Source organism: Streptomyces sp. Y20 (assembly GCF_043195475.1).
Taxonomy (GTDB): Bacteria; Actinomycetota; Actinomycetes; order Streptomycetales; family Streptomycetaceae; genus Streptomyces.
In genome coordinates, this window is sequence record NZ_JBIDDP010000023.1 from 1 (window position 1) to 56,663 (window position 56,663).

49 protein-coding genes and 1 pseudogene (1 of these 50 running past the window's edge) are annotated in these 56,663 nt (G+C 73.1%); 30 read left to right on the forward strand and 20 right to left on the reverse strand.

Going from position 1 to position 56,663, the window contains the following annotated elements:
* The first annotated feature begins 719 nt into the window (after nt 1-719).
* The gene (locus tag ACGFT1_RS35035; RefSeq protein WP_361994639.1) at nt 720-947 is read left to right on the forward strand and encodes a DUF5133 domain-containing protein; all 228 of its coding nucleotides are present in this window, start codon (nt 720-722) and stop codon (nt 945-947) included.
* Nucleotides 948-975: 28 nt separating this feature from the next.
* Entirely contained in the window at nt 976-1,437 is a 462-nt protein-coding gene (locus ACGFT1_RS35040; RefSeq protein ID WP_373913026.1) for a DUF6098 family protein, read from the forward strand.
* 63 nt (nt 1,438-1,500) lie between these two features.
* On the opposite strand, the gene ACGFT1_RS35045 is transcribed toward ACGFT1_RS35040, so the two are convergent.
* The 5 genes from ACGFT1_RS35045 to ACGFT1_RS35065 form a co-directional block, all read right to left on the reverse strand.
* A complete protein-coding gene (locus ACGFT1_RS35045; protein ID WP_373913027.1) occupies nt 1,501-2,916 on the reverse strand; it encodes an FAD-binding oxidoreductase in 1,416 nt (471 codons plus the stop codon).
* Nucleotides 2,917-3,003: 87 nt separating this feature from the next.
* The gene (locus ACGFT1_RS35050; protein WP_373913028.1) at nt 3,004-6,207 is read right to left on the reverse strand and encodes a BTAD domain-containing putative transcriptional regulator; all 3,204 of its coding nucleotides are present in this window, start codon (nt 6,205-6,207) and stop codon (nt 3,004-3,006) included.
* Between the two features lie 331 nt (nt 6,208-6,538).
* A complete protein-coding gene (locus ACGFT1_RS35055) occupies nt 6,539-7,597 on the reverse strand; it encodes a cellulase family glycosylhydrolase (protein WP_373913029.1) in 1,059 nt (352 codons plus the stop codon).
* Between the two features lie 39 nt (nt 7,598-7,636).
* Entirely contained in the window at nt 7,637-8,698 is a 1,062-nt protein-coding gene (locus ACGFT1_RS35060; RefSeq protein WP_373913030.1) for a glycoside hydrolase family 5 protein, read from the reverse strand.
* An 850-nt stretch (nt 8,699-9,548) separates the two neighbouring features.
* Nucleotides 9,549-10,577: a LacI family DNA-binding transcriptional regulator gene (locus ACGFT1_RS35065; protein ID WP_373913031.1), complete on the reverse strand. Its 1,029-nt coding sequence runs from the start codon at nt 10,575-10,577 to the stop codon at nt 9,549-9,551.
* Between the two features lie 383 nt (nt 10,578-10,960).
* Here ACGFT1_RS35065 and ACGFT1_RS35070 point away from each other — a divergent pair, with 383 nt between their 5' ends.
* The 4 genes from ACGFT1_RS35070 (at nt 10,961) to ACGFT1_RS35085 (ending at nt 16,468) form a co-directional block, all read left to right on the forward strand.
* Nucleotides 10,961-11,881, forward strand: coding sequence for a carbohydrate ABC transporter permease (locus ACGFT1_RS35070; RefSeq protein WP_373913032.1), 921 nt, complete (start codon nt 10,961-10,963; stop codon nt 11,879-11,881).
* A 7-nt stretch (nt 11,882-11,888) separates the two neighbouring features.
* Nucleotides 11,889-12,839: a carbohydrate ABC transporter permease gene (locus tag ACGFT1_RS35075; protein ID WP_373913033.1), complete on the forward strand. Its 951-nt coding sequence runs from the start codon at nt 11,889-11,891 to the stop codon at nt 12,837-12,839.
* Between the two features lie 159 nt (nt 12,840-12,998).
* On the forward strand, nt 12,999-14,345 hold the full coding sequence (locus ACGFT1_RS35080) for an ABC transporter substrate-binding protein (protein ID WP_373913034.1): 1,347 nt from the start codon (nt 12,999-13,001) through the stop codon (nt 14,343-14,345).
* 77 nt (nt 14,346-14,422) lie between these two features.
* On the forward strand, nt 14,423-16,468 hold the full coding sequence (locus tag ACGFT1_RS35085; protein WP_373913035.1) for a beta-galactosidase: 2,046 nt from the start codon (nt 14,423-14,425) through the stop codon (nt 16,466-16,468).
* Between the two features lie 79 nt (nt 16,469-16,547).
* Here ACGFT1_RS35085 and ACGFT1_RS35090 read toward each other — a convergent pair whose 3' ends face one another.
* Entirely contained in the window at nt 16,548-17,387 is an 840-nt protein-coding gene (locus tag ACGFT1_RS35090; protein WP_373913036.1) for an SDR family NAD(P)-dependent oxidoreductase, read from the reverse strand.
* A 406-nt stretch (nt 17,388-17,793) separates the two neighbouring features.
* On the opposite strand from ACGFT1_RS35090, the gene ACGFT1_RS35095 reads away from it, so the two are divergent.
* The 3 genes from ACGFT1_RS35095 to ACGFT1_RS35105 all read left to right on the forward strand — a co-directional run bounded on the left by ACGFT1_RS35095 (nt 17,794) and on the right by ACGFT1_RS35105 (nt 20,674).
* A complete protein-coding gene (locus ACGFT1_RS35095; protein ID WP_373913037.1) occupies nt 17,794-18,216 on the forward strand; it encodes a CBS domain-containing protein in 423 nt (140 codons plus the stop codon).
* Nucleotides 18,217-18,557: 341 nt separating this feature from the next.
* Nucleotides 18,558-19,088 carry a methanogen output domain 1-containing protein gene (locus ACGFT1_RS35100; RefSeq protein ID WP_373913038.1) on the forward strand — a complete coding sequence of 177 codons (531 nt, stop codon included), beginning with the start codon at nt 18,558-18,560 and terminating at the stop codon, nt 19,086-19,088.
* Complete coding sequence (locus tag ACGFT1_RS35105; RefSeq protein ID WP_373913039.1) at nt 19,085-20,674, forward strand: SpoIIE family protein phosphatase; 1,590 nt, start codon at nt 19,085-19,087, stop codon at nt 20,672-20,674. The genes ACGFT1_RS35100 and ACGFT1_RS35105 overlap by 4 nt, the downstream gene beginning before the upstream one ends.
* A 101-nt stretch (nt 20,675-20,775) precedes the next feature.
* Here the strand turns inward: ACGFT1_RS35105 and ACGFT1_RS35110 are convergent, their stop codons facing one another.
* From ACGFT1_RS35110 to ACGFT1_RS35120, 3 genes are all read right to left on the reverse strand, one after another.
* The gene (locus ACGFT1_RS35110; protein WP_373913040.1) at nt 20,776-21,162 is read right to left on the reverse strand and encodes a hypothetical protein; all 387 of its coding nucleotides are present in this window, start codon (nt 21,160-21,162) and stop codon (nt 20,776-20,778) included.
* Between the two features lie 120 nt (nt 21,163-21,282).
* The gene (fdh, locus tag ACGFT1_RS35115; RefSeq protein ID WP_373913041.1) at nt 21,283-24,543 is read right to left on the reverse strand and encodes a formate dehydrogenase; all 3,261 of its coding nucleotides are present in this window, start codon (nt 24,541-24,543) and stop codon (nt 21,283-21,285) included.
* Nucleotides 24,544-24,720: 177 nt separating this feature from the next.
* Complete coding sequence (locus ACGFT1_RS35120; protein WP_373913042.1) at nt 24,721-25,026, reverse strand: hypothetical protein; 306 nt, start codon at nt 25,024-25,026, stop codon at nt 24,721-24,723.
* On the opposite strand from ACGFT1_RS35120, the pseudogene ACGFT1_RS35125 reads away from it, so the two are divergent.
* Nucleotides 25,025-25,552, forward strand: a pseudogene (locus tag ACGFT1_RS35125) (cbb3-type cytochrome c oxidase subunit I); the annotation flags it as partial. The gene ACGFT1_RS35120 and the pseudogene ACGFT1_RS35125 overlap by 2 nt on opposite strands.
* A gap of 116 nt (nt 25,553-25,668) precedes the next feature.
* On the opposite strand, the gene nrfD reads toward ACGFT1_RS35125, so the two are convergent.
* The 3 genes from nrfD to ACGFT1_RS35140 are packed head-to-tail and all read right to left on the reverse strand — an operon-like array spanning nt 25,669 to nt 28,215.
* Complete coding sequence (nrfD, locus tag ACGFT1_RS35130) at nt 25,669-26,727, reverse strand: NrfD/PsrC family molybdoenzyme membrane anchor subunit (protein WP_373913043.1); 1,059 nt, start codon at nt 26,725-26,727, stop codon at nt 25,669-25,671.
* Nucleotides 26,724-27,770, reverse strand: a complete 1,047-nt coding sequence (locus ACGFT1_RS35135; protein WP_373913044.1) for a 4Fe-4S dicluster domain-containing protein — start codon at nt 27,768-27,770, stop codon at nt 26,724-26,726. Before ACGFT1_RS35135 ends, nrfD begins: the two co-directional genes overlap by 4 nt.
* A gap of 16 nt (nt 27,771-27,786) precedes the next feature.
* Nucleotides 27,787-28,215, reverse strand: a complete 429-nt coding sequence (locus tag ACGFT1_RS35140; RefSeq protein ID WP_373913045.1) for a hypothetical protein — start codon at nt 28,213-28,215, stop codon at nt 27,787-27,789.
* 23 nt (nt 28,216-28,238) lie between these two features.
* Here ACGFT1_RS35140 and ACGFT1_RS35145 point away from each other — a divergent pair, with 23 nt between their 5' ends.
* On the forward strand, nt 28,239-28,805 hold the full coding sequence (locus tag ACGFT1_RS35145) for a cytochrome b N-terminal domain-containing protein (RefSeq protein ID WP_373913046.1): 567 nt from the start codon (nt 28,239-28,241) through the stop codon (nt 28,803-28,805).
* Nucleotides 28,806-29,077: 272 nt separating this feature from the next.
* Here ACGFT1_RS35145 and ACGFT1_RS35150 read toward each other — a convergent pair whose 3' ends face one another.
* Nucleotides 29,078-29,716 carry a ScbR family autoregulator-binding transcription factor gene (locus tag ACGFT1_RS35150; protein WP_373913047.1) on the reverse strand — a complete coding sequence of 213 codons (639 nt, stop codon included), beginning with the start codon at nt 29,714-29,716 and terminating at the stop codon, nt 29,078-29,080.
* A gap of 175 nt (nt 29,717-29,891) precedes the next feature.
* On the opposite strand from ACGFT1_RS35150, the gene ACGFT1_RS35155 reads away from it, so the two are divergent.
* The 15 genes from ACGFT1_RS35155 to ACGFT1_RS35225 all read left to right on the forward strand — a co-directional run bounded on the left by ACGFT1_RS35155 (nt 29,892) and on the right by ACGFT1_RS35225 (nt 47,526).
* Nucleotides 29,892-30,899, forward strand: a complete 1,008-nt coding sequence (locus tag ACGFT1_RS35155) for a ScbA/BarX family gamma-butyrolactone biosynthesis protein (RefSeq protein ID WP_373913048.1) — start codon at nt 29,892-29,894, stop codon at nt 30,897-30,899.
* A complete protein-coding gene (locus ACGFT1_RS35160; protein ID WP_373913049.1) occupies nt 30,896-31,825 on the forward strand; it encodes an NAD-dependent epimerase/dehydratase family protein in 930 nt (309 codons plus the stop codon). The genes ACGFT1_RS35155 and ACGFT1_RS35160 overlap by 4 nt, the downstream gene beginning before the upstream one ends.
* A gap of 150 nt (nt 31,826-31,975) precedes the next feature.
* Nucleotides 31,976-32,911 carry a hydroxyacid dehydrogenase gene (locus ACGFT1_RS35165; RefSeq protein WP_373913050.1) on the forward strand — a complete coding sequence of 312 codons (936 nt, stop codon included), beginning with the start codon at nt 31,976-31,978 and terminating at the stop codon, nt 32,909-32,911.
* A 30-nt stretch (nt 32,912-32,941) separates the two neighbouring features.
* The gene (locus ACGFT1_RS35170; protein ID WP_373913052.1) at nt 32,942-34,378 is read left to right on the forward strand and encodes a M20/M25/M40 family metallo-hydrolase; all 1,437 of its coding nucleotides are present in this window, start codon (nt 32,942-32,944) and stop codon (nt 34,376-34,378) included.
* Nucleotides 34,375-35,355, forward strand: a complete 981-nt coding sequence (gene sbnA / locus ACGFT1_RS35175) for a 2,3-diaminopropionate biosynthesis protein SbnA (RefSeq protein WP_373913053.1) — start codon at nt 34,375-34,377, stop codon at nt 35,353-35,355. The genes ACGFT1_RS35170 and sbnA overlap by 4 nt, the downstream gene beginning before the upstream one ends.
* A 48-nt stretch (nt 35,356-35,403) precedes the next feature.
* Nucleotides 35,404-36,411: a 2,3-diaminopropionate biosynthesis protein SbnB gene (gene sbnB / locus ACGFT1_RS35180; protein ID WP_373913055.1), complete on the forward strand. Its 1,008-nt coding sequence runs from the start codon at nt 35,404-35,406 to the stop codon at nt 36,409-36,411.
* A 41-nt stretch (nt 36,412-36,452) separates the two neighbouring features.
* Entirely contained in the window at nt 36,453-37,718 is a 1,266-nt protein-coding gene (locus tag ACGFT1_RS35185) for a hypothetical protein (RefSeq protein ID WP_373913056.1), read from the forward strand.
* Nucleotides 37,719-37,721: 3 nt separating this feature from the next.
* Entirely contained in the window at nt 37,722-39,524 is a 1,803-nt protein-coding gene (asnB, locus tag ACGFT1_RS35190) for an asparagine synthase (glutamine-hydrolyzing) (protein ID WP_373913057.1), read from the forward strand.
* 65 nt (nt 39,525-39,589) lie between these two features.
* Nucleotides 39,590-40,588 (forward strand): aspartyl/asparaginyl beta-hydroxylase domain-containing protein, encoded by a 999-nt coding sequence (locus ACGFT1_RS35195; protein WP_373913058.1) that lies wholly within the window; start codon nt 39,590-39,592, stop codon nt 40,586-40,588.
* A gap of 57 nt (nt 40,589-40,645) precedes the next feature.
* Nucleotides 40,646-42,046 carry an acetyl-CoA carboxylase biotin carboxylase subunit family protein gene (locus ACGFT1_RS35200; protein WP_373913059.1) on the forward strand — a complete coding sequence of 467 codons (1,401 nt, stop codon included), beginning with the start codon at nt 40,646-40,648 and terminating at the stop codon, nt 42,044-42,046.
* Nucleotides 42,043-43,362: a DUF1116 domain-containing protein gene (locus ACGFT1_RS35205; RefSeq protein ID WP_373913060.1), complete on the forward strand. Its 1,320-nt coding sequence runs from the start codon at nt 42,043-42,045 to the stop codon at nt 43,360-43,362. Before ACGFT1_RS35200 ends, ACGFT1_RS35205 begins: the two co-directional genes overlap by 4 nt.
* 13 nt (nt 43,363-43,375) lie before the next feature.
* Nucleotides 43,376-44,626 (forward strand): MFS transporter, encoded by a 1,251-nt coding sequence (locus ACGFT1_RS35210; RefSeq protein WP_373913061.1) that lies wholly within the window; start codon nt 43,376-43,378, stop codon nt 44,624-44,626.
* A 52-nt stretch (nt 44,627-44,678) separates the two neighbouring features.
* Nucleotides 44,679-45,707 carry a GntG family PLP-dependent aldolase gene (locus ACGFT1_RS35215; RefSeq protein WP_373913062.1) on the forward strand — a complete coding sequence of 343 codons (1,029 nt, stop codon included), beginning with the start codon at nt 44,679-44,681 and terminating at the stop codon, nt 45,705-45,707.
* A 178-nt stretch (nt 45,708-45,885) separates the two neighbouring features.
* On the forward strand, nt 45,886-46,875 hold the full coding sequence (locus tag ACGFT1_RS35220) for a DMT family transporter (protein WP_373913063.1): 990 nt from the start codon (nt 45,886-45,888) through the stop codon (nt 46,873-46,875).
* 6 nt (nt 46,876-46,881) lie between these two features.
* The gene (locus ACGFT1_RS35225) at nt 46,882-47,526 is read left to right on the forward strand and encodes a ScbR family autoregulator-binding transcription factor (RefSeq protein ID WP_373913064.1); all 645 of its coding nucleotides are present in this window, start codon (nt 46,882-46,884) and stop codon (nt 47,524-47,526) included.
* Nucleotides 47,527-47,730: 204 nt separating this feature from the next.
* On the opposite strand, the gene ACGFT1_RS35230 is transcribed toward ACGFT1_RS35225, so the two are convergent.
* Both ACGFT1_RS35230 and ACGFT1_RS35235 read right to left on the reverse strand, forming a co-directional pair.
* Entirely contained in the window at nt 47,731-48,549 is an 819-nt protein-coding gene (locus tag ACGFT1_RS35230) for an alpha/beta fold hydrolase (protein ID WP_373913065.1), read from the reverse strand.
* Between the two features lie 128 nt (nt 48,550-48,677).
* Complete coding sequence (locus ACGFT1_RS35235) at nt 48,678-49,595, reverse strand: helix-turn-helix transcriptional regulator (RefSeq protein ID WP_373913066.1); 918 nt, start codon at nt 49,593-49,595, stop codon at nt 48,678-48,680.
* Between the two features lie 174 nt (nt 49,596-49,769).
* On the opposite strand from ACGFT1_RS35235, the gene ACGFT1_RS35240 reads away from it, so the two are divergent.
* Nucleotides 49,770-50,411, forward strand: coding sequence for an NAD(P)-dependent oxidoreductase (locus tag ACGFT1_RS35240; RefSeq protein WP_373913067.1), 642 nt, complete (start codon nt 49,770-49,772; stop codon nt 50,409-50,411).
* Nucleotides 50,412-50,558: 147 nt separating this feature from the next.
* A complete protein-coding gene (locus ACGFT1_RS35245; protein ID WP_373913068.1) occupies nt 50,559-51,665 on the forward strand; it encodes a Ku protein in 1,107 nt (368 codons plus the stop codon).
* Between the two features lie 16 nt (nt 51,666-51,681).
* On the opposite strand, the gene ACGFT1_RS35250 is transcribed toward ACGFT1_RS35245, so the two are convergent.
* The gene (locus ACGFT1_RS35250) at nt 51,682-52,641 is read right to left on the reverse strand and encodes a GNAT family N-acetyltransferase (RefSeq protein ID WP_373913069.1); all 960 of its coding nucleotides are present in this window, start codon (nt 52,639-52,641) and stop codon (nt 51,682-51,684) included.
* Between the two features lie 202 nt (nt 52,642-52,843).
* Here ACGFT1_RS35250 and ACGFT1_RS35255 point away from each other — a divergent pair, with 202 nt between their 5' ends.
* Nucleotides 52,844-53,152, forward strand: coding sequence for a hypothetical protein (locus tag ACGFT1_RS35255; protein WP_373913070.1), 309 nt, complete (start codon nt 52,844-52,846; stop codon nt 53,150-53,152).
* A gap of 96 nt (nt 53,153-53,248) precedes the next feature.
* On the opposite strand, the gene ACGFT1_RS35260 is transcribed toward ACGFT1_RS35255, so the two are convergent.
* Nucleotides 53,249-53,452, reverse strand: a complete 204-nt coding sequence (locus ACGFT1_RS35260; RefSeq protein ID WP_373913071.1) for a cold-shock protein — start codon at nt 53,450-53,452, stop codon at nt 53,249-53,251.
* Between the two features lie 201 nt (nt 53,453-53,653).
* On the opposite strand from ACGFT1_RS35260, the gene ACGFT1_RS35265 reads away from it, so the two are divergent.
* Nucleotides 53,654-54,349 (forward strand): alpha/beta hydrolase, encoded by a 696-nt coding sequence (locus ACGFT1_RS35265; protein ID WP_373913072.1) that lies wholly within the window; start codon nt 53,654-53,656, stop codon nt 54,347-54,349.
* 49 nt (nt 54,350-54,398) lie between these two features.
* Here the strand turns inward: ACGFT1_RS35265 and ACGFT1_RS35270 are convergent, their stop codons facing one another.
* The 3 genes in view from ACGFT1_RS35270 to ACGFT1_RS35280 are tightly spaced (each overlapping or abutting the next) and all read right to left on the reverse strand, a layout consistent with a single transcriptional unit that may run on beyond the window.
* Nucleotides 54,399-55,268: a carbohydrate ABC transporter permease gene (locus tag ACGFT1_RS35270; RefSeq protein WP_373913073.1), complete on the reverse strand. Its 870-nt coding sequence runs from the start codon at nt 55,266-55,268 to the stop codon at nt 54,399-54,401.
* The gene (locus ACGFT1_RS35275; RefSeq protein WP_373913074.1) at nt 55,265-56,233 is read right to left on the reverse strand and encodes a carbohydrate ABC transporter permease; all 969 of its coding nucleotides are present in this window, start codon (nt 56,231-56,233) and stop codon (nt 55,265-55,267) included. Before ACGFT1_RS35275 ends, ACGFT1_RS35270 begins: the two co-directional genes overlap by 4 nt.
* A protein-coding gene (locus ACGFT1_RS35280) for an extracellular solute-binding protein (protein WP_373913075.1) crosses the window boundary here: on the reverse strand, nt 56,227-56,663 show its 3' end. It continues 904 nt past the right edge of the window; only the last 437 of its 1,341 coding nucleotides appear in the window; its start codon lies off the right edge, out of view; the stop codon is at nt 56,227-56,229. Before ACGFT1_RS35280 ends, ACGFT1_RS35275 begins: the two co-directional genes overlap by 7 nt.

Sequence of the window (56,663 nt, forward strand, 5' to 3'; positions counted from 1 at the left end):
GAACCGTGGGGGGTGTGGGGGGCGCGTGGGGGGCCGGGCGGCAAACGGCCGGGCCCCACTCGTGCTGCGGCGGCTCCGCCGGTACCGGGCGGGGCCGCGAAGGAAGACGGGGAGGGATCGGGCGTATCGGACGCATCCGGGGGTATGCGAGCAGGAGCGCCGGTCTCCGCAGAATCCGCAGTGGAACCTGCACCTCCTATTACTGCGGGGGCCGGCGCACTCTCATGCCGGCGCGGAGGGCCCCTCATTCCGGTGCGGGTGCGGTCCCCCGATGCGCGGCTCCGCCGGGAACCCGGTGGCACCGCGGCCCAGCACGCTCGATGACGTCCCGGATGATGCACTCCTCGGCCGTGGTACCGGTCACCTGCTCCAACAGCCGGCCGAGGAGCAGGTAGTCGGGGTCGGGGCACAGCCCGGCCGGACCTCGGGGCTGCCGGCGGGCGGCGCCGTGGGCCCGATCCCGATCAGCTCGGACGCGCGTGCGGACGTGCGTGGCGGGCGGCACCGCCGCTCTGACGGCCGTGGCCCCGGACGCCGGACGCGGGTGACACCCCTACCGACGGGGCAGGGTGGCAGTCCGCTGTCCACCGCCCCCCTCCTCGTGTCCGGGTCCCCGACTCCGGGGCGCCGGAACGGTATTGGGGGGAGTGGTGGCCGGAACTTTGGGCACACGGATCGATGTAGACACCACGTGTATGACGGCGCTCAGGAGACCCTCCATGCTCATGGCCCACCCCGCGGTACTGACCAATCTGATCGAACAGTACGAGACGCTGCGGATCCTGCACGCCGAAGAGGGCAGCCCCGAGGTGCGCCGGCGGATGGACGACGTCGCCTACACGCTGTGCGTGTCGACCGGCACCCGTGACATCGACACCGCCCTCGTCGCCGCCCGCCACCGGCTGCCCGGCGCCCGCACCGAGGACGACTCGCTCCTCACCGCCTGACCGTCCGTCACACCCCACCCGCCGCGCCATGAGTACGACTGCCGAACTCCCCACCCTCACCAGCCTCGACGAGCTGACCGGGCTCGTCACCGGCCGCCACGGCCTCTACGTCCGCTGGTCACGCGGCCCCGAACGCGACCTGCCGCGCATGAGCAGCAAGGACGACCTGACCGGCATCAGACTGCCGGGCCTGTCCGCCAGCTGCCTGGACATCGAGGACTGGTGGGGCGATCGGCCCCCGGCCGTCTGGGTCGCCCGCCGGCTGTACGACTACTGCCACCTTCCCCACGTCAAGGACGCCCGCACCCGGCCCTGGGTCCTGCACGGCTCCGAAGCGGCCCGTGGCCCGGACAACGAGCCCCTGGTGACGGACGTCGAACCCCTCGGGTGGATCGCCGAGCCCGTCATCACGGAGGCCTGCCGCATCATCACCGCACAGCCCGGCCGATGGGGCACGCTCGACCGCGACGGAGCGGACGGAACGGTCTGAGACCGCCGCGCGCCGCCGTGAGCGGGAGCGGCCCGGAACCCCGGGCCGCTCCGTCCGGTCCGGTCAGCCTGCCGCCGCCGAGGGCCGGATGTTCTGGTTCAGCCGGAACAGGTTCGTGGGGTCGTAGGCGTCCTTGACCCGCACCAGCCGTTCGTGGACCTCCCCGGGGTAGGAGGCGCGCACCTTGTCCTCACTGGCGTCGCCCGTGAAGTTGACGTACATGCTGCCACCGCCGTGCCCGGCGATCTCCTCCCGGGCGCCGCGCGCCCAGGCGACGTGGTCCTCGAAGCCCGCCGCCTCCGCAGAGCGCGCGATGACGTTGCACAGCACGCTCGCCCGCCGCTGGCTGAAGGCCGTGGCCCCGGCGGGCACACGGGAGAAGGCGCCGCCCAGCTGGTGCATGTGCAGCTCGCTGAACGGCGTCGGGGTGGCCCGGTGCTGTCGCAGCAGCGCGTCGACGGCCGCGTCGGTGGGCTCGATGAACGCCGACGTGAAGTAGTTGTGCGCGCCGGCCGTCCACAGCGGGTCCAGCAGCGACTGCATGCCCGTGTAGGGCATGGGGCCCAGGACGTCGGCGATCGGTGTGCCCAGGGTGCGCAGCGCGGCGACGGCCGTCTCACCGGCCGCCGGGGCGCCCGCGTACATGGCGGCCAGCACGACGACCCGGGTGCCGTGGACCTCCCCGGGCAGGAACGGCACCGGAGGAGCCGTCGTCAGGTCGATCAGGGTCGTCAGTTCGTCGGGCATGTCCGCGATCAACTCGCGCCAGCGGGTGACGACCTGCCTGGCCTCGCTCAGCGGGTAGACGATCAGACCGGCCAGGACCTGCGGACCGACGGGGTGCAGCGCGTACTCGAGCGAGGTGACGACCCCGAAGTTGCCGCCACCGCCCCGCAGGGCCCAGAACAACTCGGGGTGCTCCCGCTCGTCGGCCCGCACCACCCGGCCGTCGGCGGTGACCACCTCGGCCGCCGTCAGGTTGTCGGAGGCAAGCCCGTGGCGGCGCAGCAGCCAGCCCACCCCGCCACCGAGGGTGAACCCGGCGATACCGGTGGAGGAGACCAGGCCGCCGGTCACGGCCAGGCCGAAGGCCTGCGTCTCGTGGTCGAGGTCCCCCCAGGTCATCCCGGCCTGCGCGACGACCCGGCGCCGCACCGGATCGACCACGGCGCCCCGCATGCCCGACAGGTCGATGACGATGCCGCCGTCGCAGGTCGAGAACCCGGCGATGCTGTGCGCGCCGCCGCGCACCGCGACGAGCAGGTCCTGACTGCGCGCGAACTCCACCGCGCGCAGCACGTCCGCGGTCCCGGCGCAGCGCACGACCAGAGCCGGGTGCTTGTCGTGGGCCGCGTTCCAGATCGCGCGGGCCTCGTCGTAGGAGGCGTCGCCGGGACGGACGACGGTACCGCGCAGCCCCGCCTCCAGCTCGCCCATGGTGGCGTCACCGAGGACGCCCTTCGTGGTGTCGACCGGCATGATGGCCTCCGTGCGTGTCTGCCTGCTGGACATTTCAGACACTAGGCGCCGCCGCTCAGCAGCCACTCAACAGCTCTCAACAGCCGCTCAGCGGTCGCCGCGCGCCCAGGGCGCGGTACGCCCGAGGACGGCTGTGCCCCGCATGTCACCCAGGCGGGCGAAGAGCGCCCGCGCGCTGTCCGCCGCCGCCCGGGCCGCGTCGCGGTCGCCGGCCTGCCACGCCAGTCGGGCCAGCATCAGGGCGACCCAGCCCGCGGCGCACGGTGAGCCGGCTATGTGCTCCAGCCGCAGGGCACGGGTGAGCAGGGCGCGCGCCCGGGACGTCTCCCCGGCGGCCCGGGCCACCAGGGCGAGGTGCAGCAGGCTGTTGGTGGTGCCCGGGATGTCGTCGGTCTCCTCGAAGTGCGCGAGGGCACCGGCGATGGACGCCCGTGCGCCCTCGGTGTCGCCGCGGGCCAGGCGCAGCAGGCCGAGACAGCCCAGGGTGATGTCCTCCTCCCGGCGGTCGCCGAGTGTGCGCCTGATCGCCAAGGCCGCCTCGAGATGCTCCTGGGCGGCGGCGTGATCGCCCCGGCTCCGGCAGATGTTGCCCAGGGTGTTGAGGGCCAGGGACCGTCCGTACGGGTCGGCGAGTGCGCGGAAGCAGTCGGCACTGTGCTCGGCCGCCGCCACGGCGGCGCCGGCATCTCCCTCAAGCCGGGCCGCCCAGGCCAGATTGGCCAGCACGTACCCGCGTGCCCGGGCCGCGCCCACCGCCCGGCCCGTGAGGACCGTCTCCTCGAAGTACAGCGAGACCTGCCCCGCCGCGTCCTCCTCGCTCACGTAGCCGGGGGTCATGACCACCAGGAACGGGCCGGTGCCCGCCCCCACCTGCGCCAGCAGCCGCAGACCGCTCTCGTAGGCCGCGCGGGCGCGCGCCCCGTCGCCCCGGCACACGGCCCACACCCCTTCGGTGTGCGCGGCGGCGGCGAGGACCGAGGGCTCACCCACGTCACGGGCCAGCTCGCACGCCCGGTCCAGCGCCTCGCGGGCCCGCTCCCACGCCCCGCGCATCCACAGCAGCACGGCCTGCTGGTAGTAGGCGTACGCCAGCTCCGCCGGAGCCGACCGCCCTTCGTGGTCGCGGACGATCCGCGCGCCGATGTCCGCCAGGGGGGACCCGTCGCCGAGCCGGACCGCGAGCACCCCCTGCCCCATCAACGCCCGGGCGCGCTGCGGGCTCGGCCCCGGCGCGGCGGCCAGCGCGGCGTCCAGCCAGCGCCGCCCCTCGGCGAGCCGCCCGCGCTCGGACCAGAACGGCCACAGCGCGACCGCCAGACGCAGTGCGGCCTGCGGATCACTGCGCAGCAGCGACGACAGGGCGGCGCGCAGATTGCCGTAGTCGGCCTCCAGCTCCAGCGAGGTCGCCCCGGACAGCCCGGTGGCCGGCTCGCGGTCCCGCCGCTCGGCGAGCGCCAGGTAGAAACGCCGGTGGCGGGCCTCGGCAGCCGCCAGTTCACCGGCCGCGCGCAGCCGCCCGGCCGCGTACTGCCTGACCGTCTCCAGCAGCCGGTAGCGCACCTCGTCCTGCCGCGGCTCCACCCCCACCAGCGACTTGTCGACCAGCCTGCCCAGCACGTCCAGCACCCGTTCGCGGCCCTCGCCCTCGGCACCCACCTCCTGCGCCGCGGCCAGCGAGAAGCCTCCCGTGAAGACGGCGAGCCGGCGCAGCAGACACCGCTCGTCCGCGTCGAGCAGCCGGTGACTCCACTCCAGGGCCGCCAGCAGGGTCTCCTGCCGGGTCACCGCGCGCCGGCTGCCCCGGCCGAGCAGCGACACGGCGTCGTCGAGCCGCTCGACGATCTGGCCGGGGGCCAGCACCCGCACCCTGGCCGCGGCCAGCTCCAGAGCCAGGGGTATCCCGTCGAGCCGGAAACAGATCTGGGCGACGGCCGCCGCGTTGGCCGCCGTCAGCGCGAACCCCGGGCAGGCCTCGCCGGCCCGCTCCACGAACAGCCGCACCGACGCGAAACGACCCAGTTCCGCGAGGGACGGCAGCCGGCCCGGGTCCGGCAGGCCCAGCGACGGCACGCGGAAGGTCCGCTCCCCGTAGCTGCGCAGGAGCTCCCTGCTGGTCGCGAGCACCGTGACCCCCGGACAGCGGGCCATGATCTGCGAGACCAACGCGGCACACGCCTCGATCAGGTGTTCGCAGTTGTCCAGCACCAGCAGCAGCTCCCGCCCGCCCAGTTGGCAGACCAGGGCCTCCTGGGCCGAACCGGGCGGGGGAAGCTGCAGTCCGAGGACGGCGGCGACCGCGTCGGGCACGAGATGCGGTTCCGTCAGCGCGGCGAGGTCCACGAACCACACCCCGTCCCTGAACGCGCCGGTCTGCCGGGCGGCCACCGCGAGCGCCAGCCGGGTCTTGCCGCAGCCGCCGGTGCCGGTGAGGGTCAGCAGCCTGGATCGGCCGAGCAGTGCCTCGACCTCGGCCGTCTCACGCTGCCGGCCGATGAGGGCGCCCGCCTGCGCCGGCAGATTGTGCCGCGGTACGGGCCGTTCCTCCTCCCGCTGCTGGACGGAGCCGGCCAGCAGCGTGCGGTAGAGGCGGCGCGTCCGCGGGTCGGGATCGGCGCCGCCGTCGCGGTGCAGCGCGTCCCGCAGCCCCTCGTACACGGCGAGCGCTTCCCGGCGACGTCCGCCGGCGGCCAGTGCCGTCATCAGCGCCCGGGAGCCTGGCTCGTGCAGCGGGTCCGCGCCGAGCAGCGTCCGCAGCACCTCGATCGCCTCGTCCGTACGGTCCTCGCGCCGGAGCGCCTCGGCGAGCCCCCACCGGATCGCCGCGCACCGCTCCGCCAGGGCGTCGGCGGCCTCCCGTACCCACGGCTCGTAGCGGTCCTCGGGCAGCAGTCCGGGCTCGGCCAGGGCGAGCGCGGCCCCGAGCGGCGCGGCGGCGCCGTCGCGGGTGGCCCGGCGGGCCGCTTCCTCGAACTCGTCGACGTCGATGCGCACACCGCCGTCGGGGCCCAGCAGCACCAGGTCGTCACGGAGTACGACGACATCGCCGGCCGCCCCCGTGCCGGTCAGCGCGCGGCGCGCGGCGTACAGCACCTGGTGCAGGTTGTTCGCGGCGGCCCGCCGCTCGAGGTCCGGCCACAGCAGGTCGTAGAGGCGCTCACGGTGCATCTGGTGCCCCGGCGCCAGGCACAGCACCTTCAACAGGCTCCGCGCCTTGCGCAGCCGCCATGCCCCGGCGGCGACCGGGCGGTCCCCGACCACCACGTCGAAACCGCCCAGGAGTCGGATGCGCACGTCACCGGCCATGGCTGCCTCAACCAGCAGACTACGCCCGGCCCGGCGCGGCGGCCCGGGATCACCCCGCGCCGGCGCGCGGGCCGCCGGGGCCGCCTGCCCGGCCGGCCCCGGCGGCCCGCGTTGACCGGTGATCTCGCCGACGGCCGCCGCGCCCGGCCTCACGACTCCGGCCGGGATCCAACGACGACGTGCCCTGCCCGACTCACCTCGGGTACCTCACGGACCCGGTCGCAGGGGGGCGGACAGCACGCTTCGCCGCCTCCTGACCCCGGCCGGCCGCCGGCCGCGGCGGGGCCGCGCGGGACCGTTCCCGTGCGGCCTCCCCGGGTCAGCCGCGGGTCCACCGCTGGTCGGCGCCGCCGGCCGAGGTGAGGGCCCAGCCGTGACGCAGGCGGTCGGCACCGCTGGAGTTGTTCGTGGTCAGGGACAGGCTGGTGCCGGAGCCGTGCAGCGCCTCCATGCTGTACGTGTCACCGTTGCGCAGTCCGGGCCAGTAGACGGACCCCATGCCCAGGGACCGGACGGTGTCCGTGTCGGCGCGCAGGTAGCGCACGAAGTTGTCGGTGCCGGCGGCGTCGCCGTAGCGCAGCCCGGTGGTCATCGGGGCGCCGAACTCGTCGAGGACGGTGCGCCCGGCGCAGCCGCCGATGCGGTTCTTGAGATCCTTGACCCACTCGTCGTAGGTGTGGGTGCCCCAGAAGCCGTAGTGGTGCAGGGACAGGTAGGTGCCGTCGAGGCGGGAGTCGGCGCAGACGGAGGTGACGTGGTCGTTGTAGCCCGTGCCGCTGACGAACACCCGGTCACGGGGGACTGCGGGGTGGTCGCCGAGCCAGCCCGCGGCGGTGTCGGCCCACGCCGAGGCGCTGTAACCGAACGGCTCGTTCATCGGTTCGAAGTAGACCAGGGCGTTGTTGCCGTACTTGGCGGTGACGGTGTTCCACATGGCCTTCCAGGCGGCGGTGTCGTCGACCTTGCCGTCCTTGTGGGAGGGGCCCTCCCAGTAGCCGAGGACCACCTTGAATCCCATGCCGGTGGCGGCGTCGACGGCGCCGGTGTACGCGTTCCACCAACCGGTGCCCACCGAGTACGGGTTGACGGGCAGCCGGACGGTGTTGGCGCCGAGGTTGTTCCGGAAGCCGGTGAGGATCGCGGTGGCCTTGGCCTTGACGGTGGCGTATCCGTCGGACGTGCTCAGCCCGGAGGGCACCACCGGATCGTCGGCGTAGTTGTCGCGCGGGTCGGCCCAGCTGACGCCCTTGAACGCGGAGGTGCCGGCGGCGGCTGCCTGCGGCGCGGCGGTGAGGACGCCCAGTGGCGCGAGGACCAGCGCGGCCAGCCCGCCGGCCAGGGCCCGCCGCCACGACCGGCCGGAGCGGATAGGAAGCATGGTGTTCCTCCAGGGGGAGTGGGTGCTGGTGCCCGGCCGTCAGCCCCGTACGGGCTTCCCGCGCCCCCAGCCCCAGGCGAGGCGGTCGGCGCCGGAGCGGTTGGTGGTGGCCAGCCAGGGACGGTCGGGGGCGCCGGTGAGTTCCTCCAGCGAGTAGGTGTCGCCGGTGCGCAGGCCAGGCCAGTAGACCGATCCCATGTGCAGCTCGCGGAAGGTGTCGGTGACCGCCTGGACGTAGTTGACGGAATTGTTCGCGTCGTCGGGCCGGTCGTAGTCCAGGCCGGTGGTCATGGGAGCGCCGAACTCGTCGGCCACCGTCCGGCCGGCGCAGTCGCCGATGCGTTCCTTGAGGTCGGCCACCCACTGGTCGTAGGTCGCGTAGTCCTTCCAGAAGCCGTAGTGGTGCAGGGACAGGTAGGTGCCGCGCAGGCGGGGGTCGGCGCAGACGGAGGTGACGTGGTCGTTGTAGCCGGCGCCGGAGACGAGGACGCGGTCGCGGGGGACGCTCCGGTAGGTGTCGAGCCAGTCGGCGGCGATGTCGGCCCACTGGGCGTCGGTGTAGCCATGCGGCTCGTTCATCGGCTCGAAGTAGACGCGGGGGTCGGCCCGGTAGGCGCGGACCACGGTGTCCCACATGGTCCGGTACGCCGCCGTGTCGTCGATGAGTCCGTCTTTGCGGGCGCCGGTGCCCTCCCAGTAGGAGAGGATCACCTTGAAGCCCTGGCGGCCGGCCGCGTCGATGACGGCGCGGTAGGACTTCCAGTACGGGCCGTCGACCGTGTACGGGTTGACCGGCAGTCGCACGGTGTCGGCGCCGAGATTGGCGCGGAAGGCCGCTATGACCCGGGTCGCCTTGGCGAACGTCCGGGCGTAGGTGTCGGAGGTGGACAGTCCCGACAGGACGACCGGGTCGTCGGCGTAATTGTCGCGCGGGTCCGCCCAGTTCACGCCCTTGAACCGGCTGGAGTCCAGCGCGGGGTGCCCGGAGGCCGACGCCGGTGCGGAGACGGCCAGGCTTCCACCGCTCACTGCGAGGGCGGTCGCCGCCAGCAGGGCTCGGAACCGGTGGGTGGTGCGGGACGTGCGGACGCGTGTGCGCATGGCGGTCTCTCTCAGGTGCGGGGCGGGGCATGGATCTGCCGGCAGGCGTCCAGGCACGGGAGGTTTGGGGCCGGCGGGTGGAACCGGTGATGGTTACGCAAACATCCGTGGCGGGGAGGGGCCTGCACGAGCAGGTCCTCAGACTGCGGTGCCCGATGTTTACGTAAACTCTGAGCCGGAAGAGTGGCACCGGCTCGGGGGCCTGTCAAGGATTCCGACGCGTAACGGGGCTGCTGCCGCTGGGAGTCGGACGGCGGGGAGCGGGGATCCGCCGGGCCCGGGGGTGGGGACGGGCCGGTGCGGCTCCGGCAGGGGCGGGCGGTCCCCGGGCCGGTCCGGTGGGGCACACCGTTGCGGGTCCGGCGGTGACGGGCCGGCCGGTGGGGCAGGCGCTACCGGGGCGCCGGATGCCCGGCGCCGGGCATCCGGGGGGCGGATTGCGGCGCGTGCGCTGGGGAGGGTGGCGTCCCGGCACCGGGGTCGGCGCTCCCGGGGATCGGCTGCTGGCGGGGCCGTAGGCGATCGGGGGTGGCCGGGGGCGACCAGGGGTGGCCGGCACGGCACGCCGCTGCGGGGCCGGCCGGCGGGGCACGCGCTACCGGCGGTGCCGGTGCGGTCCGCGCGGTGTCGTCGGGGGAGGGTGCCGCCTCGTCGGCGAGGCCAGGGCACCCGGCGTGCGGCGGTGGACCGCAGGTCACCGGGGGGCGGTGCCGGCCCGCTGCCGGGATCGGTCCGCCGGTCCGGAGGTGACGCGGGCCGAACGGCGGGGCACGCCGCTGCGGGCCCGGGCCGGCGGTGGCCCCGGCCCCGTCGGCGACCCGCCCGGCGACCCGCCGTCCCGGCGGCTCACTCACCCCGCCCCGCGGGTGGACGCGGCCCGCCGTCCCGTGCGTCGCGCGGGCGGCGGGGCGGTGCTGGCGCGCACGACCAGGCGGGTGGGGACCAGGGTCGTCCCGTGTTCCGGCCGGTCGTCGCGGATCTGCCGCAGCACGCTCTCCACGCACAGCCGCCCCACCGCGCCGAAGTCCTGGTGGACGGTGGTCAGCGGCGGGATGAAGGAGGCCGACTCCGGGATGTCGTCGTACCCCACGACGCTGACGTCCTCCGGAACCCTGCGCCCCTTCTCGTGCAGGGCGCGCAACAGGCCCAGTGCCATCTGGTCGTTGGCGGCGAAGACGGCCGTGCAGTCGGGGTCGGCCGCCAGGGCCAGGCCGGCCCGGTAGCCGGACTCCGCGGACCAGTCGCCCCGTACCGGCGGCGGCACCGCGCGCCCGGCTTCCTCCAGCACCTGACGCCAGGCGTCGGCGCGGCGCTGGGCGGCGAACGAGCCGTCGGGGCCCGCCAGATGGGCCACGGTCGTGTGGCCGAGGTCGAGCAGGTGCCGCACGGCGGCGCGGGTGCCACCCGCCTGGTCGGTGTCGATCACGCTGTAGTGGTCGCCCGCGTCGGAGTCGACGACCACCAGCTGGACGCTGGGCGGCAGGCTGAGGACGGCGGCGTCCAGGAGATGCACCTCCATGATGACGATGATCCCGTCGACGGCCAGCTCACCGAGCCGGGTGAAGGCGCCGCGCACGTCCGTCTGCCGCGGCGCCGCCACGGGTATGAGCGTGATGGCGTACCCCTCCTCGGCGGCGGAGGTGGCGATCGCCTCCAGGGTGCGCACGTTGCCGGTGGTGGAGAGGGTGAAGAGGATGACGCCGAGCGTGCGGAACTCCCCGCTCTTCAGCGCCCGTGCGGCGCTGTTGGGGCGGTAGCCGAGGTCCCTCATGGCTTGCAGGACGCGCTGCCGGGTCGACTCGACCACGTTCGCGTGGCCGTTGGAGACGCGTGAGACGGTCTGTGAGGAGACCCCGGCCGCCCGGGCGACGTCGGCCATGGAGACGCTCCGCCGCCGGTCGCCCGCCGGCCGCCGACGAGGCTGACCGGCCTGGTCCGCGTCGCTCACGTCCTGGTGCACGATTGCCCTTCCTGTGGTGCCGGCCGCCCCGCGGGGCCCGCGCGCGGCGGATCTGATCGAGAGTAGCGCGCGCCACCGCTCGGGCCCGTGCGCACAGAGCTGTTGGCGCCGGTGTTCGCGGCGCCGCGGCCGGCGCCGCGAGCCCGGGCCCGCGTTCTCTCCCGAAGTATTGACGCTGCAGGCCGGGAATGTAAGCATCAGGCACCGGCGATGTTTGCGCAAACATAAGGCAGTGCCGGCGGGGCCCGTTCTGCCGTGCGGCGGCTCGGGCCCCCGCACCCACGACGACGCGAGGATGCAGCATGACCGTCATATCGCCGCCGGCCGCGGGAGGCCGTCCGCCCGCAGTCAGAAGGCGCGACCGCCGCGGCCTGGTCGGCTGGGGTTTCATCGCCCCGTTCATGACCGTCTTCGCCCTGGTCTTCCTCGCCCCGATCGCGTACTCGGTCTACTTGAGCCTGTACCGCACCCGGTTGATCGGCGGAACCGCCTTCGTCGGCCTGGACAACTACCGGCAGGCACTGCACGACGACCAGTTCTGGGCCTCGCTCGGCCGGGTCTCGCTCTTCCTGTGCGTCCAGGTGCCGGTCATGCTCGGCATCGCCCTGCTGGTGGCGCTGGCCCTGGACAGCGGCCGGCTCTACGGCAAGGACTTCTTCCGCATCGCGATCTTCCTGCCGTACGCCGTGCCCGCCGTCGTGGCCACCCTGATGTGGGGCTTCCTGTACGGCACCCGTTTCGGTCTCGTCGGCGACATCGACGACGCGCTCGGCGTCTCGCTGCCCGACCCGCTCTCCCCGCACCTGGTACTGGCGTCGATCGGCAACATCGTCACGTGGGAGTTCGTCGGCTACAACATGCTGATCTTCTACTCGGCGCTGCGGGTCGTCCCGCACTCCCTCTACGAGGCCGCCGAGATCGACGGCGCCGGGCAGTTCCGCGTCATCACCGCCATCAAGATTCCCGCCATCCGCGGCGCCCTCGTCATCGCCACGATCTTCTCCGTCATCGGCAGCTTCCAGCTCTTCAACGAGCCGAGCATCCTCCAGCCGCTGGCGCGCAACGCGATCACCACCGACTACACCCCCAACTACTACACGTACTCGCTCTCCTTCTCCGGACAGCAGCACAACTACTCCGCGACGGTCGCCATCGTCATGGGGCTGATCACCATGGTCATCGCCTATGTCGTCCAGACGCGCGGCATGCGCAAGGGAGCGTGAAGCGGCGATGGCCACTCCTGTCACCACCGTCCCCGACCGTTCCGCGGCCACGTCGCCGGGCGCCCCGGGCGCCCTGCCCCGGCTGCGGGCCGGCCGCCGCCGGCACACCCCCGGCAGACCCCGGCGCAGCGTCCTGCTGTCGCTGCTCACCGGCCTGGTCCTGCTCTACAGCCTGCTGCCGCTGGTCTGGCTGGTGATCAGCGCCACCAAGTCCCAGTCAGGGCTGGCCCATTCCTTCGGCCTGTGGTTCGACGGCCACTTCGCGCTGTGGGACAACATCGCCCAGACCTTCACCTACCACGACGGCGTCTTCGTCCGCTGGCTGCTGAACACCCTGCTGTACGTCGTCCTGGGCGCGGGCGGTGCCACCCTCCTCGCCGTCCTGGGCGGTTACGCGCTGGCCAAGTTCTCCTTCCCCGGCAGGCGCGCGGTGTTCGCCGTCGTGATCGGCGCGGTCGCGGTCCCGGGTACGGCCCTGGCGGTGCCGACCTTCCTGATGTTCAGCAACATGGGGCTCACCAACACCCCGTGGGCCGTGATCATCCCGTCGCTGATCTCACCGTTCGGTCTGTATCTGATGTGGGTCTTCGCCTCCGAGGCCGTCCCCACCGAGCTGATGGAGGCCGCCCGCATCGACGGTGCCGGCGAGGCCCGCACCTTCTTCACGGTCGCCCTGCCGCTGCTGGCGCCCGGCATCGTCACCGTCCTGCTGTTCAGCGTGGTCGCCACCTGGAACAACTACTTCCTGCCGCTGATCATGATCAAGGACCCGGACTGGTATCCGCTCACGCTCGGCCTGAACAGCTGGAACGCCCAGGCCGAGACCGCCGGCGGGCAGCCCGTCTTCCACCTCGTCATCACCGGCTCTTTGATCACCGTCCTGCCGCTGATCGCCGCGTTCCTGCTGTTGCAGAGGTACTGGCAGTCCGGCCTCGCCGCCGGAAGCGTCAAGGAGTAGCCCCCTGCGCCATCCCCGCCCGCGCGCTCCCGCGGCCATCCGCGGAGCCCGCGGTACACAACACCACGCCCGCACGCCCCCTTCTCCCTGCCCCTGAGACCCTCCCCGTCGGTCACGGTCCCGGCCATGCTCCGGCCACGAAGAAGTGGAAGCACGACCATGCTCAAGCATTCCCGCCGCCTGCTGCGCGGCATCGGCCTCGTCAGTGCCCTCGCCCTGGGAGCGACCGCCTGCGGCGGTTCCGGCGACGGGGGACCGAGCCACAAGGCGGTCTCCGAGGCGGACATCCGGGCGGCCCTGAAGAAGGGCGGCACCCTCACCGTCTGGGCGTGGGAACCCACGCTCAAGCAGGTGGCGGCCGACTTCGAGAAGGCGCACCCCAAGGTCAAGATCGACCTTGTCAACGCGGGCACCGGAAACGACCAGTACAAGGCGCTCCAGAACGCCATCTCGGCGAAGAAGGGCGTCCCGGACGTCGCGCAGATCGAGTACTACGCGATGGGCCAGTACGCCCTGACCAAGGAACTCACCGACCTCAAGGCGTACGGCGCCGACAAGCTCGCCGCCAAGTTCACCCCCGGCCCCTGGAACGGCGTAAGAGCGGGTGGCGACGGCGTCTACGGCCTGCCGATGGACTCGGGCCCGATGGCGCTGTTCTACAACAAGAAGGTCTTCGACAAGTACAAGATCAAGGTCCCCACCACCTGGGACCAGTACGTCGACGCGGCCCGCGCGCTGCACAAGGCGAACCCCAAGGCGTACATCACCAACGACGCCGGTGACGCCGGCTTCACCACCAGCATGCTGTGGCAGGCCGGTTCGCGGCCCTACACCGTCGACGGCACCAAAGTGAAGATCGACTTCTCGGACGCGGGTGCCCGGAAGTACACCGGCACCTGGCAGAAGCTCCTCGACGACAAGCTGGTCTCCCCGATCACCAGCTGGTCCGACGAGTGGTACAAGGGCCTGGACGACGGCACCATCGCCACCCTCGCCATCGGCGCCTGGATGCCCGCCAACCTCGCCTCCGGCGCGAAGGCCGCCTCCGGTGACTGGCGTGTCGCCCCGCTGCCGCAGTGGACCCCGGGCGCCAAGGCCTCCGCCGAGAACGGCGGCAGCGCCCTGGCGATGCCGGAACTCGGCGGCAACGAGGCACTGGCGTACGCCTTCCTTGAGTACGCCGACGCCGGTAAGGGCGTGCGGACCCGCGTGGCCGACGGCGCGTTCCCGGCCACCACTTCGGAGCTGCACTCCAAGGCGTTCCAGGACACCGCGTTCCCGTACTTCGGCGGGCAGCGGGCCAACAAGGTCTTCGCCGACTCCGCCGCGAACGTCGCCGACGACTGGTCCTACCTGCCGTACCAGGTCTACGCCAACTCCGTCTTCAACGACACCGTGGGCAAGGCCTACGTCTCCGGCACCAGGCTCTCGGCCGGCCTGAAGACCTGGCAGGACGCCTCCGTCAAGTACGGCAACGAGCAGGGCTTCACCGTCAGCACCGGCTGACCCGCGCCCCCGCCCGGCGGCGCCGCCCCGACCGGCAGGCGCCGCCGCCCGCACCCCATGCACCCGGAAGGAACAGCATGCGTCCCGCCCCCCTGTCCCAGCTGCTGCGCGGCCGGGGAGACAACGGCTCTCCCCGCTTCGCCTACGGCGCCGACTACAACCCGGACCAGTGGCCCCGGCAGGTCTGGGAGGAGGACGTCGCGCTGATGCGGCAGGCCGGTGTCACCATCGTCAACCTCGCCGTCTTCTCCTGGGCCCGCATCCAGCCCACCGCCGGCACCTGGGACTTCGGCTGGCTCGACGAGATCATGGACCTCCTGCACGACGGAGGGATCGCCGTCGACCTGGCCACGGCGACCGCCTCACCGCCGCCCTGGCTCACCACCGCCCACCCCGAGATCCTCCCCGTCACCGGCCACGGCGAGACGGTGTGGCCCGGAGCCCGCCAGCACTGGCGCCCCACCTCCCCGGTCTTCCGCGAGCACGCCCTGCGCCTGACCCGGGCCATGGCCGAACGCTACGCCGCGCATCCCGCCCTGGCCGCCTGGCACATCTCCAACGAGCTGGGCTGCCACAACGTCTACGACTACTCCGACGACGCAGCCCGCGCCTTCCGCGCCTGGCTGCGGCACCGCTACACCACCCTCGACCAGCTCAACCACGCCTGGGGCACCGCCTTCTGGTCCCAGGGCTACAGCGACTGGGACCAGATCCTGCCGCCCCGCCTGGCCGCCTCCCACCCCAACCCCACCCAGCAGCTGGACTTCAAGCGGTTCTCCTCCGACGCCCTGCGCGAGCACCTGCGCGCCGAACGCGACGTCCTGCGTGCCGTCACCCCCGACGTGCCCATCACCACGAACTTCATGGTCATGGGCGAGACCAAGGGCATGAACTACTCCGACTGGGCCGCCGAGGTCGACTTCGTCTCCAACGACCACTACCGCACCCCGGGCCCCCAGTCCCTGGACGAACTCTCCTTCTCCGCCAACCTCACCGGCAACCTCGCCGGCGGCCGGCCCTGGTACCTGATGGAACACTCCACCAGCGCCGTCAACTGGCAGCCCGTCAACCTCGCCAAACGCGCCGGTGAACTCGCCCGCGACTCCCTGCTGCACGTCGCCCACGGCGCCGACGCCGTCTGTTTCTTCCAGTGGCGCCAGTCCGCCGCCGGCGCCGAGAAGTACCACTCCGCGATGCTCCCGCACGCCGGTCCCGACAGCGAGCTGTTCCGCTCCGTCACGGGCCTCGGCGACACCCTGCGCCACCTCGCCCCCGCCGCCGGCGCCACGCGCGAGACCGCTCCCGTGGCCGTCCTGTTCGACTGGGACTCGTGGTGGGCCAGCGAACTCGACTCCCACCCCACCTCCCGGCTCCGCTACCGCCAGGAAGCCCTCGACTGGTACACCGCCCTGCTCAACGTGGGCGTACGCGCCGACGTCGTCCCCGCGGGCACCCCCCTCGACGGCTACGGCATGGTCATCGCCCCCGTGCTGCACGTCGTCCCCGCCACCCTCGCCAAGGAACTGACCCGCTACGCCGAGAACGGCGGTCACCTGGTCACCACGTACTTCTCCGGCATCGTCGACGAGAACGACCACGTCTGGCTCGGCGGTTACCCCGGCGCCCTGCGCGACCTGCTCGGCATCCGCGTCGAGGAGTTCGGGCCCCTGCCCGACGGCGAGCGGGTCACCCTCGACGGCGGCCTCACCGCCGACCTGTGGACCGACCGTGTCACCGTCACCGACCCCGCCACCGACGTCCTCGCCCGCTACACCGGCGGAGAGCACGCAGGGCGTCCCGCCGTCACCCGCCGCACCAGCGGTCAGGGCTCCGCCGCCTACGTCTCCACCCGCCTCGGTCCCACCGGACTCACCACGCTCCTGCCCGCCTTCCTCACCCACGCGGGCATCCGCAGCGAGCTGCCCGAACAGGCCCGGGGCCGCGTCGAACTGGCCGTGCGCACCCGGGACGGCGACCGATACCTCTTCCTCGTCAACCGCACCGACGAACCCGTGCCCCTTCCCGGTCTCGCGGGTGACGTCCTGTCTCCCGGCCCCGCCCCCGAGGACGGCACGCCGGTCCTGCCCCCGCGCGCCGTCACCGTCCTGCGCCAGCGGACCTGACCGCGGCCGACCGGGCGCCGACGGGTGCGGGCCGGCGGGGGGCGAACCGCGCGACCGGGAGGACACCCCGGCGGCCGGGTCAGTCAGGGTCGGTCCCGGCCGTGCGGTAACGGGGAGCCACGCGGGTGCCGGAGCCACTGCGCAGGCCGCGTTCCGCGGCCGACAGGAGGGCCACCGCCCCGGCGTCCGGCAGGCCCGGCACGCACACCACCTCCCCGTCCTCCAGCGCCGCCAGCGACGCGGTGACGACGTCGGCCGCTGGCATGCCGCCCTCGTCATGGACCCGGGCCTCGCCCGCGACCGGCTCCTCGCCGGTACCGAGATGGAACTCGGTCGCCGTGAGCCCGGGGCAGACGACCTGGACCCGTACGCCCGTGCCGGCGAGTTCGGCGGCCAGCGTCCGGGTGAACGTCACCACGTACCCCTTGGTGCCGCCGTAGACGGCCCGCTGGGGCAGGGGACCGGGCGGCAGGTCCCCGGCGAACGCCAGCAGTGAGGCCACGTTGACCACCGAGCCCCGGCCACGCCGCACCATGCCGGGGACCGCGGCCCGGGTGAGGACCGTGGGCGCCACGACGTTGACCTCCAGCACCTTGCCCAGCAGCGCCGGATCGACCTCGGCGAACGGCCCGTAGCCGTTGATGCCGGCGTTGTTCACCACCAGGTCCACGTCCTCGCCGGCGACCCGCTCCGCGACCCGGGCGAGATCCGCCGGCCGGGCCAGGTCCGCCACCAGCGTCTCCACCTCCACCCGGCTGTCCCGGCGGAGCCGCTGCGCGAGGGCGTCCAGCCGCTCCGCGCGCCGGGCGACCAGCACCAGGTTCCGGCCGCGCTCCGCCAGCCGGCCCGCGTACTCCTCACCGATTCCCGAGGAGGCCCCGGTCACCAGGGCCGTTCCGGGTGTCCTGTCCGATGCCATGGGCTCGATCCTTCTGTCGCGGGACTGACTGCCGACCGCTCACCGGGGCCGTGCCGGGACCCTCCGCTGTGATCGCCGGCCGGGTGTCCAGGCGCCGTGCGGGCGAAACACCGGTCGTGCGAACGGGCCCCGGAGCACCTGGGGAAGGACGCATTCCCACGCGCCCGCGCAGCGGCTTCGCCATCACGGACGTGCGCGTGCCGGCCGACCGCGCCATCGGCGCCTGACCGGCCCGCACGCGTCCGCCGCGGGTCCGGCGGGCCGCCACCCGGGCTTCGGGGCGCTGCCATCGGGGGGTAAAGCGCCCCCGGTGCGGGAGCCGGAGACGTCGTACGGGTACGGGCAACCGGGGCCGGTGAGCGCTCATCGCGCGGTCGTGCCGGCGTGAACGTGTGGAGGAGAGCCCATGGCAGTGAACAAGGTCCGCGAGATCATGACGGCCGCGCCGGTGGCGGTGGGACCGCAGACCCCGGTGGTGGAGGTCGCCCGTCTGATGCGCGACCAGGGCATCGGTGTCGTCCTGGTCGCCGAGGACGAGACGCTGCGCGGACTGGTCACCGACCGGGACCTCGTGGTGCGCGTGGTGTGCGAGGGCGGCGACATCGCGGAGCGCAAAGTCGCCGAGGCGTGCAGCGAGGACCTGGTCAGCCTCTCGCCGGACGACGACATCAGCCGGGCCGTCGAGCTGATGCGCGAGCACGCCGTGCGGCGGCTGCCCGTGGTCGAGGCCGGCCGTCCGGTCGGCATCGTCTCCCTCGGGGACCTCGCCGTCGAACGCGACACCGACTCCGCCCTGGCGGACATCAGCGCCACGGAGCCCAACGAGTAGCGGAGCGTCGCGCACTCCGTGATGCGGGCGGCGGGCCCGTCCGCGCTCGCCGGGGCGCGACGTTCACGGCCGGCGGCCCTGTGCCCCGTCCGGGGGAGGCGGCCCAGCGGTCCGCCGCCGAACGCCGGCCCGCCCGCGGGCCGTTCCGCCGCGGTCCGGCCGCCCGTGGGCCGTCCACCCGCCGCGGCCACGGCACATCGGATGCCCGTCGACCTCTCGCGGCGCCGGTGCTGGCACACTGATGCCTGTCATCGGCGGTGGCGGGGACGGTGCCGTCACGAACTGCGGCCGCACTGTCACGACTGCGGCCCCACTGTGCGGCACGACGGGTGAGGGTGGGCATGGAGCACACATCGGACGTGGACATCGCGCTGGACCGTGACGTCTTCCTGCGGACGCTGGTGCGCGAGCTGGCGACGGCGCTCGAGTCGGTGATCGGCCTGGAGGAGGCCTCGGGCTACATCAGCGTGGTCGGGCAGGCGGTCGGCACGCAGATCGACGAGATGTACCTGAAGGCCCTCGGCGTGGACCGGCTCAGCGGTGAGCAGGTCGCCGAGGCGCTGGTGGACCTCAAGCGCCGCATCAAGGGCGACTTCCACGTCATCGAACAGGATGCGACGAAGATCGTCCTGGGCAACCGGGTGTGCCCGTTCGCGGAGAAGGTGGTCGGCCGGGAGTCGATGTGCATGATGACCTCCAACGTCTTCGGCACCGTCGCCGCCCGCAACCTCGGCTACGCGCGTGTGGAACTCGAGCAGACCCTCGCCCGAGGCGACGCGGGCTGCCGGGTCGTGGTGCACCTGGTTCCGGACACCAGCGTGGAAGCCGCCGTCGGCCGCGAGTACTTCGGCGATCCGTCCGTCACGCCATGAGCCTTGGCCTGTTCGGGGCCATCACCAGACTCCTGCCCCACCCGGTCCTGCTGTGCGCGGCCGACGGCCGCATCCTGGCCGCCAACCCCGCGGCACGCAGCAGCGACAGCCGGCTCACCCCTGGCGCCTGCCTGTTCGACCTGGACGGCACGGACGCCCGGCTGCTGCGCGCCCACCTGGCCACCTGGCTGCGCAGTGGCAGCCCGGTACCCGGCGCCCTGACCATCAAGGACGCCGACGGCCGTCTGCGCCGGTTCCGCTGCCACGGGGCACGCGCCCAGTGGTGGGACGGCCCGCTTCCCGCCGCCCAACTGCACCTGCTTCCCCTGGGCGGGGCCGACCAGTTCGTCGTCCTCAGCCAGCAGGTCTCCGCCCTGAACCGGGAACTGGCCTTCCGCCGCTCCCTGGAGGCCGAACGCGCCCGCCTGCTGGCCGCCGAACAGGCCGCCCGCGGCCGGCTCCAGCACCTCTACACCCTGACCGCCGCCCTGGCCACCGCGGTCACCGTCACGGAGGTCTCCCGCGCGGTCCAGGACGCCGCGCTGCCCGCCCTGGGCGCCACCGCCGTCGAACTGCGCCTGCACTCCACGCGCCTGGTACCGCCGCTCCAGCCCGGCGAACACCCCTCCCCGGCCGCCGCCGACTGGACCGACCTGGACCACCCGTTCCCCGCCCCGGTCCCGCCCCGCCCGCCGTCGGCCGCGGGGCCCCCGCCGCTGACCCTCCCGCTGGAGGCGGACGGCACCCACCTGGGTCTGCTGGTCATCCACGGCGCCGACCCGGGCGCCGCCCCGGAACACGCCGTCGCCGTGGCCCAGCAGATCGCCCAGGCCCTGCGCCGCGCCGGACTGCACGAACACGAGCACCAGGTCGCCGAACGCCTCCAGCGCAGCCTGCTGCCACGCCTGCCGGTCCTCCCCGGCCTCGACGCCGCCACCTGCTACGCCCCCGGCGGCGACCTGCTCTCCGTCGGCGGCGACTGGTACGACGTCTACGACGTGGACGCCGATCACATCGGCCTGAGCATCGGGGACGTCGCCGGGCACGGACTGCGCGAGGCCACCGTCATGGCGCAGATCACCGCCGCCCTGCGCAACATCGTCCCTCGCTGCGGCGCCCGGCCCACCTCGGTCCTCGACGAGCTCAACGCCTTCCTGGGCCGCTACCACCCCGGCCGGATGGCCACCGCCTGCTACCTCGTCTTCCACCGTCCCACCCGCACGCTGGCCTACGCCGCCGCCGGGCACCCGCCGCCCCTGCTCGTCCACGCCGACGGCACCAGCACCTACCTCGACGGGGCCACCAACCCGCCCCTGGGCCCCGTCCACGGCTTCCGCTACCGGCAGGCGGCCCGCACCCTCGCCGAGGACGACACCCTCCTGCTGTACACCGACGGCCTGGTCGAACGCCGCCGCGAGGTCATCACCGTCGGCCTGGAGAGGCTCACCGCGTGCGCGCGCGTCACGGCCGGGCTCGGCCTCGACGAACTCTGCGACCGCTTCCTGCACCACCAGCCCGACGCCGCCTTCCCCGACGACCGGGCCCTGCTCGCCGCCCGTTTCCCCCCGGCTGACCCGCCGCGGTGAGCGCCCCCGCCGACGGCCCGGCGGCGGGACGGGCCGTCGGCCGGCCGGGCCGTCGCCATCGGCTGCCGGCCGGCGCCGGCGGTGAAAGGGCGGCCGGCGGGTCAGTACATCCCCGTGGCGTGCCGGTCCCTGCCGATGAGGCCCGCGACCGTCAGGGCGGCCCAGCCCAGGGCGCTGACGGCGGCCCCGGCACGGCGGACGCGGCCGGGCAGGACGGGGCCGAGGAGCAGGGCGTCACCGACATCGGAGGCGATGCGCAGGGTGGTGGCCGTGACCAGGGCCGGCCCCTGGGGGGAGACGAGCATCGCCAGGCCGGTGGCGGCGTCCCGCAAGGCCAGCGGGCGCAGGACCATCGCGGTGTGCGGACCCACGTGGCCGTCCGGATCCACCAGCCCGCAAGGGCGCGCCAGCAGGCCCGGCCGGTACGCGGTGGCGATCCCGTAGGCGCAGGTCGCCGCTCCGATGGCCCTCAGCAGTCCGGTCCGCATCGTCAGCACCTCCACAGCCGGTGTGCGCGCTTCCCCGCGCACACCGGCGAGTACCCACACCCGCGCGACCGCCACGCCACCCGCCGCACCGGCCGGCCGGCACACCGGGCGGCGCGGACATCAGAGTTCGGTTCCGGTGTGCTCGTCGATGCCCGCGCGGGCCCGGTAGGCGCGCACCAGCTCCGGGGCGGCCGGTCCCCGCGGCCGGCGTCCCGCACGGATGTCGACGGCGAACGCCTTGGTCTCCTGGATGTGGGTGTTGGGGTCGAGGGACATGTGCAGCAGTTCGTTGGCCGCGTCCCCCGTGGTGTAGCCGTTCGGTCCCCAGTGGTAGGGCAGCCCGACCTGGTGGAGAGGGCGTCCGTGCACCGTGAGCGGCGGCACGCGGTCGGTCACCAGCACCCGCGCCTCGACGACCCCGCGCGCGCTCACGATCGTCGCCCAGCCGGTGTGTTCCAGACCGCGTTCGGCGGCCAGTTCCGGCGACACCTCGCAGAAGAACTCGGGTTGCAGTTCCGCCAGGTAGGGCTGCCAGCGGGACATGCCGCCCGCGGTGTGGTGCTCGGTGAGCCGGTAGGTGGTCGCCACGTACGGGAACACCTCCGAGCCCGGCTCGGTGCCGCTGGGCTGGTAGCGGTTGTCGGGGTGCGGCGGCAGCAAGTGCCGTACCGGGTTGCGCTGCCGGCCGTACAGCAGGTTCGGGTACGGCGAGTCCTGCGGTTCGTAGTGGGTGGGCAGCGGGCCGTCGGTGAGCCCCGACGGCACGTACAGCCACGCCTTGCCGTCCGCCTGCATGATGAACGCGTCGGTGCCCGACAGGGCGTCCGGGCCGGTCGCGTCCGGCGGTGGCTGGTACCGGGGCGACTTGTCGGCCTTGAAGTCCGGGACATCGTGCCCGGACCACGCGCCCTTCTCCTCGTCCCACCACACCAGTGCCTTGCGTTCGCTCCACGGCTTGCCGTCCGGGTCGGCCGAGGCGCGGTTGTACAGGATGCGGCGGTTGGCGGGCCAGGCCCAGCCCCACTCGCCGGCCACCCAGTTCTGCTCCTTGCCGGGTCTGCGGCGGGCCGCCTGGTTGACGCCGTCGGCGTAGACCCCGCAGTAGATCCAGCAGCCGCAGGCGGTCGAGCCGTCGTCCTTCAGCTGTTCGTACGAGGTGAGTGGCTCACCCTGCGCGTCGTAGCCGTTGATCTCGGCGAGGACGGCCTCCGCCTCCGGTTCGGCGTGTTCCCCCTTGGTGGGGTAGTCCCAGGCCAGGTCGAGCACCGGCCGGTCCATCTCGTCGGTGGACGCGGCGAGCTTCTCCCGGATGATCCGGCCCAGGTGGTAGGCGAACCACAGGTCGCTGCGCGCCTCGCCGGGAGGCTCGACCGCCTGGTGGTGCCACTGGAGCAGCCGCTGCGTGTTGGTGAAGGTGCCGTCCTTCTCGGTGTGCGCGGCGGCCGGCAGGAAGAACACCTCGGTCCCGATGTCCTCGGTGCGCAGCTCACCGGTCTCGATCTCCGGGCCGTCCTTCCACCAGGTGGCCGACTCGATCAGCGAGAAGTCCCGGACGACCAGCCAGTCCAGCTGGGCCATGCCCAGGCGCTGCATCTTCGCGTCCGCGGAGCCGACCGTGGGGTTCTCGCCGATGAGGAAGTAGCCCTTGCAGACCCCGTCCAGCTGGGCCATCACCGTCTCGTAGGTGGAGTGCGAACCCGTGAGCCTCGGCAGGTAGTCGAAGCAGAACTCGTTCTCCTCGGTGGCCACCCCTCCCCAGTACGCCTTGAGCAGGCTGACCAGGTAGGACCGCATGTTGCCCCAGTAGCCCTTGTGCGCCGCCTCGGCCGCCACGAAGCTGTCCAGGGTCTCCCGCCGGTGGGCGTGCCGCATGGGGATGTAGCCCGGCAGCAGGTTGAACAGCGTGGGGATGTCCGTCGAGCCCTGGATCGAGGCGTGCCCGCGCAGGGCGAGGATGCCGCCGCCGGGCCGGCCGATGTTGCCGAGCAGGCTCTGGAGCACGGAGGCGGCGCGGATGTACTGCACGCCGGTCGTGTGCTGCGTCCAGCCGACCGCGTAGGCGAACGCGGTGGTCCGCTCGCGCCCGGAGTTGTCCGTGACCAGTTCGCACACCTGGCGGAAGATGTCCTCGGGGACCCCGCAGATCTGCTCGACCATCTGTGGGGTGTACCGGGCGTAGTGCCGCTTGAGGACCTGGAACACACAGCGCGGGTGGGTGAGCGTCTCGTCCCGCTCGGGCTCGCCCCCGGGGAGCGCCGCGCCGCCGGAGCCGTGGGACTCGCCGCGCGCGGCGTCGGTCACCGTGCTGCCGCCGTCGGTGCGCTCCTCGTACTCCTGGTCACGCTCGCCGGAGGCGGCCTCGACCTCCGTGCCCGCGTACTGCCAGGTCTCGTTGTCGTAGCTCCGGGTGTCGGGGTCCAGTCCGGAGAAGACGCCGTCGAGATCCTCGGTGTCGCGGAAGTCCTCCCTCAGCACAATGGGGCCGTTGGTGTACGCGACCACGTACTCGCGGAAGGACTTGTCGTTCCGCAGGACGTAGTTGATGATCCCGCCGAGGAACGCGATGTCCGTGCCCGCGCGCAGCGGCACGTGCAGGTCGGCCAGCGCGCTGGTGCGGGTGAACCGCGGGTCGACGTGGATCACCTTCGCGCCCCGCGCCTTGGCCTCCATCACCCACTGGAAGCCGACCGGATGGCACTCGGCCATGTTCGAGCCCTGGATGACGATGCAGTCGGCGTGCTGGAGGTCCTGCTGGAAGGTGGTCGCGCCGCCGCGTCCGAACGAGGTTCCCAGACCGGGAACGGTGGAGGAGTGTCAAACGCGCGCCTGGTTCTCGACCTGGATCGCTCCCAGCGCGGTGAACAGCTTCTTGAGCAGGTAGTTCTCTTCGTTGTCGAGTGTGGCTCCGCCCAGGCTCGCGATGCCCAGGGTGCGCCGGGTGCGGGTCTCGTCGACCTCCCACTGCCAGCCGGTCCGGCGCGACTCGATCACCCGGTGGGCGATCATGTCCATCGCCGTGCCGAGGTCCAGCCGCTCCCAGTCGGTGCCGTGCGGGCGCCGGTACAGGACATGGTGCTCGCGGGCGTCGCCGGTGGTCAGCTGGAGGCTGGCGGCGCCCTTGGGGCACAGCCGGCCGCGCGAGACGGGGGAGTCGGGGTCGCCCTCGATCTGGGTGACGCGCTCGTCCTCGACGTACACGTTCTGGCCGCAGCCGACCGCGCAGTACGGGCAGACGGACTTCACCACCCGGTCCGCCGAGGCGACCCGCGGGCGCAGCCGCTCACTGGTGCCGCTCTTGGCGGCGGCTCCCCGGCCCAGCGGGTCCGTCCCCTTCAGCTGGCGGTAGACCGGCCAGGAGTCGATCCAGGTGCGCACACCCATCACACCCGCCTTTCCCGTCGTACTCGATGCGGCCGCGGGTACCCGTCCACCCGCCGTTCGGTCAGCCTCCGTCCTGTGACGATTGTTCCGCAGGCGTGCGGACACGGCATCCGGAGGCGGACCGCCGTCGTCCGGCGGCTTTCCGGCGGCCGTCCCCGCTCCCGGCGGGCACGGCGGTCAGGCGTCGTGGGAGCGCGCGGCCCGGCGCATCTGGGCGTCGCCGTCGGCCCGGGCCCGCAGCCAGTCGCGTACGGCCGGTTCGCCGGCCGGGTTCTTCGCTGCCGGGTTCACCAGGTGCTGGGTCGACTCCTGGGGCATTCCGGGGCGGTGCTGTTCGTCGGTGGTGAGCGTGTCACCGCCGTCCGCGGGCAGCCCGGTGGCGATCAGGAACGCCTGTCCCGCCGGTATGCCGAGGCGGCGCCCGGCCTCCTCGTAACCGAGACCCTCGGCCAGCAGCCGCCGCACCTGTTCCTGCGTGGGCATGGCACCGGTTCCCTTTCTCCCCCTCCTCACCACGGCCGCGGGTACCCGCGGTGGCCGAGCCCGAACTGCGCACGCCGCCTCACGGAGCGCCGCCCCCTCCCTCCCGCCGGTGCCGGTGGTGCCAGGCGAGGGCGCGCCGGACAGCACCTGGTCGACGCCCACACTCAGCCAGCTGTTCACCATCCACGGCTCCGGCCTGATCTACTTGGTGCTCACCCCGTTCGCCGTCGGGATGGGCGTGTACCTGGTGCCCCTTCAGATCGGCGCCCCCGGCATCGCCATTCCCCGGCTGACACTGCTGGGCTACTGGCTCTACGTGTTCGGCGCGGTCGTCATACCGGCGGGCTTCGCCACCCCGAGCGGCGCCCACGACGACGGCTGGTTCTCCTACCCGCCGCTGGCGGACAGCGCCCACTCGCCCGGCGCCGGCCCCGACCTGTGGATCGCCGGGGTCTTCCTCGCGACCACCGGAACCATCGTCATGGGCAGGGCGGTCCTGTGGACGGTGCTGCGCAAGCACACGCAGGGCATGACCATGCTGCGCCTGCCGGTGTTCTCCTGGTCGATGATCGCCACCTGCCTGATGCGATGTCCGGGGGCCGGCGGACGGCGCCGCCCTCCCCGCGCCGACAGGGTCCCGCGTCAGGACTCGGATCCGGCGGTCCCGGTCCGGGCCGAGGCGGAAAGCGAGCGGGCCGCCAGCCGCTCCCGCTGGGGCACGACGGTGTACCTGGGGTCCTCCGCCGAGGCCACTCCCGCGTGGAAGATCCCGAACCGCAGGGCCGCGGAACCGGCCAGCAGCGCCGCACCCGCCACCGCGGCGGACACCCGGCTCCGCCCGCCGGCGTACGCCCCCAGCGCGGTACCCCCGATGGTGAGCGCCTCCGCGGCGCGCAGCAGCGCCTGCGGCCTGCCCCGCTCCAGCGGCTCGGCCGCCAGCCCCATCCGCCGCTTCATCAGCTGGAACGAGCCCAGTTCGAGCGCGGCGCCGAGAACGGCCAGGCGGCGCGCCGGGCCGGTCTGCCCCGGCGGCACGCAGGCCAGCGCCAGCCCGGCCGCCGCGGTGGCGCCCGACCCGGCGAACACGAACGGCATCTCCCGGTACCCCTCGTGCCACGTCGGCACGGCGGTGTCGGAGATCAGCACGGCGGTGTACGTGGCGACGGCCGGCCCGAGCACGGCGGCGGACGCGGTCGCGGCCGCGCCCACCAGGCGGTACCGGCCGGCGATGTCGGTCGCGGCGGCGGCCAGGGTCAGCGGCGCGTAGCCCATCAGCAGCCACGACCCCACACTCATGGGGGAGGTCGGCTTGAACACCCGGAGCATGTTGATGAAACGGGCGGGCCGGCCCAGGTCGTGCACCAGCGCCACCAGGGAGAGGGAGATCGCGCCCGCCGCCCCGGTCTTCGCCGTCCGGGCCAGTGCCGGCCGGCCGGTGACGTGCGCCCCGGCGCCCAGCAGCGACGACGCCCCGGCGAGTCCCCCCAGGTAGAGGTAGCCCGCGATGTCCAGGGGCTTCCAGGTCGGCTTGTTCAGGACCGGCTTGCCGTAGTACGAGGAGAATTCGGCGTCCGGCACCATCGCCCGCTCACCGCGCCCGCGCCCGCGGCGCCGCCGGCGTCCCGCATACGCGCCGGTGAGGGCGTCGCGCCCGGGGCGTGCGCCCTCCACACCGTCCCGGGTGACATCGGAACCGGTCATCGCGGCCTCCTCACGAAGCCGGCGGCGGCCAGCGCGGCGAGTGAGACGGCGGCCGCCGCCGCGTGCCGCCACATGGCCGGCAGGTCACGGGTGGTGACGACCGGGTCGGGCGGCAGGCCGTAGACCTCCGGCTCGTCCAGCAGCAGGAAGAACGCCCCGTCACCGCCGACGCCGTCCTCGGGGTCCTCGCCGTACAGCCGCGCGTCCGTGACACCGGCCGCGTGCAGCTGGGCGACCCGGGCGGCGGCCCGGTCCCGCAGCTCGTCCAGCGGCCCGAACTGGATGGAGTCGGTCGGACAGGACTTGGCGCAGGCCGGCTCCATACCCACGCCGAGACGGTCGTAGCACAGCGTGCACTTCCACACCCGCCCGTCGTCCTGGCGCTGGTCGATGACGCCGTACGGGCAGGCGGGCACGCAGTAACCGCAGCCGTTGCAGATGTCCTCCTGGACGACGACCGTGCCGAACTCGGTGCGGAACAGCGAGCCGGTGGGACACACGTCGAGGCAGGCGGCGTGCGTGCAGTGCTTGCACACGTCCGAGGCCATCAGCCAGCGCAGTTCGGTGCGGCCGTCGGGGGACACCGGGGAGATCTCCCCGGCCGGCGCGCCCGCGGGGGCCGCACCGGGCGGGGGAGCGGTGGCCCCCGGGCCGGGCGAGGCCGGGCCGGGGGCCAGAGCGGACGCGGCGGCGAACACGTCGAGGTCCTCGTGCCCGACCCCGGGCTCCTGGCCGCCGAACGGCTTGCGCTGCTCGATGAAGGCGACGTGCCGCCAGGTGTCGGCGCCGAGGCCCTGCGTGTTGTCGTACGACATGCCGGTCAGTTCGAGGCCGTCCTCGGGGACGGCGTTCCACTCCTTGCACGCCACCTCGCACGCCTTGCAGCCGATGCACACCGAGGTGTCGGTGAAGAACCCCATGCGGGGCGGGGCGTCGGCGTACCCGGCCGCCCGTGCCACGTCCGGCTGCGGGCCGGAGAGCAGGTTCTCCCGCGACGCGGCCCCGTCCTCCCGGGCCGCCCGTGCGGCGGTGTCGTCCGTCATGCCCCGGCCTCCTCGCTCACCCGTCGCTCTCCTCGGCCTTCCCCGGCGCGGCCCGCACCACCTGGACACGGTGGAGCTGTCCCTCGGTGGCGGGCAGCTCCACCCGCTTGCCGAAGTACCACCGGCTGGGCGCGTTGCGGATCCGGTGCTTGTGGAACCAGCGCCACACCTCCGTGCCGTGAGCCCGCGGCCGTGGCACGCCGCGCACGAGGATGCGGTACGCCTCGGACGCGGGCAGCAACGTCCGCGCCTCCTGGTATCCGCCCTCGGGGCCACGCCGCACCTCGCCGGTCGCCCGTCCCTCCAGCAGACGCCGCCGGTCGGCCGCCTGCAACCCCAGGCACGCACGTTTCGTGGCGTGATGGACGATGAACGGCACCACGTACAGCGCGGTGCGGAAGGTGTACGTCAGCACCTCCAGCCGGACGTCGAAGACGTGCACCAACCATGACGTCCTGCCCGCCCGCCATGAGCAGCACGGCGTACGCGGAGACGGCGGCGGCACCCGGCGCGGTGCGGGCGATCATCCTGCTGCTGCCCGGGCTGCTGCTGGCGCTCGTGGTGGTCCACCTGGCGCTCGTCATCCACCAGAAGCACACCCAGAGGGCCGAGCCCGGCCGGACGGACCGCGACGTGGTCGGCAAGGCGTTCTTCCCGCAGTACACGGCCAAGTCCGCCGGCCTGCTGTTCGCCGTCGCGGGCGTGCTCACGCTGATGGCCGCGGTGATGCAGATCAACCTGGTGTGGAGCTTCGGTCCCTACCGTTCCGACCAGGTGTCCACTACGCCGGGCTTCTCGGCCTGCCCGCCACCCGCTGCGAGCGGCCCGGGCAGGTGGCCCCCGTCTGGCAGGAGGCGCTGGCCGGCCGAGGGCCGATGCTGCTGGAGTTCCTGGTGGACGGTGACACGCCTCCCGACCGGGCGGAAACCGGCGGGACGCGGGGACGCCGCGGAGCCGGCACTCCGGTCCACCGGTACGGGCGCGTGGCGCAGGAAGATCGCCGCGACCGTGGGTGACCTCTTCGGCAGCGCCTGACGGTCACGCGAGGGCCACGACAGGACGAACGGCGGTGCGCCGCGGCTCGGCCGCCGCCGGGGACGCGGGAACGGGAGTCGGCGCTCCGGCCGACGGGTACAGGTACGGGTGCCGGACACGGCCGCTCGGAACACCACGAGGGCCGCTTCGGGAAGTCTTGAGGGGGGCGGCTGCCCGTTGGCCGGTCCCCCGGCGGGGCGGCTGCCCGGCGGCCGGTTCCCCCGGCCGGGAACACCATGTCCCGGCCCCGGCCTTACCGTTCTGTCGGGCCGTCAGCCCACGTCGCCGGCCGGGCCGAGTTCCGGTGAACCCGCCGGCAGCGCCCTGCGCACCGCTTCCGGCGTCGCGATGCCCGGGAGGATCTGCTGCCACCAGAGCGACAGGCGCTCGTGCAGATCGCTGAGGCCGCACTTGACGTGGGAGAGCATCTGGATGCCGGTGAAGGAGCCGACCACACTCGCCGCCACATCCTCCGGAACGACGTCCTCCCGCAGTTCTCCGGCGCCCTGGGCGCGCACCAGTTCCCGCCCGAAGGCCCGCAGCCACCAGTCGTACAGGTCGGAGTCGTTCGCCTGGAAGGTGCCCCGCTCCACCGTGAGTCTTATGCTCGCGCGGAACAGGACGTCCGTGCGCAGCCGTTGGGCCAGGAGATGGGTGAGGTCGATGACCTGCTGCAAGGGGGACAGCGACGGCGTGCGGGGTTCGACCGGGACCTCGGTCTGCGCGGCCATCACCCCTCGCGCGATCTCCTCCTTGGACTTGAAGTGGAAGTACATGGCCCCTTTGGTGACGCCACTGCGCTCCTGGATCTCGTTGATGCTGGTCGCCGCGTAGCCCCGTTCGTCGAAGACCTTGGCCGCGCCGACCAGAAGCCTTCGCCTGGTTTCGATCGCTCGTTCCTGTTGCGCCATCGTGTGCTGACCTCGTTCCCGGACATGTCAGGTTCATGAAGTGACTGGTTGCATGCCCATAAAACAAAACGTACGTTGGGTATTGTATGGCTCAACAGTCGTTCCTTACCATCTGCATCCCGGCGGGCCGCTGAGCGGTGTCCCTGGGAAGCAGCGTAGACAGGAGCCGCGTGACATGTCGGTCGATCTTTCCGAACCCCTGGCCCTCACCACCCGCACCACGTCGCTCACCGGACGCCCGCGCCCCCTCTCGTTCGAGCAGACGGCACCCCGCGATCTCGTCCACCGCAGAGCGATCGGGGAGGTGCTGCTCACCGACTGGATACGCCTCGGAGCCGACCGCTTCGCCATAGGAGCCCAGTGGCCCCGCGGCCACGGCTTCTACCAGCCCGTCGGCGGGCGCTGGCACGATCCGCTGCTGGCCGCCGAGAGTATCCGCCAGACGTCCTCCCTCGTCAGCCACCTCTTCTACGACCTGCCCCGTGATCATCCGACGCTCATGACGGAGCTGAGCATCCACCTGTGCGCGGACGCCCTGACGCTCGACGGCCACCCGGCCGACGTGGAACTGACCGTCGACTGCACCGACGTGACCTTCCGGGGCAGCCGCCTCGCGGGCATGACGATGGACGTCGGCCTCACGCGGGGGCAGGTCCCCATGGGCCGCGGCCGGATGACCCTCAACTGCCTGCGGCCCGCCGTCTATCGGCGGCTGCGGGGCGCGCACGCCCAGGTGCCCGACAGCCTGCCCGAACCGCCCGCGCCCGTCCCTCCCCGCGAGGTCGGCCGGGCCGCCGAGGCGGACGTGGTGCTCGGCCGGCCGCCGGCGGACCACGGCACGCGGGACGCGCACGAGGGAGTCTGGCCGCTGCGCGTCAACTGGGCGCACCCCACCCTCTTCGACCACCCCACCGACCACGTCCCCGGCATGCTTCTGATGGAGGCGGCGCGGCAGGCCGCGCAACGCCTCGCCGGCCCCGGCGCGGCCCTGCTGCCCGTGATGACCAACCACTTCCACAGTTATGTGGAGTTCGACGCCCCCTGCCTGGTCCGGGCGCGGCTGTCCGGCGGCGACGGCGCCCGCGAGGTGCGGGTGACCGCCGAACAGGACGGCGCCCTCGTCTACGAGTGCGTACTCGCCGTCCACGCCACGCCGGCACCGTGGGGCGGCGCCGCCCGGTGAACCACCCCCGTGTCCTCGTCACCGGTGGGTCCGGGTTCATCGGTGGCACGGTCCTGCCGCTGCTGCGCGCCGAGGGAGTGCGGGTGCGCGTGCTGGCCCACCGGCGTCCCCCGTCCCGGGGGCGGCACTTCGAGGTCGTGGACGGCGACCTCACGGACCCGGCGTCCCTGCGCGGTCTCTGCCGCGGTGTGGACCGCGTGCTGCACCTCGCCTCCTACATCGGCAAGGACGAGCAGCGCTGCCTCGCGGTGAACGCCGACGGCACACGCCATCTGCTGGCCGAGGCCCGGCGGGCGGGGGTGAACGGCTTCGTCCAGCTGAGCACCGCGGCCGTGTACGGCAACGGGCCCTTCCGCGGGACGGCCGAGGGCGAGGCGGAACCGCGGCCCGTCTCGGCGACCAGCCGCAGCCGCCTGGCCGGCGAGCGGCTCACGCTCGGGGCGGGCGGCTCGGTCCTGCGGCCCTACCTCGTATACGGCCGGGGCGACCAGTGGGTGATGACGGGCCTGCTGCGGATGCTGCGTGCCCTGCGCTCGGGACTGCCGGAGAAGGGTTCGGCGCTGCTGTCGCTCACGGAGGTCGGCAGCCTCTCCGCTGCGCTCACCCGCATGGCGGTGACCGCGCCGGCGCGGCAGGCGGCCGGCGTCTTCCACGTGTGTCCGCCCCGGCCGGTCAGCCTGCGCGAGCTGGTCGCGGCGACGCACCGGCACCTCGGCTTTCCGCTGGTGCGCGGTGATCAGCCGTTCGAACGGGCCCGGGAGGAGCTGGTCGCCGCCGGGTGCGACGGCCACCTCCTGGACCTGTTCGGGGTCGACCACTGGTTCGACGCGTCCCGGCTGCGCACCGTGGGCGGCTGCGCCCCGGGGGCCGGACTGTCGGCGGGCCTCGCGGCCCACGCCGCGTGGTACCGGGAGCAGTTGCTCTGACCCGGGCTCCGGGGCACGGGAACCCGGGGAAGTGACGCAGGACACACACCGGAAACCTCCACGAAAAACAATCCGAACGTTAGGCTTTCTGTGAAACAAACCAAACGTTTGGCTTAGGCGTGTGATCCCGTCCCCTCCAAGGAGAGAACCGTGCCTTCACCGATCGTGGTCGTGAGTGACGCGCTGCCCGGCGACACCGTCGCCGCCCTAGAGGTCACGTGCGAGGTGCGGCACGTCGACGGCCGCGACCGCCCGGCCCTGTTCGCGGCCCTGCCGGACGCCGATGCGCTGATCATCCGCAGCGGTACCCGGGTCGACGCCGAGGTGCTCGACCGGGCGCCACGGCTGCGCATCGTCGCACGAGCGGGCGTCGGCCTCGACAACGTGGACACCGCCACCGCCCGGGCCCGAGGCATCACCGTGGTCAACGCCCCCGACTCCAACACCGTGAGCGTCGCCGAACTCACCGTGGGCCTCATCGTCGCCTCGGTGCGCCACGTCAAGGCCGCGACGCGCTCCTTGACGGACGGCGAGTGGCGCCGGTCCGACTTCGTCGGGGCCGAGCTCGCGGGCCGGACCCTCGGCATCGTCGGTTACGGCCGGGTCGGCAGGCAGGTCGCGCGCCGGCTGGCCGCCTTCGACATGCGCATCCTCGCCCACGACCCGTACGCGGACACCAGCCACGGCGACGTGCGTGCCACCGGGCTCGACGAACTGCTCGCCTCCAGCGACGTCGTCACCCTCCACCTGCCCAAGACCGCGCAGACCGCAGGACTGGTCGGCGCCCGCGAACTGGCCCTCATGAAGCCGACCGCGCTCCTGGTCAACACCTCCCGCGGCGGCATCGTCGACGAGGACGCCCTCGCCCGGGCACTGCGCGAAGGGCGGCCGGCCGGCGCGGCACTGGACGTCTTCGCCACCGAACCCCCGGGCCGCTCACCGCTGCTCGCCCTGCCGAACGTGCTCGGCACCCCGCACCTGGGAGCCGGCACGCACGACGCACAGCTCAGGGCCGGACGGGAGGTCGTCCAGAAGGTCCTCGCGGAGCTGGACCCGCTGCTCCGCCCCGCGCCCACCGCCGCCTGAGCGACCGCACCCGCATCGCCGGAGACCCCCATGTCTGCTGCCCCCACAGCCGCGACCGTGCGTGCGCTGATGCCCAGAGCCCGCGAGGACCTCGCGGAACTGGTCGCGCTGCGCACCGTCGCCCGCACCCCGTCCCTGGACCACTTCCACCGCGCGGCCCGCCGGATCGGCGCCCTGCTCGCGGACGCCGGCCTCTCCGAGATCCGGCTGCTCCCCTTCGAGGACGGCACCGAGACGGTCTACGCCCGCCGTCCCGGACCACCCGGAGCGCCGACCGTGGCGCTCTACGCCCACTACGACGTCGTGTCCGCACAGGACGAAGCCGCCTGGAGCTCACCCCCGTTCGAGCTGACCGAACGCGACGGCCGCTGGTACGGCCGCGGCAGCGCGGACTGCAAGGGCAACGTCGTCATGCACCTCACCGCCCTGCGCGCACTGCAGGATGCCCTGACCGGCGAGCCGTACCCCGGCCTCGACCTCGTCGTCCTCGTCGACGGCTGCGAGGAGCCCGGCGACGCCGACCTGGAGAAACTGCTGCGCGCGCACCCGGACCTGCCCACACCGGACGTCGTCGTCGTCGCGGACACCGGGAACGCCGCCTCGGGCACCCCCACCGTCACCACCTCCCTGCGCGGTATGGCCGTGGTCGAGGTCGAGATCTCCACCCTGTCCAGGACCCTGCACTCGGGCCAGTACGGCGGGCCGACCCCCGACGCGCTGACCGCCCTGATCAGCCTGCTGGCCACATTGCACGACAGCCAGGGCAGCCCGTGCCTCCCCGCGCCGGGGGCCGCCGCGGCGGCCCCGCCGGAGCACACCGCGCGGTACACCGAGGCCGACTTCCGCGCCGAGGCCGGCGTGCTGGACGGCGTCGCCCTCCTGGGCGCCGGTACCATCGCCGACCGGCTGTGGAACCAGTCTGCCGTCACCGTGCTCGCCGTGCAGTCACCGCCCCTCGACGACGCCGTACCCGCGCTCCTGCCGTCGGCGAAGGCACTGCTCAGCGTCCGCACCCCGCCCGGCGCGGACGTCTCCCGGGTCCACGAGGCGCTCGCCGACCATCTGCGCGCCCGCACACCCTGGGGAGCGCACCTGGACATCCGGCGCGTCACCAGCGGCCCGTCCTTCCTCGCGGACACCGGCGGAACGGCCCACGCCGTGATGCGCGACGCCCTGCGCGACGCCTTCGGCACCCAGCCCCTGGAGGTCGGGGCCGGCGGCTCCATCGCCGTCTGCTCCGCCTTCCGGACGCTCTACCCCGACGCCGAGATCATCCTCTGCGGCGTCGAGGACCCGCCGTCGAACATCCACGGCACCGACGAAAGCGTCAGCCCGGCGGAGATCGCCGCCCTGGCCCACGCCGAAGCCCTCTTCCTGCGCCGTCTCGCCGACGCCCGGCCGGACCCGCACCGGCCCGGCGACGGCGCGACCCGCACCCCGCCGAACGGACAGCAGGAGAACCGATGATCTACCAGCGCGCCTGCGACATCGTGACCGACGACGTCTTCCTCGAACTCGACGGCCTCCTCCCCGACAGCCGCCTCTTCCTCAAGCTGGAGGGGATGAACCCGGCGGGATCGGTGAAGCTCAAGTCCGCGCTGGGCATGGTGGAGGACGCCGAACGCAGGGGCAGGCTGTGGCCCGGCGGCCGCATCGTGGAATCCTCCTCCGGCAGCCTCGGCATCGCCCTCGCCGTCATCGCCGCGGCCCGCGGATACCACTTCACCTGCGTCACCGACCCGAACGTCTCCCCGCAGAGCCTCGCCCTCATCCGCGCCCTCGGCGCCGAGGTCGTACAGGTCACCCGGCGGGACCGCAACGGCGGCTACCTCGGCACCCGGATCGCCCGCATCCGCGAGATGACCGACGCCGACCCGGCCCTGGTGTGGCTCAACCAGTACGCCAACCCTGCCAACGCCCAGGCCCACGCGCGGCGCACCGCGACCTCGATCCTGAAGAACATCGGGCACGTCGACGCCCTGGTCGTCGGCGCCGGCACCACCGGCACGCTCATGGGCTGCACACGGCACTTCCGGGCGTTCTCGCCGTGGACACGGATCATCGCGGTGGACACCACCGGATCGGTCACGTTCGGCGGTCCCCCCGGCCCGCGCCACATCCCCGGACTCGGCACCAGCCGCCGCCCCGAACTGTGCCGGCCCGACCAGGTGGACGACGTCGTCCTCGTCGACGAGTCCGACGCCGTCCGCATGTGCCGGCGCCTGGCCCGCGAACACGGCCTGCCCGTCGGAGGATCCACCGGATCCGTGCTCGCGGCGCTGGAGACGATCGCCGGCCGGATACCCGCGGACTCGCGCGTCGTGGCGCTCTCCCCGGACATGGGCGACCGCTACGCCCAGACGATCTACGACGACATGTGGGTCGCCGCCACCCTCGGCACCGACGTCCTCGACGGCACCCGCGCCCATCCCGTGGCCGTCTGACCAGCCGCCGGCACACCCCACCCACCGGTAACGAGAGAAGAGACCCGCATGTTCGACTTCCACGTGGTGGGCGGCGCCGCCCTGCGCGCCCTCATCGACGTCTCGCGCCCCGACATCGTCGAGACGGTCCGCTCCGCCTACCTCACCCACGACGCCGGCGACTCGGTCAACCCCAACAGCTACTTCCTGCGCTTCCCCCAGAAGCCGGACGCCCGCATCATCGCGCTGCCCGCCCACCTCGGCGGCGACCACAGCGTCTCCGGCATCAAGTGGATAGCCAGCTACCCCCGCAACATCGAACGGAACATCCCCCGCGCCTCCGCCACGCTGCTCCTCAACGACTACGAGACGGGCTACCCCTTCGCCTGCCTGGAGGCGTCACAGATCAGCTCCGCCCGCACCGCCGCGTCGGCCGTCCTGGGCGCCCAGGAACTCACCGGCGGACGCACGGCGGACCGTGTGTGCGTGGTCGGAGCGGGCGTCATCGCGCGCAACATCGCCGAGTTCTTCGCCGCCCAGTCGTGGTCCGTGGGCCGCTTCGTCGTGCACGACCGGGAAGCCTCCTACGCCGCCGCCCTCACCCGGCGCATCAGCGGGCTCGGCTACCGGGCGGAGCAGGAGGACTCCTTCGCACGCGCCTCGGCCGACGCCGACATCGTCGTCTTCGCCACCACCGCGCCCGAACCCTGGGTCACCCGGGCCGACGCCTTCGCTCCCCAACAGACCGTGCTGAACATCTCCCTGCGGGACCTGGGCCCCGAACTGATCGCGGGCGCGCAGAACATCCTCGACGACGTCGACCACTGCCTGACCGCCGACACCTCACCCCACCTGGCCGAACAACTCTACGGACATCGCGAGTTCATCGACGGCACCCTCGCGCAGGTGCTGCGCGGCGAGGTGACCCCGGCAGCCGACCGGCCGCGGATCTTCTCACCCTTCGGGCTCGGCGTCCTCGACCTCGCGGTCGGACACCGCCTCTACCGGCAGGCCGTCGAGAAGGACCTCGCCGTCTCCGTGCCGGGCTTCTTCGGCGAGACACAGCGCTGGAGCTGACGCACGCGCTCACCCGCCCGCCCGACGAAAGGCACCCCGTCATGCCCCACATCACCGCCACCGCGCTCCGGGCCCCCGTCCCCGCCCGTGAGGCGGAACTGGCCGCCCTCGCGGCCGGCCACGCCCAGCGCTTCCCCTGGTACCGCGACCTGCTCCTGCGCCGCGGCGCCCTGGGCTCCGGCGACCTCTCCGACCTCCCCCTCGTCGCCACCGGCCTGCTCGGCGCCCACTACTACACCGCGGAGCACCCGCAGCTGCCGGACGCCTCCGCCTACCTCACCTCCGGAACATCCGGCGGACAGCGCAAACGCATCCTCTACTCGCCCGCCGACGACGACGCCTACGTGGCCCAACGGCGCGCCCTGTTCGGTGAGTTCACCCAGGACGTGCCGCGCGGCGCCGTCGCGGTCGCCGATCTCGGCACCGGCCACGCCGCGGCGTCGGCACGCCGCGTCTTCCTCGAACTCGGCTTCGAGGCGCACGACATCGACTTCACCCGGCCGGTGGACGAGCACGTGAAGAAGCTCAGCGCATGGCAACCCCAGGTGTTCTTCACGATGCCGATGATCCTCGACCGGCTCCTCCAGGCCGGTCCCGGCCTGGACATCCGGCCCCGCAAGATCATGGTCGTGGGCGACGTCGCCCCGCCGGCCTGGCGCGCCCACGTCGCCGAACGCTTCGGCCTGCGCCCCGAGGACATCCTGGACGTGTTCGGCTCCATCGAGATCGGCGCCATCGCGTACTCGTGCGCGGACACCGGCCTCTACCACTTCCACGACCACATCCTGCCCGAGGTACTGCCGCCCGAGGACCTGCCCGGCCTCACCGAGCACGACCGGGTCCCCTCCCGGCGGGAAGGCAGCGGAGCGCTGCTGCTCACCTCCTTCGCCCGCAGCTACTTCCCGGCCGTCCGCTACGTGACCGGCGACGCCGTCACCGGACTGCGCCGTATCCACCACGCGGGCCGCGAGGTGTACGCCTTCGAACGCATAGACGGACGCCTCGCGGGCGACCTCAAGCACGGCGAACGGATCAGCAACCACGACCTCACCCAGATCATGGCCGAGGTCTTCCCCGGCCGCCCCTTCGAAGCGGCGGACGACGACGGCCTGGTCATCCGGGTCGTCACGGACACGATCGGCGACGGACAGCTCGCCGCCGTACGCACCGCCATCGACCGGCAGGCCCCGGACGTCGCCCAGATGATCGCGTCGGGGCTGGTCGGACCGGTCCGCGTCAGGGCCGTCCCACCGGACGGACTGCGGTCCGGACACGCCAAGCGCCGCCTCGACCTGAAGGAGGGCTGACTGGTGTGCGGAATCGCCGGAACGGTGTCCCTGGGACACACGTCCGTCCACGCTCCCTACGCGCCGGCCGCCTGCGCCGCCATGGCGCACCGCGGCCCCGACGAGACGGGTTCCTTCGCCACGGCCGAGGCCGCCCTGGCCATGTGCCGGCTGAAGGTCATCGGCCTCCACGACGGCTCCCAGCCCGTCTTCAGCGATGACGGCACCGTCGTCTGCGTCCTCAACGGCGAGATCTACAACCACCAGGAGCTGCGCGCGCTCCTCGCCGCCCGGGGCCGCCCGGTGCGCGGCGGCAGCGACGCCCAGATACTCCCGCACCTCTACCAGGAACTGGGCGAAGGGTTCGTCGAGCGGCTGCACGGCATGTTCGCCGTGGCCCTCTACGACACCCGCGCCGGCCGGCTCCTGCTGGCCACCGACCGGGTCGGCAAGAAACCCCTGTTCTACGCGGCATCCGACGGCGGCGGCGTCGCGTTCGCCTCGGAACTGTCCGCACTGATGCTGCACCCCGGCATCAGCCGGGACACCGACCCCGTCGCCGTCGACCAGTACCTCAGCTACCGGGTGGTGCCCGCACCCCACACCATCTACCGGCAGGTACGCAGGCTGGAACCGGCCACCGTGCTGGTCCTCGAGCGGGGCCGCCCCGAACGCCGCCGCACCTACTGGCGGTTCGCCTTCACCGCCGAGCTGACCGACACGCCGGAACAGGAGATCGACGACCGGATCGACGCCCTGCTCCAGCAGGCGGTGCACGACCGGCTGGAGTCGGAGGTGCCGCTCGGCGCCATGCTCAGTGGCGGGCTCGACTCCAGCCTGGTGGTCGCCATGGCCACCCGCCAGCTCGGCCGGCCGATCCACACCTTCTCCGTCGGCTTCGACAACGACGCGTTCGACGAGTCCGTGCACGCCCGCGCCGTCGCCGAGCATTGCGGCACCCGGCACCACGTCTACCGGATCGGCGCCTCGGACGCGAAGGAGGCCGTCGACACCATCCTCACCCACATGGGAGAGCCCTACGCGTTCCCCTCCGCGATCGCCGCGTCCTGCATGTACAAGCTGGCCAGGCAGCACGTCACCGTGGTCCTGACCGGCGACGGATCCGACGAGATCTTCTGCGGGTACGGCCGCTACCGGCGCCTTCGCGATCTGCGGGGCGGCGGTGACCTCGCCGACCGCTACGAGAGCGTCCTCGTGGACGGCGTACCCGGGCCGCTCAAGAACCGGCTGTACGCCGCCGGCTTCGCCGACCGGATCCCGGGCCACCCCCACAACTACCTCCGGGCGCGCTTCGGCCGCACGGACCCCGCGGTCCCGGACCTGGACCGCGCCATGCAGGTCGACAGCGGATTCTGGCTGTCCGACGCGCAGCTGGTGAAGATCGACAGGATGTCGATGGCACACTCCGTCGAACCCCGCAGCCCGCTCCTCGACCACCGGCTCATCGACTACGTCACCCGCGTCCCCGCGGCGCGCAAGCTGATCGGCGCACACGAGAAGGCGCCCCTCAAGCGCGTGGCGGCCCGTTACCTGCCCCGGCAGATCCTGGAACGCCGCAAACAGGAGCTGGCCGTGCCCCTGGAGAGCTGGCTGGGCGCCGAGTTGCGCACCACCATCAGCGACACCCTGCTGTCCGAAGCCTCCCTGGAACGCGGCTACTTCGACCCGGACGCCCTGCGTTGCCTGGTCCGCGGGGCCCGTCCGGAGCACAGCTACGCGCTGTGGACGCTGTACATGCTGGAGCGCTGGCACCAGCTGAACGAGAGCAGCGAGGCTCGCGTGACGGCCGCCGTCGCCCACGCCTGACCCCGGAACCCCACCGCGACCCCCTCCGCGCACCCGTATCCCCACCCCCGCGAAGGAATGTCTCCATGTCATCCTCTGCCGCACTCCTGAACACCCCGCCCATGCCGGCCGAAGGCGTCCGGCTCAAGCCCGCCTTCGACGCCGGCCGCCTGCTGCGCGAACTCACCTCCGTACGCGAGCACACCTGGGAACAGCAGCGCGTCTACACCGAGGACGGTGTCGGCGCCGCCACCGAGGTCGACTGGCGGTGCCTGGCCCTGCGCAGCCCGGGCGGCGACGGCGACCGCACCGACCCCGGCGGCCCCGGCCCGCGGGACTTCGCGGACACCGTGTGGCTCGACCGCATCCCCTACGTCCGCGAGGTGCTGGACTCCATCCCGGCCCCGCTGCACGCCGTACGGTTCATGGCCCTCGGCCCCGACACCGTCGGCATCGACCACACCGACCCCAAGTACGGCCCCCGCTGGGGCGTCGCGCGGCTGCACGTGCCGGTGGCGACCAACCCGGACGCCGTGCTCGTCCTCGACGGTGTGGAACACCGCTGGCAGCCGGGGGAGTTCTGGTTCGGCGACTTCAGCCGCACCCACCGGGTGCAGAACACCGGCACCGAAACCCGCGTCCACCTGGTCATCGACGTCCTGGTCACCCCCGGCCTGGCCGCCCTCTTCCCGCAGGACTGGCAGGCGTACTTCCGCGACGGGGAGATCCTCTTCAACCGTCAGGAATGCCCCCAGACCCCGGACGAAAGGCGCCGGCTCGCCACCCGCTTCCCCGTCCCGGCCACCTTCCACCTGTGGGAGGCCGACACCCCCCTGTCCGCCGACCAGCCCCAGGAGACGGCGACGCTCACCGAGGACGGCGAACAGATGACGCTCCGGCTGCCCGGCGACCGCGTCTTCGCGCTCGTGCATCTCGGCGACAACGAGTACCGCCTCGCCGGCTGGAGCGAGGAGCGCACCCTCCAGGTCTTCCCCGACGGACCCGAACCCCGGGTCGTCCTGCGCACCCGGGAGGGCAGCCGGGTCCACGAGCTGACCGTCACCGCCGAGCGCCTCGCCGCCTGAGGCCACCACCGTGCGGGGCGCGCCACACCCGCGCCCCGCACCCGACAGAGGGAAACCATGACCGCCTTCCGCGACAGTGGTCCGCCGCCCGGGGCGGACGCCGCTGACACCCACCGGCCCGCCGTCGTCGTCATCACCGACCTGGTCGTCCTCGCCAAGCACCTGCGCCTGCTGGACGCGGCCGGACGACGCGGGCTGACCCCGCTGTTCGTCTTCGGACCCGAGACACCCGCCGACGAGCTGGCCAGGCACCGCCGCGACCCGCGCCACCCGCTCTCCCGCCTCGCCGACGACGACGTCCGGCACGTCACGGACACCTCGCTCGACACCCTGCTGCACGGCGTCGCGCCCTGGCTGCGCGACCGGCAGGTGCGCGCCGTCCTGAACGTCGGAGAGGTCTTCGTGGAGGCCGCCGGCGCTCTCGCCCAGACGCTCGGGCTGCCCGGCCCCGGTACCCATGCCGCGCGCGTCTGCCGCAACAAGCTGCTCCAGCGGCTGGCCGCCCCCGCCCTGGCACCGGGCTGGACCCTGCTCGACCCGGCCCGCGGCACGGCACCCGAAGGCTGGGACACCTTCCCCGCCGTCCTCAAACCGGCCTCACGGATGTCCAGTTCCGGCGTGCGCGCGATCACCGGACCGCACGCCCTCCCCCCGCTGCTGCCCGGCTACGGCCCCGGCGAACTGCTGCTGCTGGAGGAACGGATCGCCGGTGCCGAGTTCTCCGTGGAGAGCCTCGTGCGCGACGGCGCCGTGCTCTGGGCGGGCATCACGGCGAAGGACACCAACGAGTCCGGCACGTCCTTCTTCACCGAGACAGGGCACACCTCACCCGCCCCGCACCTCACCCCGGAGCAGGAGAGCCTGCTGCTCGACGCCAACACGCAGTTCCTGCGGGCCGTGGACTTCGGCACCGGCATGAGCCACGCCGAGTTCCGGCTGACCGCCGGGAACCGCGTCGTGCTGATGGAGGCCGCGGCGCGTCCGCCCGGCGACGCCATCACCCGCCTGTGGCGCCTGGCCACCGGCATGGACCTGGACGCCGCCCTGCTCGACCTCGCGCTCGGCACCGAGCCGGCCACCGCACCGCCCCGGCGCCGGGCCCGGCAGGTCTACCTCGACCATCCCCGCGGACTCCTGGCGGACGTGACCGCCGAGACGGCACCCGTCCACTGGGTCAGCGAAGAGGGCCGGTGGCCCGACCTGCCGCCGGCCGCGCAGGGCGCACCGTCCCGGGACCACGCCGTCCTGGTGAGCCGCCACCGCGGCGACCTGCTCGGCGACCAGTCCGACTCCCAGGGGCGGTCCGTCTCCGTCGTACTGGACGGCGCCCTGGACGCCGACCTCGACCGCGCCGCGCACGAGGCCGCCCGACGAGTGACGATCCATACCGTGCCGCCCGCCGCCGCGACCGACGTGCCCGCCGCGACCCCGGCGCCCACCGGGGAGGCCGTACGGTGACCGGCCGTCCCGCCACCGCGCCCGGCGCCGGTGCCGGCACGCGCACCGCGCGAGACGCGGCGAACGCACAGGCGGTGGCGCGCCTCGTCGACGCCCGCCCGGTGCTGGAGACCGTCGCCCCCGCCGGCGAGGTCGTCCCCGGCATGACATCCCGGACCATCCTGCTCTCCGGGCCGCCCATGCCCTGGGAGCGGTACGAGGGCGGTCAGCGCCGCGCCGTCATCGGAGCCGCCCTCCACGAGGGGCTGGCCCGGGACGAGGCCGAGGCCGACGCCCTGCTCGCCGACGGCACGATCGAGCTGCGCCCCTGCCACGACCATGCGACGGTCGGCTCGCTCACCGGCGTCTGCACCGCGTCGATGCCGGTGGCCGTCGTCCGCGACGAGACCTCGGGCCGGCACGCGTTCTGCCGGATGAACGAGGGCCCCGACCGGGCCTCGCTCACCTTCGGGGTCTGGGACGACGGGGTCGGCACCCGCCTGCGGCACGTCTGCGACGTCGTGTCACCCGCGCTCGCCGAGGCCCTGGACCGCATGGGCGGACTGCCGCTCGGCCCGCTCATCCGCAGGGCCCTGACGATGGGCGACGACCTGCACAGCCGGCACAAGGCCGCCGCCGCGATGCTGCGGTCCGCGGTGCTCGACGCCGTACTGGACCTGTCCCACAACGGGGTCACGGAGCGCCACCGCGCACTCGCCGCCTACCTGCGCTCCGCGGAGTACCTCTTCCTGCACTTCGTGATGGCGGCCGCGAAGGCCGCCGCCGACAGTGCCTCCCACATCCCCGGCAGCACGCTCGTCACCGCGATGAACCTCAACGAGAAGGAATTCGGCCTCCGCGTCTCCGGTCTCGGCGACCGCTGGTTCACCGTCCCCCTCCCACCGGTGTCCACGCTGCGCGGCCGGCTCTACGACGGCTGGACCACCGAAGACCTCGCGTACGTCGGCGGCGAGAGCCTGATCACGGAGACCGTCGGCCTCGGCGGCATGGCTGCCGCGGCCGCCATGCCGCTCCAGGACCACTCCGCCGGCACACCGCAGGAGATGATCCGGCTCACCGAGCGCATGTACCGGATCACCCTGCGCGAACACCCCCACTACCGCATCCCCGCCCTCGCCTACCGCGGCACGCCCTGCGGCATCGACGTGACGCGCGTCGCCGAGACCGGGATCGTGCCCGCGATCCACCTCGGCGCGACGTTGCGCGACGGCGGCCACGCCGGCGCCGTCCTCTTCCACCCGCCGCTCGAGCCCTTCCGGCAAGCCGCGCGCCTGCTGTCCGCGCCGTCCGCCGCCGCCCCGCCCACCACCGCTTGACCCGGAGATCCACGTGACCCCCTCACCCCCCTCCCGCCAGGAGACGGACGCCCCGTCCCCCGCCGCCACCGCCGACGGCACCGACCGGCCGGCCGCGCCCGCCGCCCTGCTCGGCCCTGTGCGCAGCTGGCTCGCCGTCGTCGCCGTCGGCATGGGCGTCTTCGCCTTCACCACCACCGAGATGGTCCCCATCGGACTGCTCCCCGCGATGAGCCGCGACCTGAGCGTCTCCGAGGGCACCGTCGGCCTGTCGGTGACCCTGTACGGCGCCATCGCCGGCTTCTTCGCACCCGTCCTGACGGTGGCGACCCGCCGGCTCGACCGCCGCCTGCTGCTGATGCTGGTCCTCGCGGTCTTCGTCGCCGGCAACGCCTTCACCGCGCTGTCGTCGTCGTACGCCGTCCTCATGGTCTCCCGGCTGCTGACGGGTTTCGCCCACGGTGTGATGTGGTCGATCGCCGCGAGCATCGCCATCCGCCTGGTGCCTCCCGCGCAGGCCGTGCGCGCCACGGCGGTCGTCTTCAGCGGCATCTCCATCGCCTCCGTGGTCGGCGTGCCGTTCGGCACCTTCATCGGGAGCCTGTCCGGCTGGCGCACCGCGTTCTGGGCGATCTCCGGGATCGGTGTCCTGATCCTCGCAGCGGCGGCCCTCCTCCTGCCGCCCCTCGCGCCGCGCGCCGTGGTGCGCCTGGCCGAACTGCCCCGGCTGCTGCGGGACGGCAACCTCCGCATCGCCACGCTCGTCACGGCCGCCATGGTGATCGGCCACTTCGCCGCCTACACCTACGTCACGCCGTTCCTCGAACAGGACGCCGGCATCCCCTCCCACTGGGTCAGCGCACTGCTGCTCCTGTACGGCGTCGCCGGTGTCGTCGGCAACTTCGCGGGCGGCGCCGCGGCGGGGCGGGCGCTGCGCGCCACCACGCTCACCTGCATCCTGCTGCTCGCCGCGGCCGTCGTCCTGCTGGTGGTCAACGGCCGGTGGCATCCGGGCACCGTGATCCTGCTCCTGGTCTGGGGCATCGCGTACACGGCGCTCCCCGTCTGCCTCCAGACCCTCGTCTTCGCCAGCGCCCCCAAGGCTCCCGAGGCGGCGACCTCGCTGTACATCTGCGCCTTCAACGTCTCCATCGCGCTGGGCGCGCTGGCCGGCGGCTGGTTCGTGGACGCCTCGGGCCCGTCCGCGGTGATGTTCCTCGGTGCCGGCTTCAGTGTGTGCGCCGCCCTGCTGATGACCCGGTACCGCGTCACCCGGCCCCAGTAACCGCCGGCACCCGCGTCCCCGGTGCCCGCCGCACCCCCTACCGGAGGCATCCATGACACCACCACCGGCCGGACCGCCGGTCGACCTGCGGTCCGACACCGTCACCCGGCCCGACACCCGGATGCGTGAGGCCATGGCCCGCGCCGAGGTCGGCGACGACGTCCTCGACGGCGACCCCACCATGCGCGCCCTGGAGGAGCGGGTCGCGGCGATCCTGGGCACCGAGGACGCGCTGTGGGTGCCCAGCGGCTCGATGGGCAACCTGATCGCACTGTGCGTGCACCTCGAACGCGGCGACCGCTTCCTCGCCCCAGACCGCGCGCACGTCCTGGACCAGGAGGTCGGTACGGCCGCATGGCTCGCCGGAGGCATGCCCCGCGCACTGCCCTGGACCGCCGGCCCCGGTGTGCCCGGCCCGTCCGACATCACCCGGGCGGTCAGCCGCGGCGGACCGTACTTCGCACTGCGGGACCGGCTGCTGTGCCTGGAGAACACCCACAACGCGGCGGGGGGCACGGTCACCACGCCGGCGCAGCACCGCCGGCTGACCGACACCGCCCACGAGGCCGGGCTGCTCGTCCACCTCGACGGCGCCCGCCTCTGGAACGCCGCGGTGGCCCTCGGCGTGCCCCCCGCGGAACTGGCCGCCGGCGCGGACACCGTCCAGGTCTGCCTCAGCAAGGGTCTGGGCGCACCGGTGGGGTCCGTGCTGGCGGGCGGCACGGAGTTCGTGCGGGAGGCGCGCAGGGTCCGCAAGATGCTCGGGGGCGGCGTCCGGCAGGGCGGCGTCCTGGCGGCGGCCGGCCTCGTCGCCCTGGAACGCGCCGGCCGCCTCGCCGAGGACCACGAACACGCCCGGCTGCTCGCCGCCGGGCTGGCCGACCGCGGGTGGAAGACGGACACCCCGCAGACCAACATCGTCATGCTGCCGGCCGACGACCCGGTGCACACCGTCTCGGTGCTCGCCGGGCGCGGTGTGCTCACCGTGCCCACCGACAACGCCGTCCGCATGATCACGCACCGCGACGTCTCGCGCAGCGACATCGGCCGGGCCCTGGAGGCATTCCCGCCGCCCGGCTGACCCGCGCCCCGGGCGCGGGAGGTCTCCGGGGGAGACCTCCCGCCGCCGACGCGAGACGCCCCACGAAAGTCACCCGCAGATCCTCACCACCGGGAGTCCCATGCCGCCATCGCGTACATCGCGCGCACGGACCCACCACGGCGACGCGGAACCGCCGTCCCGGCCGCGTGACCGAACCGTGCCCCCGGCGACGGCCCGCGCCGGCGCCCTGCCGCTGGCGGGGGCCGTCGCCGGGGGCGGAGCGCTCGCGCTGGAGTCCGTGGTCAACGGAAGACTCGGGGAGCACGCCGGGCCCGTGGCCGCGGCCGCCTGGTCCAACACGCTCAGCCTGTGCGTCGCCGCCGTCGCGGCGTGCGTCCTGCCAGGACTGCGGCCGGTGTTCACCGCGCTGCTCGCCGCGCTGCGCTCCCGCACCCTGCGGCCGTGGCACTGCCTGGGCGGCGTCGCGGGAGGCAGCATGGTCCTGACGCAGGCGCTGACCGCCGCCGCGCTGGGCCCCGCCTCCTACACGCTCGCACTCGTCTCGGGCCAGACACTGTGCGGAGTGGCGATGGACCACCTCGGCCTGGGCCCGGGCGCGCCACGCCGTGCCACCGCGCGCCGGCTCACGGGCGGCCTGCTCGCCGTGTGCGCCGTCGCCCTTCCGGTGCTGGCCACCCCGGACGCGGACCGTACGCTCGCGCTCGCCGTACTGCCGTTCCTCGCAGGCTGTGCCCTGTCCTGGCAGATGGCGGTGAACGGCCGGGTGGACGAAGCCGCGGGGAAGCATCCCTACCCGGCGGTCCTCCTCAGCTTCGCCGCCGGCACCGCCCTGATGGCGGCCGCCGTGGCGGCACTCGCCGCGTCCTCCCGGCTGGACCGGCCGCAGCCCGGCCCACCGTGGCACTACACCGGCGGCCTGCTCGGCTGCGTGGTCGTCCTGACCGCGGTGCTCACCGTGCGCCGCATCGGCGTCCTGGCCGCGGGGCTCGGGATGATCACCGGCCAGGTGCTGGGCGCGCTCGCGCTCGGCGCGCTGACGGGGGAGGCGGCGAGCCACCAGGCTCCGGCCGCGGCCGGAGCCGCACTGCTCATCGGCGCCGCCGTGCTGGCGGCTCCGTCCGACACCCGACCCGGTCCGCTCGCCGCCGAGGCGGCGGACCGTCCGCTCGGCAGGACAGGGAACTGACCTCCTGTGCCACGACAGCAACGCGCCATCCGGTCACGCGACTCCATCGTCCGGGCCGCGGCCCTGGTGGTGGACCGCCACGGTCTGAAGGCCGCGACTCTCGCCAAGGTGAGTGAGGCGGCCGGTCTCTCCGTCGGCGCGGTCTACTTCCACTTCGCCGACAAGGACACGCTGGCCTCCGCGCTGGAGCAGGAGGCGCAGCGGGCGCTCGACCGGCTCGCGACCGCATCGGCGGCCGGGGCCGGCCCGGCGCTGGCGGTCCTGGTAGACACCACCCGCGAACTCGCCGACCTGCTCAGCCGGGACGTGGTCGTACGGGCCGGGTTCCAGGTCAGCTGCGACCGGGCGGAAGGAGATGTGCCGGTCCTGCGCCGCCGACTGGCCGCTCTCCTGCTGCGGCTGCTGGAGGACGCCCGGAGCGACGGAAGCCTCGCGCCGGGTGTCGCCGTCGACGGCATCGTCGCCACCGTCCTCGCCGTCACCATCGGCGTGCAGATCCTCTCCCGCCAACCGGGTGCGGCATGGGAGATGCCCCAGGTGCTCGACCGCTTCTGGCATGCCACGCTGCCCTCGCTGACCGCCGGGCCGCCGGCGGCAACGCCCCGCGGCCCGCTGGTGGCCGACGGGGGAGCGGACGGTTCACCGGGCTGACCGGCCGTCCGCGCACGCCGACCGACTGCACGGCACGAGGGACGCGCCGGCGGTCCGGTACGGTGCGGACGCCACCGGGTCGACACGGCGGCCTCCGCACCGGTGGGCCGGCCCCGGAGACGCCGTCGTCCCCACACGCGCACGGCATCCGCCCGGCCTCGGACGGACCGGCCTCCGGCAGACCGGCCCCCGAGCCGGGCCCCCTCAGCCGGGGCAGCCGGCCCGCAGGAGTGCCTGCTCGATGTGACGGGCCAGCTCCTCCGGGTCCTGCGCGTGCGCGAGGTGGCCCTGGCCGGGCATGGTGACGACGCGGGCACGGGGCAGGGCCGACGCGATCACGTCGAACACGTCCCCGTACGGCGGCACGCCCGCGTTCTCGCCCCCCAGCAGCAGCGTGACGGGGAGGTCCAGGGCACCGAACGCCGACAGGTCGACAGGGTGGTCGTTGAGAGCGGTCAGTTCACTGGCCAACGGGGCGGCCAGCGGTCTGAGGGTCTCCCAGGCGCCGCTCCGGCGCAGTCGCGCCACGTACTCCTCCGAGAACCCGGACACGTCCCGGTTCACGATCTCCACGGCACGGTCGAGATCGTTCGCCTCGGCCGCCCTTCGCAAAGCCGCCAGCGCTCCTCGCCCGAACGGCCGTACGACCGGTTCGTAGAGGGTGAGCGAGTGGACGGTCCGCGGGTGCCGCGCAGCCGCCTCCAGCGCGAGCAGTCCACCGAAGCTCCAGCCGAACAGGTCCACCCCCCGGTCCGCGTCCTCGGCGGCGACCAGTTCCTCCAGGACGCGGGCCAGGTCGTCGATCTCGGTACGCATCGAGTAGCCCGGGCCGAGCGCGCCGCTGGGCTCGCGCCCCCGCCGGTTCAGCACATAGACCGGTCCCGCCACGTCGAGTGCGTCCACGACCGGCTGCCACGCGGCGGCGTCGGCCATGACACCCGGCACGATCAGCAACGGCCGGCCTGAACCCGCACGCCGGGTGAGGGCGAGCGTGACACCCTCGCGTTCCACGAGCTTCAGCACGGTGCGGCTACCTCCTGAACGGCCTGACGCCGCGGACGGGACGTACATGGCCCTACAACGAGGGGCCGCCGACGGAGAAACGACGCGTTCCGGCCAGCCGTCACCGCGACGGGCGGCAGCGCCGCTCGTCAGCCGCCGCCGGTGGGCGGGAGGCCGCGGATGGTGGTGCGGAAACCGATGGGGCTCTGCCCGGTCCGCTCCTGGAAGTACTTGCTGAAGTTGGTGGCGCTGGAGAACCCCAGCTGCCGGGATATCCGTACGGCGCTCTGGTCGCCGTGGGCCAGGAGGCGTTTTGCCTCCAGTACGAGGCGCCGGTCGATGAACTCCTTGGCGCCGACCCCCGCGGCGGCCAGGGACGCGCGGGTCAGCGTGCGCGCCGAGTAGCCGAGGCGGCGGGCGTAGTCCTCCACCCGCCGGGTGCGGAAGAAGTCCTCCTCCACCGCGTCACGGAAGCGCAGAAACGTCTCGTCCGGCTCGGCCTGCGGGCCGCCCGCCGGCGGGCCGAGGTGGGACAGGCGCAGGACCAGGACGGCGAGCAGATGCCGCAGCGCGGCGGTGTGCACGCTGAGCGGCAGGTGCCCGAAGGCCTCGAACTCCTCCCTCAGATGGTCGCGGGCCATGTCCAGCCGGCGGCCTTCCCGGTCGCCGGGCTCGAGGCCGACCGCCGCGTACGGATCGTCCAGGCGGGCGGCGGTGGCCGTGGCCGCGTCGAGGAACGAGGCCTCGAACAGCACGGCCGTGCCCTCGGTCGCGTCCATGGCGTGCCACTGCTGGACCTGGCCGGGGCGTACCCACAGCCAGGTGCCCGGCCTCATCACATAACCGGTGAAGTCGACCGAGTGCCGCAGTACGCCACGCGTGGGGGCGAGCAGGTGGTGGAAGGAGGGCCGTTGCGGCCCGGTCAGACTCCGCGCCGGCAGACGCGAGCGCAGCAGTGCGAAGGACATGACCTCCACGCCGGAGGGGACTCCCGCGGGGGCCGTGAAGGGAACCTCACGAATCGCTCTCCCGGTTCCGCTCCCATGCTGTCCGTTTTTGACCATCATCAGTCGTCACCGTACCCGGCTCGACGTCTTCCCAGCTCATAGCTTGGACGTGTGCCCGAGTGCGGGCGGTGTCCGGGCCCGGAACGTGTCCGGATCGTGTCCGCGACGCTGCCCGTCCCTTCCGGCCGGCCGTTCCCCGAGGACGGCCATGAGATTCCCCGACGAGGAGTTCCCATGAACATCGTTGTGTTCGGTGCCACCGGCATGATCGGACGCCGCATCGCCGCCGAGGCCGTGCGCCGCGGTCACCACGTGGTGGCCGCCTCCCGCTCCGGTGCGGCACCGCTGGACCATGCCCTGCTCACGGGCGCGGCCGTGGACGCGAGCGCCCCGGAGCAGGTGGCGGACGCGGTCGGAGGCGCGGACGTGGTGGTGTCCGCGCTCGTGCCGCCCCGGGACGGCAGCGACCCCCGCAAGCCGTTCATGGCCCTGAACGAGGCCTTCCTGGAGGGCGTGCGCGGGGGCGGTGTGCGACGGGTCGCCCTCGTCGGCGGTGCGGGCTCGCTGCTCACGGACGGCGGTGTGCGCCTGATGGACGCCCCCGGCTTCCCCGCGGAGTACAAGGGCGAGGCCCTCGCGCACGCCGACCTCCTCGACGCCCTGGCCGGTGTCACCGACCTGGAGTGGACCTCCGTCTCTCCCGCGGCCGTGATCGCCCCCGGCGAACGCACGGGCGCCTTCCGGACCGGCGGCGACCAGCTGATCACCGGCGCCGACGGCAGCAGCGCCATCAGCGCCGAGGACTTCGCCCTCGCGTTCGTCGACGAACTCGAACAGGCCGCGCATCCCCGCGCGCGGATGTCCGTCGCCTACTGATACGGCTGGAGCGCGGGGGCGTACGCCGGCCGCCGTTCGGGTGCCTGCCGGGGTGGTCCGGCGCGCGGGGGAGCGGCGGTGGTGCGAGCGTGGAGGCACAGAGGGCGGATCCAGCCGCTGCGCGGGGCGGATAGGACGGAGCAGGTCATGGCGAGGGCGATCTGGACAGGCGTGATCACGTTCGGGCTCGTCACCGTACCCGTGGGCCTGTACACCGCCACCCAGGACCACACCGTCCACTTCCACCAGTTGCAGCGCGGCACGACCGACCGGATCCGCAACCGGCGGGTGAACGAGCGCACCGGCGACGAGGTCGGCACCGGTGACATCGTCAAGGGCTACGAGGTCGGCGAGGGCGAGTACGTCGTCGTCGAGCCCGACGAACTGGACGAGATCGCGCCGGGCCGCTCCAGGACCATCGACATCACCGACTTCGTCGAGCTGGACCGGATCGAGCCGGTGTACTTCGACCGCACCTACTACATCGCCCCGCGCGGCAAGGAGTACACGAAGGTCTACGAGCTGCTGCGCGCGGCGCTGGCCGAGGCGGGCAAGGTGGGCATCGCCACCTTCGTCATGCGCAACAAGCAGTACCTGACCGCCTTGCGGGCGGAGGACGGCGTGCTGGTCCTGCAAACGCTGCACTGGGCGGACGAGGTCCGTGACCCGGGCGAGGAACTGCCCGAGCTGCCCTCGGCCAAGGAGAAGGCCGGGCGCGGCAAGCAGCTGGACATGGCGCTCCAGCTGGTCGAGGCGCTCAGCACCGACTGGGAGCCGGGCCGCTACCGCGACACCTACCAGGAGAAGGTGCGTGAGCTGGTAAGGGCCAAGGCCGAGGGCCAGGAGATCACCACGGCGGAGGGGCCCCCGGAGGCCACCGATGTCATCGACCTCATGAAGGTCCTGGAAAACAGCCTGCGGACCGCCCGCTCCGGCCGCGACGCGGGGGAGGAGGAGGCCGGGGCGGAGCGGAAGGAGAAGTCCGCTCCCCGCAAGGCCGCCCGCACCTCGGCGTCGAGCAGGACGACGCCGAAGACACCCTCGCGCAAGGCTCCGCCCGGGAAGGCCGGCGCCGCATCGGCGCGGGCCCGCGGACGCGGCGGCGCCGGCAGCGAGTTGCAGCAGCTGAGCAAGGCGGAGCTGTACCAGCGGGCGACCCAGCAGGACGTTGCGGGCCGGTCGAGGATGAGCCGCGAGGAACTCATCGACGCCCTCGCCCCCAGCGGGCGCCGGCGGAAGAAGAGCGCGGCCTGAGCGCGACGACCGGTCCTCAGCCCGCGGTGCCGGCCTTCGTCCTGATGAGCGGTGCGTCCCGCGAAAGCTCCCGGAACCCGAGGCCGTAGTAGAGCCCCCGCGCCGCGGGATGCCCCGGCGCGCCGAGGCAGGCGACCGTCGCGTGCGTGGCCCCGGCCGCCCGCGCCCGATGCATCCCGTGCAGCAGCATCGCCCTCGCCAGCCCGAGCCGCCGATAATCCGGATGCGTCCCGACCGGCTCGAACTCGGCGCTCCTGTTCACCTCGTCCAGCCACATGATCGTAGAAGACGCCATTGTCCCGTCGGGCGCCTCCACCAGGAGGTGCAGGTCGCCGCGGTAGGCCGCCGTCCGCCGGACGCCCTCGTAGCTCTGTGCCGTGTACGAGGTGGGAGCCCAGGCGTCCCCATGGGCCCGGACCGCCGCCTGCGGCCCCGCCTCGTCGGCGGTGCGGAACCGGAACGCGTCCGGCAGCACCGGCTGCTCCACATCGGTGAGGTCCCGCTCGTTCAACTGGGTCCAGTCGCCGGTGTCGCCGAGCGAGGCCCGGTCGGGCCGATAGCCGTGCGCCGCCCATCGCTCCAGGGCGAACTCATCGGCGGCGCTGGGTACCACCCTGTGCTCGGGGCCGGCCGCCACACCGCCGTACCAGTCGATCACTTCGTCGACCAGCCCGGCATGGCCGGGGTGGACCTGATACGTCAGTGAGGTGCCGGTGACGTCCTTCACGGTCCCGTCGCTGCGCCTCACCCGGTGCGGCAGAAAGGCCCAGCCCCACGCCACCGGTTCCCCGCCGGAGAACCACAGCCGGCGCCGCCAGGTCGCGCCGTGGGCGGCGTGCCCCCGACCCCAGTCCCAGGCCAGCTCCCCGTACGAGGCGCCGGCGCTGATCAGGTCCGGGCGGATCGCGGTGACCCGCTGCGCCAGACGCTGCATGAGCCGCACGTCCGCGGCGGTCACCCGCTCGAAGCCCGTCATGGTGCGCCACTGTGCCAGTGCTCCGCGGAACCGTCGAACCGTTTTCGGGGGGTGCACGCGCTCAGGGCCCGACGACCGGGCCGCCCGGTGCCGCAAGGACGGTGATGCACCGACTGGGTCCCCGGCTCGTGGGGCGACCGCCGGACGCCTGCGGTCACGGCACACAGGTGTCACCCGAAGCTGCGGGGAAACCCGGCCTCGCATGACAGCACATGAGGGACAGGACCCTCCTCGGTCCGACCGGCAGACCGTCGACCGGTTGCTGCCGGTCTGGCTGGAGGAGATGGAACGCCATGATCCGAGTGCCGCCCAGCGCGTCCGGAAGGACTGGGAGGGCGGTTCGCTGACCGAGGACACCGCGCAGGACCTGGCCACGTGGGTGACCGCACGGATCACCGATACCGGGTTCAACGACGACGAGGGACCGGAGGTCGACGGCCCGGCCCGCATCACACCGGCGGACAAGGAGAGCGTCCACAGATGGCTGGCGGCCCGGGGCCACCGCGTCTGACGCCCGCGTCACGCTCCACGCGGACGACCGCCCCGCTGACATGACGAGGCGGCCGCCCGTGCCGGCAGCCGCCTCGTCGCCGCTCGCTGCGCCCGGTCAGCCGCGGACGATGTTCTGAGCCTGCGGACCCTTCTGCCCCTGCCCGATGTCGAAGGTGACGTGCTCCCCTTCGTTGAGCTCCCGGTAGCCGCTGCCCTGGATCTCGGAGTAGTGCGCGAAGACGTCCGGGCCCCCTCCGTCCTGGGAGATGAAGCCGAAGCCCTTCTCTGCGTTGAACCACTTCACGGTACCGCTGGCCATCAGTTGATCCTTCGTTCATACCTGGGAGCAGCCCTACGGACGGGCCCGCTCCGGCTCCCGACAACAGGAGCCACAGTGGATCTACCCCGAACCCGCCGCGTTATCCGTGCAACGACACACCGGAACATGTTTCCGCCACGCAGCGTTCTGCTGTGGGCCGAGACCGTGGCGCCGCCGCGGGAACAGAGCCAGCATCGTCACATGGAACCGGTATTCGTTCTCGTGCACAGCCCGTCCGTGGGCCCCTCGACCTGGCAGCCGGTGGCCCAGCGGCTGACGGCGGCCGGACACCGGGTACGCGTGCCGTCCCTGCTGCACATCGCCGACGGCGCACCGCCGTTCTGGCCGCGCGTGGTCGACGCGGTCCGCGACGATCTCCGGCAGGTTCCGGCCGGCGGCCCCGTCACGCTGGTGGCACACAGCAACGCGGGCTTGTTCGTCCCGGCGATCCGCTCGGGCCTCGACCTTCCGGTGGCCCACTCGGTCTTCGTCGACGCCGCGCTGCCCGCCCGGTCCGGACAGACTCCTGTCGCCTCCCGCGAACTCCTGGAATTCCTCCGCCCCATGGCGGTGAAGGGCAGGCTGCCGCGGTGGACCGACTGGTGGGACGAGACCGACGTGGCCCCCATGTTCGCCGATCCGGTGGTGCGGCGGACGGTCGTCGAGGAGCAGCCCACCCTGCCGCTGTCCTACTACGAGCAGCACATCCCGGTCCCGGCCGGCTGGGACGACCATCCCTGCTCCTACCTGTTGTTCGGCCCGCCGTACGACGACGTCTCCGCCGAGGCGCGCGCACGCGGCTGGCGGGTGGCGCACCTGCCCGGCGCCCATCTCCACCAGACCGTCGATCCCGCCGGCACGGCCCGGCACCTCGTCGCGCTCGCCACCGCGACCTGATGCACCTCCGTGGCGCGGTGTACGAGGCGCCGGGCCGCCCGCCCGCTCGTCACTTCAGGCCGCTGAGCATGACGCCGCGGATGTAGTACTTCTGGAGCAGCAGGAAGAGGACCAGGACCGGCAGGATGCTCAGGACGAGACCGGCCATGACGACGGGCATCGTGCGGGCCGGGTCGACGTGGTCCTGGAGGAGCTGGATGCCGACGGGCAGGGTCATCACATCCGGGTCGGCGGTCGAGACGAGCAGCGCCCAGATGTACTCGTTCCACGCGTCGACGAAGGTCAGCAGTCCGAGCGTCACCAGGACCGGTCTCGTCTGCGGCACCACGATCCGCCACCACACGGCGAACTCGCCGGCCCCGTCGATGCGCGCGGCCTCCAGCACCTCGTCGGGGATCGAGATCATGAACTGACGCGTCAGGAAGATACCGAAGCCGTTGACGAGGAAGGGCACGGTGAGCGCGACGATGCTGGCGGTCAGGCCCGCGCCACCGCGTCCGAACAGGTCGTTGCCGCCCGCCAGTGGCCAGTGCACCAGGATCAGGAAGTGCGGGACGAAGAAGAGGAAGGGCGGGAACATCATCGTCGACAGCACCAGGCGGAAGACGAAATCCCGGCCGGGAAAGCGGAGTTTGGCCAGTGCGTAGCCGGCGAGGGACGACGTGAGCAGCACCGATCCGGTGATCAGGGCGGTGGCGACGACGCTGTTGCGGAAGAGCACAGGCAGGTCGAGCTGCGCCACCGCCGCCCGGTAGTTGGACAGGTCGAAGGCCTCGGGCAGGAACCGGTACGGCAATGTGCCGGACTCACCGGGCCCCTTGAAGGACGTCATCACCATGTCGAGGAACGGCACCACCGTCAGCACGGCACCGGCCACGACCACCAGATACGACAGCCACGGCAAACGGCGTCGGATCACGCGTCCTCCCCCTTGCGCCGGAAGCTCCACAACTGGGCCAGGGTGACCACGAGGACCACCAGGAACAGGACGAACGCGGCGGCGCTCGCCGTGCCCCAGTCGCCGTACGTGAAGGCCTGCCGGTACATCTCCAGCGCGGCCACGTTCGTCGCGTCACCCGGCCCGCCCTTGGTCATCACGATGATCAGTGCGAACGACTGGAGACCGGTGAGGAACTGGGTGATGCACACGAACAGCAGGGACGGTCGCAGCAACGGCACGGTGATCCGCCAGAAGACGGCGCCCGGCCCGGCTCCGTCGAGCGCGGCGGCCTCGTAGTACGCCTGGGGAACGGACTTCAGTCCGGCGGTCAGCACGAGGATCGCCGAGCCCACCGACGCCCAGGCCTGTACGACCACGACCGAGGGCAGCGCGGTGTCCGGGTCCTGGAGGAACGCCACCGAAGCCAGCCCGCAGGCGTTGAGGACGCCGTTGACCAGTCCGCCCGGCTCGTACATGTACTTCCACACGTTGCCCACGGCGACGACGGTCGTGACGATCGGCAGGAAGTACAGGGTGCGCCACAGCCCCTGGAACCGCAGCCTGTCGATGCACGTCGCGACGAGCACGGACCCGGCGAGCGCGAGGGCCACCGTGCCCAGGGCGAACAGCAGCGTGTTGGTGAGGATCGGCATCAGGAACGTCGATCCGTCCGCGAAGAGCCCGGCGAAGTTGTCCAGGCCCACCGGACGGATGTCGCCGAGGTCGAACCCGGCCCACTGGGACGTCGACAGCAGCAGCGCGAAACCCAGCGGCAGGACCAGGAAGACGGCGAAGAACAGCAGTGCGGGCGCCAGGAAGAGATAGGCGACGGCGGCCTGGCGGCGGCGCGGGCGCCGGGTCGGGCCACGTCTGCCACCGCCGGGCCCGGTGGCCCGCGGGCCGCCCGGCCGCCCGGTCGCCTCCGGCGCCAGGGTGTTCACCATGAGCGCGCCACCTCCTGATCGACCTGGCGGCGGATCGCGCGCAGTGCCTCGTCGGTGGACAGCTGACCCGTCCACAACGCCTCGATGTTCTTGCGCAGCAGCGATTTGGCCTGCTGCGCCCCCGGCACGTTCGGCTCCGGCACCGCGTACGCGAGCGCCTCCCGGAACGGGCGCAGATTCGGGTCGCTGCCCTCCCCCAGAAGCGCCCGCATGTCGTCGGCACGGCCGGTCAGGGAGCCGACGGACACCTGGAGCACGCTCATCCGGGTCGCTGTCGCATCCTTCCCGGCGCTTGGCACCCGCACCCTCCCGGCATTGAGCCAGCGCAGGAACTCCCAAGCCTCATGCGGGTGTTCGCTGCTGGTGTTGACGCCCAGCAGGAAGCCGGTGGCGAGGGTGGCGCGCGCGTCGTGCGCCTCGCGGAGCGGCA

Excerpts from the sequence above, each read along its gene's own strand:
- ACGFT1_RS35200 (WP_373913059.1), top strand. The coding sequence starts at position 40,646 with ATGACCGCCTTCCGCGACAGTGGTCCGCCGCCCGGGGCGGACGCCGCT.
- ACGFT1_RS35055 (WP_373913029.1), bottom strand. The coding sequence starts at position 7,597 with ATGCTTCCTATCCGCTCCGGCCGGTCGTGGCGGCGGGCCCTGGCCGGC.
- ACGFT1_RS35145 (WP_373913046.1), top strand. The coding sequence starts at position 28,239 with ATGAGCAGCACGGCGTACGCGGAGACGGCGGCGGCACCCGGCGCGGTG.
- ACGFT1_RS35045 (WP_373913027.1), bottom strand. The coding sequence starts at position 2,916 with ATGCCGGTCGACACCACGAAGGGCGTCCTCGGTGACGCCACCATGGGC.
- ACGFT1_RS35155 (WP_373913048.1), top strand. The coding sequence starts at position 29,892 with ATGTCGGTCGATCTTTCCGAACCCCTGGCCCTCACCACCCGCACCACG.
- ACGFT1_RS35085 (WP_373913035.1), top strand. The coding sequence starts at position 14,423 with ATGCGTCCCGCCCCCCTGTCCCAGCTGCTGCGCGGCCGGGGAGACAAC.
- ACGFT1_RS35275 (WP_373913074.1), bottom strand. The coding sequence starts at position 56,233 with ATGGTGAACACCCTGGCGCCGGAGGCGACCGGGCGGCCGGGCGGCCCG.
- ACGFT1_RS35070 (WP_373913032.1), top strand. The coding sequence starts at position 10,961 with ATGACCGTCATATCGCCGCCGGCCGCGGGAGGCCGTCCGCCCGCAGTC.
- ACGFT1_RS35075 (WP_373913033.1), top strand. The coding sequence starts at position 11,889 with ATGGCCACTCCTGTCACCACCGTCCCCGACCGTTCCGCGGCCACGTCG.
- ACGFT1_RS35195 (WP_373913058.1), top strand. The coding sequence starts at position 39,590 with ATGTCATCCTCTGCCGCACTCCTGAACACCCCGCCCATGCCGGCCGAA.
- ACGFT1_RS35105 (WP_373913039.1), top strand. The coding sequence starts at position 19,085 with ATGAGCCTTGGCCTGTTCGGGGCCATCACCAGACTCCTGCCCCACCCG.
- ACGFT1_RS35080 (WP_373913034.1), top strand. The coding sequence starts at position 12,999 with ATGCTCAAGCATTCCCGCCGCCTGCTGCGCGGCATCGGCCTCGTCAGT.
- ACGFT1_RS35215 (WP_373913062.1), top strand. The coding sequence starts at position 44,679 with ATGACACCACCACCGGCCGGACCGCCGGTCGACCTGCGGTCCGACACC.
- ACGFT1_RS35120 (WP_373913042.1), bottom strand. The coding sequence starts at position 25,026 with ATGCCCACGCAGGAACAGGTGCGGCGGCTGCTGGCCGAGGGTCTCGGT.
- ACGFT1_RS35065 (WP_373913031.1), bottom strand. The coding sequence starts at position 10,577 with ATGGCCGACGTCGCCCGGGCGGCCGGGGTCTCCTCACAGACCGTCTCA.
- ACGFT1_RS35135 (WP_373913044.1), bottom strand. The coding sequence starts at position 27,770 with ATGACGGACGACACCGCCGCACGGGCGGCCCGGGAGGACGGGGCCGCG.
- ACGFT1_RS35245 (WP_373913068.1), top strand. The coding sequence starts at position 50,559 with ATGGCGAGGGCGATCTGGACAGGCGTGATCACGTTCGGGCTCGTCACC.
- ACGFT1_RS35265 (WP_373913072.1), top strand. The coding sequence starts at position 53,654 with ATGGAACCGGTATTCGTTCTCGTGCACAGCCCGTCCGTGGGCCCCTCG.
- ACGFT1_RS35060 (WP_373913030.1), bottom strand. The coding sequence starts at position 8,698 with ATGCGCACACGCGTCCGCACGTCCCGCACCACCCACCGGTTCCGAGCC.
- ACGFT1_RS35095 (WP_373913037.1), top strand. The coding sequence starts at position 17,794 with ATGGCAGTGAACAAGGTCCGCGAGATCATGACGGCCGCGCCGGTGGCG.
- ACGFT1_RS35240 (WP_373913067.1), top strand. The coding sequence starts at position 49,770 with ATGAACATCGTTGTGTTCGGTGCCACCGGCATGATCGGACGCCGCATC.
- ACGFT1_RS35150 (WP_373913047.1), bottom strand. The coding sequence starts at position 29,716 with ATGGCGCAACAGGAACGAGCGATCGAAACCAGGCGAAGGCTTCTGGTC.
- ACGFT1_RS35035 (WP_361994639.1), top strand. The coding sequence starts at position 720 with ATGCTCATGGCCCACCCCGCGGTACTGACCAATCTGATCGAACAGTAC.
- ACGFT1_RS35250 (WP_373913069.1), bottom strand. The coding sequence starts at position 52,641 with ATGACGGGCTTCGAGCGGGTGACCGCCGCGGACGTGCGGCTCATGCAG.
- ACGFT1_RS35260 (WP_373913071.1), bottom strand. The coding sequence starts at position 53,452 with ATGGCCAGCGGTACCGTGAAGTGGTTCAACGCAGAGAAGGGCTTCGGC.
- ACGFT1_RS35185 (WP_373913056.1), top strand. The coding sequence starts at position 36,453 with ATGCCCCACATCACCGCCACCGCGCTCCGGGCCCCCGTCCCCGCCCGT.
- nrfD (WP_373913043.1), bottom strand. The coding sequence starts at position 26,727 with ATGACCGGTTCCGATGTCACCCGGGACGGTGTGGAGGGCGCACGCCCC.
- ACGFT1_RS35040 (WP_373913026.1), top strand. The coding sequence starts at position 976 with ATGAGTACGACTGCCGAACTCCCCACCCTCACCAGCCTCGACGAGCTG.
- ACGFT1_RS35170 (WP_373913052.1), top strand. The coding sequence starts at position 32,942 with ATGTCTGCTGCCCCCACAGCCGCGACCGTGCGTGCGCTGATGCCCAGA.
- sbnB (WP_373913055.1), top strand. The coding sequence starts at position 35,404 with ATGTTCGACTTCCACGTGGTGGGCGGCGCCGCCCTGCGCGCCCTCATC.
- ACGFT1_RS35235 (WP_373913066.1), bottom strand. The coding sequence starts at position 49,595 with ATGATGGTCAAAAACGGACAGCATGGGAGCGGAACCGGGAGAGCGATT.
- ACGFT1_RS35100 (WP_373913038.1), top strand. The coding sequence starts at position 18,558 with ATGGAGCACACATCGGACGTGGACATCGCGCTGGACCGTGACGTCTTC.
- ACGFT1_RS35090 (WP_373913036.1), bottom strand. The coding sequence starts at position 17,387 with ATGGCATCGGACAGGACACCCGGAACGGCCCTGGTGACCGGGGCCTCC.
- ACGFT1_RS35255 (WP_373913070.1), top strand. The coding sequence starts at position 52,844 with ATGACAGCACATGAGGGACAGGACCCTCCTCGGTCCGACCGGCAGACC.
- ACGFT1_RS35110 (WP_373913040.1), bottom strand. The coding sequence starts at position 21,162 with ATGCGGACCGGACTGCTGAGGGCCATCGGAGCGGCGACCTGCGCCTAC.
- sbnA (WP_373913053.1), top strand. The coding sequence starts at position 34,375 with ATGATCTACCAGCGCGCCTGCGACATCGTGACCGACGACGTCTTCCTC.